Origin of the sequence: Aeromonas sp. s9 (assembly GCF_040907765.1) — a bacterium.
Lineage (GTDB): Bacteria > Pseudomonadota > Gammaproteobacteria > Enterobacterales > Aeromonadaceae > Aeromonas > Aeromonas caviae.
The window spans coordinates 1-55143 of sequence record NZ_JBFOCK010000015.1; the positions used below are offsets into that span (position 1 = coordinate 1).

General features: G+C 64.9%; 52 protein-coding genes, 4 tRNA genes, 3 pseudogenes and 1 other annotated feature (1 of these 60 only partly in view). Of the genes and pseudogenes, 30 read left to right on the plus strand and 29 right to left on the minus strand.

Going from position 1 to position 55143, the window contains the following annotated elements:
* Window positions 1-116 precede the first annotated feature (116 nt).
* Window positions 117-1154 (plus strand): IS630-like element ISAeme16 family transposase, encoded by a 1038-nt coding sequence (locus tag AB5Y54_RS02080; RefSeq protein ID WP_041206064.1) that lies wholly within the window; start codon window positions 117-119, stop codon window positions 1152-1154.
* Window positions 1155-1156: 2 nt separating this feature from the next.
* Here the strand turns inward: AB5Y54_RS02080 and AB5Y54_RS02085 are convergent, their stop codons facing one another.
* A complete protein-coding gene (locus AB5Y54_RS02085) occupies window positions 1157-1672 on the minus strand; it encodes a PhnD/SsuA/transferrin family substrate-binding protein (RefSeq protein WP_368153166.1) in 516 nt (171 codons plus the stop codon).
* 220 nt (window positions 1673-1892) lie between these two features.
* Between AB5Y54_RS02085 and dsrO the strand changes: the two genes are divergently transcribed.
* From dsrO to AB5Y54_RS02105, 4 genes and pseudogenes are all read left to right on the plus strand, one after another.
* Window positions 1893-2681, plus strand: a complete 789-nt coding sequence (gene dsrO / locus AB5Y54_RS02090) for a sulfate reduction electron transfer complex DsrMKJOP subunit DsrO (RefSeq protein WP_201984494.1) — start codon at window positions 1893-1895, stop codon at window positions 2679-2681.
* Window positions 2671-3496 (plus strand): annotated as a pseudogene (nrfD, locus tag AB5Y54_RS02095) (NrfD/PsrC family molybdoenzyme membrane anchor subunit). The gene dsrO and the pseudogene nrfD overlap by 11 nt, the downstream one beginning before the upstream one ends.
* Window positions 3496-6030: a molybdopterin-dependent oxidoreductase gene (locus tag AB5Y54_RS02100; protein WP_368153167.1), complete on the plus strand. Its 2535-nt coding sequence runs from the start codon at window positions 3496-3498 to the stop codon at window positions 6028-6030. The pseudogene nrfD and the gene AB5Y54_RS02100 overlap by 1 nt, the downstream one beginning before the upstream one ends.
* Complete coding sequence (locus tag AB5Y54_RS02105) at window positions 6030-6602, plus strand: molybdopterin dinucleotide binding domain-containing protein (RefSeq protein ID WP_368153168.1); 573 nt, start codon at window positions 6030-6032, stop codon at window positions 6600-6602. The genes AB5Y54_RS02100 and AB5Y54_RS02105 overlap by 1 nt, the downstream gene beginning before the upstream one ends.
* A gap of 56 nt (window positions 6603-6658) precedes the next feature.
* Here the strand turns inward: AB5Y54_RS02105 and AB5Y54_RS02110 are convergent.
* The 7 genes and pseudogenes from AB5Y54_RS02110 to AB5Y54_RS02140 form a co-directional block, all read right to left on the minus strand.
* Window positions 6659-8027: pseudogene (locus tag AB5Y54_RS02110) on the minus strand (endonuclease/exonuclease/phosphatase family protein).
* An 18-nt stretch (window positions 8028-8045) separates the two neighbouring features.
* Window positions 8046-8777, minus strand: coding sequence for an EAL domain-containing protein (locus AB5Y54_RS02115; protein WP_223942878.1), 732 nt, complete (start codon window positions 8775-8777; stop codon window positions 8046-8048).
* A gap of 113 nt (window positions 8778-8890) precedes the next feature.
* On the minus strand, window positions 8891-9163 hold the full coding sequence (locus tag AB5Y54_RS02120) for a hypothetical protein (RefSeq protein WP_213320572.1): 273 nt from the start codon (window positions 9161-9163) through the stop codon (window positions 8891-8893).
* A 136-nt stretch (window positions 9164-9299) separates the two neighbouring features.
* Window positions 9300-9384 (minus strand) — tRNA-Tyr (locus AB5Y54_RS02125).
* A 31-nt stretch (window positions 9385-9415) separates the two neighbouring features.
* A tRNA-Tyr gene (locus AB5Y54_RS02130) sits at window positions 9416-9500 on the minus strand.
* Window positions 9501-9542: 42 nt separating this feature from the next.
* Window positions 9543-9627 (minus strand) — tRNA-Tyr (locus AB5Y54_RS02135).
* A 222-nt stretch (window positions 9628-9849) separates the two neighbouring features.
* Window positions 9850-10938 carry a ketoacyl-ACP synthase III gene (locus AB5Y54_RS02140; RefSeq protein ID WP_201984486.1) on the minus strand — a complete coding sequence of 363 codons (1089 nt, stop codon included), beginning with the start codon at window positions 10936-10938 and terminating at the stop codon, window positions 9850-9852.
* A 200-nt stretch (window positions 10939-11138) separates the two neighbouring features.
* Here AB5Y54_RS02140 and AB5Y54_RS02145 point away from each other — a divergent pair, with 200 nt between their 5' ends.
* The 6 genes from AB5Y54_RS02145 to AB5Y54_RS02170 all read left to right on the plus strand — a co-directional run bounded on the left by AB5Y54_RS02145 (window position 11139) and on the right by AB5Y54_RS02170 (window position 16399).
* Window positions 11139-12092, plus strand: coding sequence for a LysR family transcriptional regulator (locus AB5Y54_RS02145; RefSeq protein ID WP_201984484.1), 954 nt, complete (start codon window positions 11139-11141; stop codon window positions 12090-12092).
* 128 nt (window positions 12093-12220) lie between these two features.
* Window positions 12221-12832, plus strand: a complete 612-nt coding sequence (locus tag AB5Y54_RS02150; RefSeq protein WP_039041052.1) for a LysE family translocator — start codon at window positions 12221-12223, stop codon at window positions 12830-12832.
* Between the two features lie 178 nt (window positions 12833-13010).
* A complete protein-coding gene (locus AB5Y54_RS02155; protein WP_201890685.1) occupies window positions 13011-14873 on the plus strand; it encodes a U32 family peptidase in 1863 nt (620 codons plus the stop codon).
* A gap of 117 nt (window positions 14874-14990) precedes the next feature.
* The gene (locus tag AB5Y54_RS02160; protein WP_041214635.1) at window positions 14991-15320 is read left to right on the plus strand and encodes a DHCW motif cupin fold protein; all 330 of its coding nucleotides are present in this window, start codon (window positions 14991-14993) and stop codon (window positions 15318-15320) included.
* Between the two features lie 44 nt (window positions 15321-15364).
* Window positions 15365-15622, plus strand: a complete 258-nt coding sequence (locus AB5Y54_RS02165) for a DUF1272 domain-containing protein (RefSeq protein WP_010673281.1) — start codon at window positions 15365-15367, stop codon at window positions 15620-15622.
* 111 nt (window positions 15623-15733) lie between these two features.
* The gene (locus AB5Y54_RS02170) at window positions 15734-16399 is read left to right on the plus strand and encodes a class I SAM-dependent methyltransferase (RefSeq protein WP_134997538.1); all 666 of its coding nucleotides are present in this window, start codon (window positions 15734-15736) and stop codon (window positions 16397-16399) included.
* A 22-nt stretch (window positions 16400-16421) separates the two neighbouring features.
* Here AB5Y54_RS02170 and AB5Y54_RS02175 read toward each other — a convergent pair whose 3' ends face one another.
* The 6 genes from AB5Y54_RS02175 to AB5Y54_RS02200 all read right to left on the minus strand — a co-directional run bounded on the left by AB5Y54_RS02175 (window position 16422) and on the right by AB5Y54_RS02200 (window position 22139).
* Window positions 16422-16898, minus strand: a complete 477-nt coding sequence (locus tag AB5Y54_RS02175) for a methylated-DNA--[protein]-cysteine S-methyltransferase (protein ID WP_201890686.1) — start codon at window positions 16896-16898, stop codon at window positions 16422-16424.
* Window positions 16895-18403: an AlkA N-terminal domain-containing protein gene (locus AB5Y54_RS02180; RefSeq protein WP_368153169.1), complete on the minus strand. Its 1509-nt coding sequence runs from the start codon at window positions 18401-18403 to the stop codon at window positions 16895-16897. Before AB5Y54_RS02180 ends, AB5Y54_RS02175 begins: the two co-directional genes overlap by 4 nt.
* Before the next feature lie 261 nt (window positions 18404-18664).
* Window positions 18665-20143: a carboxypeptidase M32 gene (locus AB5Y54_RS02185; RefSeq protein WP_185975474.1), complete on the minus strand. Its 1479-nt coding sequence runs from the start codon at window positions 20141-20143 to the stop codon at window positions 18665-18667.
* Window positions 20144-20249: 106 nt separating this feature from the next.
* Window positions 20250-20831, minus strand: a complete 582-nt coding sequence (smrA, locus tag AB5Y54_RS02190) for a DNA endonuclease SmrA (protein WP_010673286.1) — start codon at window positions 20829-20831, stop codon at window positions 20250-20252.
* Window positions 20832-20946: 115 nt separating this feature from the next.
* On the minus strand, window positions 20947-21096 hold the full coding sequence (locus AB5Y54_RS02195) for a DUF3149 domain-containing protein (protein ID WP_010673287.1): 150 nt from the start codon (window positions 21094-21096) through the stop codon (window positions 20947-20949).
* A 155-nt stretch (window positions 21097-21251) separates the two neighbouring features.
* Entirely contained in the window at window positions 21252-22139 is an 888-nt protein-coding gene (locus AB5Y54_RS02200; protein ID WP_323907871.1) for a TraB/GumN family protein, read from the minus strand.
* Window positions 22140-22209: 70 nt separating this feature from the next.
* Between AB5Y54_RS02200 and AB5Y54_RS02205 the strand changes: the two genes are divergently transcribed.
* The gene (locus AB5Y54_RS02205; protein ID WP_041214640.1) at window positions 22210-22542 is read left to right on the plus strand and encodes a DUF1904 family protein; all 333 of its coding nucleotides are present in this window, start codon (window positions 22210-22212) and stop codon (window positions 22540-22542) included.
* A gap of 60 nt (window positions 22543-22602) precedes the next feature.
* On the opposite strand, the gene AB5Y54_RS02210 is transcribed toward AB5Y54_RS02205, so the two are convergent.
* From AB5Y54_RS02210 to ltnD, 10 genes are all read right to left on the minus strand, one after another.
* Window positions 22603-23433 (minus strand): SDR family oxidoreductase, encoded by an 831-nt coding sequence (locus AB5Y54_RS02210; RefSeq protein ID WP_201920484.1) that lies wholly within the window; start codon window positions 23431-23433, stop codon window positions 22603-22605.
* Window positions 23434-23547: 114 nt separating this feature from the next.
* The gene (locus tag AB5Y54_RS02215; RefSeq protein ID WP_368153171.1) at window positions 23548-24948 is read right to left on the minus strand and encodes an OprD family outer membrane porin; all 1401 of its coding nucleotides are present in this window, start codon (window positions 24946-24948) and stop codon (window positions 23548-23550) included.
* 681 nt (window positions 24949-25629) lie between these two features.
* Window positions 25630-27567 (minus strand): methyl-accepting chemotaxis protein, encoded by a 1938-nt coding sequence (locus AB5Y54_RS02220; protein WP_202041104.1) that lies wholly within the window; start codon window positions 27565-27567, stop codon window positions 25630-25632.
* A gap of 59 nt (window positions 27568-27626) precedes the next feature.
* Window positions 27627-28517: a DMT family transporter gene (locus tag AB5Y54_RS02225; protein ID WP_202041103.1), complete on the minus strand. Its 891-nt coding sequence runs from the start codon at window positions 28515-28517 to the stop codon at window positions 27627-27629.
* Between the two features lie 90 nt (window positions 28518-28607).
* Window positions 28608-30113, minus strand: coding sequence for a GntP family permease (locus AB5Y54_RS02230; RefSeq protein WP_042017724.1), 1506 nt, complete (start codon window positions 30111-30113; stop codon window positions 28608-28610).
* Window positions 30110-31084, minus strand: coding sequence for a D-erythronate dehydrogenase (gene denD / locus AB5Y54_RS02235; RefSeq protein WP_368153173.1), 975 nt, complete (start codon window positions 31082-31084; stop codon window positions 30110-30112). Before denD ends, AB5Y54_RS02230 begins: the two co-directional genes overlap by 4 nt.
* Window positions 31085-31095: 11 nt before the next feature.
* Window positions 31096-31869 carry a 2-oxo-tetronate isomerase gene (gene otnI, locus AB5Y54_RS02240; RefSeq protein ID WP_010673296.1) on the minus strand — a complete coding sequence of 258 codons (774 nt, stop codon included), beginning with the start codon at window positions 31867-31869 and terminating at the stop codon, window positions 31096-31098.
* Window positions 31866-32498, minus strand: coding sequence for an aldolase (locus tag AB5Y54_RS02245; RefSeq protein WP_201890694.1), 633 nt, complete (start codon window positions 32496-32498; stop codon window positions 31866-31868). Before AB5Y54_RS02245 ends, otnI begins: the two co-directional genes overlap by 4 nt.
* Window positions 32491-33741 (minus strand): 3-oxo-tetronate kinase, encoded by a 1251-nt coding sequence (otnK, locus tag AB5Y54_RS02250; protein WP_201890695.1) that lies wholly within the window; start codon window positions 33739-33741, stop codon window positions 32491-32493. The genes AB5Y54_RS02245 and otnK overlap by 8 nt, the downstream gene beginning before the upstream one ends.
* On the minus strand, window positions 33738-34646 hold the full coding sequence (ltnD, locus tag AB5Y54_RS02255) for an L-threonate dehydrogenase (protein WP_104454647.1): 909 nt from the start codon (window positions 34644-34646) through the stop codon (window positions 33738-33740). The genes otnK and ltnD overlap by 4 nt, the downstream gene beginning before the upstream one ends.
* A gap of 256 nt (window positions 34647-34902) precedes the next feature.
* On the opposite strand from ltnD, the gene AB5Y54_RS02260 reads away from it, so the two are divergent.
* Entirely contained in the window at window positions 34903-35697 is a 795-nt protein-coding gene (locus AB5Y54_RS02260) for a DeoR/GlpR family DNA-binding transcription regulator (RefSeq protein ID WP_104454646.1), read from the plus strand.
* An 81-nt stretch (window positions 35698-35778) separates the two neighbouring features.
* On the opposite strand, the pseudogene AB5Y54_RS02265 reads toward AB5Y54_RS02260, so the two are convergent.
* The 4 genes and pseudogenes from AB5Y54_RS02265 to AB5Y54_RS02280 all read right to left on the minus strand — a co-directional run.
* Window positions 35779-36976, minus strand: a pseudogene (locus AB5Y54_RS02265) (PQQ-dependent sugar dehydrogenase); the annotation flags it as partial.
* Window positions 36977-37136: 160 nt separating this feature from the next.
* A complete protein-coding gene (gene ppk2 / locus AB5Y54_RS02270; RefSeq protein WP_202041097.1) occupies window positions 37137-37961 on the minus strand; it encodes a polyphosphate kinase 2 in 825 nt (274 codons plus the stop codon).
* A 263-nt stretch (window positions 37962-38224) separates the two neighbouring features.
* Window positions 38225-38301: transfer RNA gene (locus AB5Y54_RS02275), tRNA-Arg, on the minus strand.
* A 50-nt stretch (window positions 38302-38351) separates the two neighbouring features.
* The gene (locus AB5Y54_RS02280) at window positions 38352-39503 is read right to left on the minus strand and encodes a flagellar assembly protein FlgT (RefSeq protein WP_039041370.1); all 1152 of its coding nucleotides are present in this window, start codon (window positions 39501-39503) and stop codon (window positions 38352-38354) included.
* A 265-nt stretch (window positions 39504-39768) separates the two neighbouring features.
* On the opposite strand from AB5Y54_RS02280, the gene AB5Y54_RS02285 reads away from it, so the two are divergent.
* Both AB5Y54_RS02285 and AB5Y54_RS02290 read left to right on the plus strand, forming a co-directional pair.
* Window positions 39769-40389, plus strand: coding sequence for a FlgO family outer membrane protein (locus AB5Y54_RS02285; protein ID WP_010673310.1), 621 nt, complete (start codon window positions 39769-39771; stop codon window positions 40387-40389).
* Between the two features lie 88 nt (window positions 40390-40477).
* Window positions 40478-40903 carry an LPP20 family lipoprotein gene (locus AB5Y54_RS02290; RefSeq protein WP_010673311.1) on the plus strand — a complete coding sequence of 142 codons (426 nt, stop codon included), beginning with the start codon at window positions 40478-40480 and terminating at the stop codon, window positions 40901-40903.
* Window positions 40904-41486: 583 nt separating this feature from the next.
* On the opposite strand, the gene pheA is transcribed toward AB5Y54_RS02290, so the two are convergent.
* The gene (gene pheA, locus AB5Y54_RS02295; RefSeq protein ID WP_010673312.1) at window positions 41487-42659 is read right to left on the minus strand and encodes a prephenate dehydratase; all 1173 of its coding nucleotides are present in this window, start codon (window positions 42657-42659) and stop codon (window positions 41487-41489) included.
* A 38-nt stretch (window positions 42660-42697) separates the two neighbouring features.
* Window positions 42698-42831, minus strand: a sequence feature (Phe leader region).
* A gap of 188 nt (window positions 42832-43019) precedes the next feature.
* On the opposite strand from pheA, the gene AB5Y54_RS02300 reads away from it, so the two are divergent.
* The 15 genes from AB5Y54_RS02300 to AB5Y54_RS02370 all read left to right on the plus strand — a co-directional run.
* Window positions 43020-43619 carry an HAD family phosphatase gene (locus tag AB5Y54_RS02300; protein ID WP_052815736.1) on the plus strand — a complete coding sequence of 200 codons (600 nt, stop codon included), beginning with the start codon at window positions 43020-43022 and terminating at the stop codon, window positions 43617-43619.
* 114 nt (window positions 43620-43733) lie between these two features.
* Window positions 43734-44597 carry a hypothetical protein gene (locus tag AB5Y54_RS02305; RefSeq protein ID WP_161957722.1) on the plus strand — a complete coding sequence of 288 codons (864 nt, stop codon included), beginning with the start codon at window positions 43734-43736 and terminating at the stop codon, window positions 44595-44597.
* An 88-nt stretch (window positions 44598-44685) separates the two neighbouring features.
* Window positions 44686-45240 carry a DUF3157 family protein gene (locus tag AB5Y54_RS02310; RefSeq protein WP_182957380.1) on the plus strand — a complete coding sequence of 185 codons (555 nt, stop codon included), beginning with the start codon at window positions 44686-44688 and terminating at the stop codon, window positions 45238-45240.
* A 178-nt stretch (window positions 45241-45418) separates the two neighbouring features.
* Complete coding sequence (locus tag AB5Y54_RS02315) at window positions 45419-46048, plus strand: outer membrane beta-barrel protein (RefSeq protein ID WP_039041374.1); 630 nt, start codon at window positions 45419-45421, stop codon at window positions 46046-46048.
* A 173-nt stretch (window positions 46049-46221) separates the two neighbouring features.
* A complete protein-coding gene (locus AB5Y54_RS02320; RefSeq protein ID WP_010673317.1) occupies window positions 46222-47166 on the plus strand; it encodes a DUF523 and DUF1722 domain-containing protein in 945 nt (314 codons plus the stop codon).
* 139 nt (window positions 47167-47305) lie between these two features.
* Window positions 47306-48193 (plus strand): MerR family transcriptional regulator, encoded by an 888-nt coding sequence (locus tag AB5Y54_RS02325; RefSeq protein ID WP_368153175.1) that lies wholly within the window; start codon window positions 47306-47308, stop codon window positions 48191-48193.
* Window positions 48190-49614 (plus strand): deoxyribodipyrimidine photo-lyase, encoded by a 1425-nt coding sequence (phrB, locus tag AB5Y54_RS02330; RefSeq protein ID WP_368153176.1) that lies wholly within the window; start codon window positions 48190-48192, stop codon window positions 49612-49614. The genes AB5Y54_RS02325 and phrB overlap by 4 nt, the downstream gene beginning before the upstream one ends.
* A 1-nt stretch (window position 49615) precedes the next feature.
* Window positions 49616-50044 carry a nuclear transport factor 2 family protein gene (locus AB5Y54_RS02335; RefSeq protein WP_368153177.1) on the plus strand — a complete coding sequence of 143 codons (429 nt, stop codon included), beginning with the start codon at window positions 49616-49618 and terminating at the stop codon, window positions 50042-50044.
* Complete coding sequence (locus tag AB5Y54_RS02340; RefSeq protein ID WP_201901494.1) at window positions 50041-50775, plus strand: SDR family NAD(P)-dependent oxidoreductase; 735 nt, start codon at window positions 50041-50043, stop codon at window positions 50773-50775. The genes AB5Y54_RS02335 and AB5Y54_RS02340 overlap by 4 nt, the downstream gene beginning before the upstream one ends.
* Window positions 50772-52031: an NAD(P)/FAD-dependent oxidoreductase gene (locus AB5Y54_RS02345; protein WP_368153178.1), complete on the plus strand. Its 1260-nt coding sequence runs from the start codon at window positions 50772-50774 to the stop codon at window positions 52029-52031. Before AB5Y54_RS02340 ends, AB5Y54_RS02345 begins: the two co-directional genes overlap by 4 nt.
* The gene (locus AB5Y54_RS02350; protein WP_244073193.1) at window positions 52028-52807 is read left to right on the plus strand and encodes a DUF1365 domain-containing protein; all 780 of its coding nucleotides are present in this window, start codon (window positions 52028-52030) and stop codon (window positions 52805-52807) included. Before AB5Y54_RS02345 ends, AB5Y54_RS02350 begins: the two co-directional genes overlap by 4 nt.
* Before the next feature lie 106 nt (window positions 52808-52913).
* Window positions 52914-54170 carry a class I SAM-dependent methyltransferase gene (locus tag AB5Y54_RS02355; protein WP_368153179.1) on the plus strand — a complete coding sequence of 419 codons (1257 nt, stop codon included), beginning with the start codon at window positions 52914-52916 and terminating at the stop codon, window positions 54168-54170.
* 2 nt (window positions 54171-54172) lie between these two features.
* Complete coding sequence (locus tag AB5Y54_RS02360; RefSeq protein ID WP_052816343.1) at window positions 54173-54652, plus strand: DUF2878 domain-containing protein; 480 nt, start codon at window positions 54173-54175, stop codon at window positions 54650-54652.
* Window positions 54649-54867: a TIGR02450 family Trp-rich protein gene (locus tag AB5Y54_RS02365; RefSeq protein ID WP_010673326.1), complete on the plus strand. Its 219-nt coding sequence runs from the start codon at window positions 54649-54651 to the stop codon at window positions 54865-54867. The genes AB5Y54_RS02360 and AB5Y54_RS02365 overlap by 4 nt, the downstream gene beginning before the upstream one ends.
* A protein-coding gene (locus tag AB5Y54_RS02370; protein ID WP_162624617.1) for a chalcone isomerase family protein crosses the window boundary here: on the plus strand, window positions 54824-55143 show its 5' portion. It continues 223 nt past the right edge of the window; only the first 320 of its 543 coding nucleotides appear in the window; its start codon is at window positions 54824-54826; its stop codon lies beyond the right edge, outside the window. Before AB5Y54_RS02365 ends, AB5Y54_RS02370 begins: the two co-directional genes overlap by 44 nt.

A 55143-nucleotide genomic window follows, 5' to 3' on the forward strand; every position in this document is an offset into this window, starting at 1 on the left:
CTAAATAACCGTTCCGAAATGTAGATCACTTATCCGGGAAAGAAGGGAACTCGGCGTCGTTTGTGCGATCTGATTAATCGCCAAACCAATCAAACGACAAACGAGCCGAGCCCGAAATGATACTAACACTCCCCGACCATGATGAGCGACGCCGGATCATCAACAAGATGCACCGGACCAAAGATAAAGATCTCTGCCGGAGGCTCAACGCCATCTTGCTCCTTGCTGACGGGCACAGTGTCTCGGCTGTTTCTCGGCTCACAGCCGCCGCCCGGTCATCGATCAATCGCTGGGTGAACTGGTACACCTTGTACGGTCTGGAGGGGCTTGAAAGCGAGCCTCGGGGGCGCAAGCCGGTGCTGCCATTTGCTCACATCTCGGGTCTATTACAGCTGTTGATCCAGTTGTCTCCACAGGAGCTCGGATATCAGCGCTCGCGTTGGAGTACCGAACTGATGGCGCTTGAACTCAAACGGAGTTGGCGCCTGACATTGCATGCTTCAACAATACGGCGATGGCTGCCCAGGCTAGGGATTGTCTGGCGCCGGGCCGCGCCCACTTTGCACATCCGCGATCCCCATAAAGAGCGGAAAATGGCCGCTATCAATGAGGCCTTGGGACGCTGCAGTGCGGACCATCCCGTGTTCTATGAAGATGAGGTGGATATCCACCTAAATCCCAAGCTGGGGGCGGACTGGATGATGCGAGGGAAGCAGAAGAAAGTGGCAACTCCGGGCCAGAATCGCAAACATTACCTCGCTGGCGCCCTGCATGCCGGAACAGGTAACGTGACCTATGTGGCGAGCGATAGCAAAGACACGGACTTGTTCTTGTCACTGCTCCAAACACTAAAGCGGACTTATCGGCGCGCCAAGAGCATCACGCTGATCCTGGATAACTACATCATCCACAAGAGCAAAAAAGCACAGCGATGGCTGGCAAAAAATCCGAAGTTCATCGTGCTTTTTCAGCCGGTGTATTCGCCATGGGTGAACCAGATTGAGCGGCTGTGGCATGCCCTCCATGAAACGATCACCCGGAACCACCAATGCCGCACATTGGGTGAGTTATTACGTCGCGTGTTCTACTTCCTGGATCATGCCGCCCCGTTCCCCGGTAATGGACATGGGCTTATGCAACTGGAGCGAAATTAGGATCAGCTATTTAGGTCACGCCAGTGTTGGTAGGGGGCCTGGGCAGGCACCACCAGGGCGGCGCCGATGGCGAGGTTGTCTCCCCCGGCCGGACTCTTGAGGGTGGCGAGCCAGGCCAGCGGATACTGGCGCGCCAGGCTCACCGACTGGCCCGGGTTGGTGATGACGAAATCGAGGTGCTCGCGGGCGACGGCCTCGGCCAGTTCATCGAGCCCCAGCGGATGCAGCACGAAGCGATGGCCGGGCACGCGCAGTGCCAGCCAGCGCAACAGCGGTTGCCACTGGGCTCTGGCCAGGGCCGGGCCGCGGGTCGCCAGCACGCCGATGCGTATCGGCTCGGCCATGGCCTGCACCGGGGTGGCCTGGGATGGTGCGGATTCCTGTCGGACTGACGCTGGCGAAGAGGGGGTTGGGGCGGCCTGCACCCGCAGCGGCAGGGCTGACAGGGCGAGCCAGAGCAGCAGGCTGAGCAGGGGCAAGGGGACTGGGGCGTGCAGGGGGCTCTCCTCTCGGTGCAAAGGGGGCAGTCTATCACTGGGGCGCGCGCTTGCACGCGAACGGGGGCCGGGAGGGGGAGCAAACGCCGCCCCTGTCACAGTTCAGCAGGGCTGGGGCATTTTTTATTGCGCTGGATCAACCCGGCTCCCGGTATGTGGAAAACCACAATAGAGGCGACTTCCTGCGTTGAGGACAATCGGCCCAACCCCTTTCAAGCAGCTCAGCAGAAGGAAAGACGCCATGGAGCCCAGCAAGCGTCGATTGTTATCCGGGATCGCCGCCCTCACCGCAGGGGCGGCCCTGATCCCCGTCACCCAGGTTCAGGCGCAGTCCGTTCCCGCTCCCCGCAACGGGCGGGCGGCCATCAGCCGGGGGGACGGGCGCAAGCGTTACGGCATGCTGATCGACCTGCGCCGCTGCGTCGGCTGTCAGGCCTGCACCGTGGCCTGCACCATCGAAAACCAGCCTCCCCTCGGCCAGTTTCGCACCACGGTAAGCCAGTACGAGGTGAGCGACGTGGCCGCCCTCGAGGCTCCCGCCTCCCTCTTGATGCTGCCAAGGCTCTGCAACCACTGCGCCGAACCCGCCTGCCTCGATGTCTGCCCCACCGGCGCCACCTTCCAGCGCGACGACGGCATAGTCGTGGTCAACAACGACTGGTGCGTCGGCTGTGGCTACTGCGTGCAGGCCTGCCCCTATGACGCCCGCTTCATCAACCACGAGACCAACACCGCCGACAAGTGCACCTTCTGCGCCCATCGGCTGGAGGCGGGGCTCTTGCCCGCCTGCGTCGAGAGCTGTGTCGGCGAGGCGCGCATCATAGGGGATTTGAACGACCCCAAGAGCCTGATAAGCCGCTTGCTGCGCGAACACGAGCCGGCGCTCAAGGTGCTCAAGCCGGAGGCCAATACCCAGCCGCGGGTCTTTTATCTCGGCATGGACGAGGCCTTCGTCAGCAAGGTCGACGGCAACCCGGCCCTGCGCACCCTGCTCACCGACGATGGCAAGGAGATAGCCCATGGTCATTAACGAACTGCTGGCCCCGGCTCAGCCCATCACCTGGCTGCCCTGGGCGGTGCAATATTTCTTTCTCATCGGCCTCGCCTACGGGGCCCTCTGGCTCGGCGCGTCTGAGCTGTGGCGCAAAGCGCCGGACCCGCGGCTGCAGACCCTGGCGGCGGTGCTGATGGTGGCGGCCGGCCTGGTGGCCCCCATTGCCCTGACCGCGGATCTGCACCAGCCGGCCCGGGCCTGGCACTTCTACGCCCAGACGCGCTTTGGCTCCGTCATGTGGTATGGCGCCTATCTGCTGCCGCTGTTCAGCCTGCTCTCCATGCTGCTCGGCTGGCTGCTGCTAAGGCCTGCCCTGGCCCGGCGCGGTGCAGAAGGGGACAACATAGCCCGCCTTGCCCGGCTGCTCTGCCTGGGAAGCTGGTCGGGGAAATCCTGGCAGCGGCCTCTCTCCCTGCTGGCGGCCGTGAGCGGGCTCAGCATCGCCCTCTACACCGGGCTCGAGACCATGGCGGTGGCGGCGCGCCCGCTCTGGCATACCCCCTGGTTGCCCTGGCTGCTGACCCTGAGCGCCGTGCTGGGGGCTGGCGCTGCTGGGGCTGCACCTGGTGTGGGGCCTGCGCTGGCTGGTGCTGATCCAGGGGCAGCTCGCACCCAAGTACGGGGCCGGCGTCTACCTCTATGAAATCGCCTGGGGCCCGGCCGGTGTGCTCGGCATTCTCGGCACCTTCGGTCTGCTGCTGGCCCTGCTGGTGGCCCTCTCGGAGCTGGTGCGCCCCTCTGTTTCCCCCGCCATCAAGGCATCCACTCCTTTTGCACGCGAGGCACTCTGATGGATCACAGCAAACGCAAGTTTCTCAAGGGCGCCGCCATCGCCGGCGGCACCGGATTGTTCGTCGCCGGTTACAGCGACACCCTCAAGCAGGTGGCGAGCGGCCTTGCCACCGGCAGCTCGGGCCAGCCGACCCGGGATCCCATCCATGGCAACTCGCTGGCCGTGGAGTACCGGGTTGACGAGCGGGGGGAGTTGCACCCCAACCCGGCCCAGCGGGTTGCCAACACCATGTGCCTCGGCTGCTGGACCCTGTGTGGAGTGCGGGCTCGCATCGACAACGAGCGCGACCAGATAGTGCGGATCCTGGGCAACCCCTATCACCCTCTCTCCGCCCGCCATCACATCGACTTCAAGACCCCGGTCAAGCAGGCGCTGCTCGCTACCAGTGGCTACCAGGAAGGGGGGCTGGACGGGCGCTCCACCGCCTGCGCCCGGGGCAACGCCATGCTCGAGCAGCTCGACAGCCCGCAGCGGGTCACCCGTTGTCTCAAGCGGGTGGGGCCCCGTGGCAGCGGTCGCTGGCAGAGCATCCCCTTCGAGCAGCTGGTGGCCGAGGTGGTGGAGGGGGGTGATCTGTTCGGCGAGGGCCAGGTTGAGGGGCTGCGGGCCATTCGCAACCTCGTCGAGCCGCTCGACCCGGCCAACCCGGAGTACGGCCCCAGGGCCAACCAGCTACTGGTGAGCAACGCCTCGGACGAGGGGCGGGATCACTTCATCAAGCGCTTCACCTTCAACAGCTTCGGCACCCGCAACTTTGCCAATCACGGCGCTTATTGCGGCCTGTCGTTCCGGGTCGGGGCCGGCGCCCTGCTGGACGATCTGGAGAAGAACGCCCACCTCAAGCCGGACTGGGACGAGAGCGACTTCCTGCTGTTTATGGGCACCTCGCCCCAGCAATCGGGCAACCCCTTCAAGCGCCAGTCCCGCCAGCTGGCGGCGAACCGGGCGCGACCGGGCAAGCCGTTCTCCTACGTGGTGGTGGCCCCCAGCCTGCCCAACACGGTGAACATGCCCTCCGCCCCCGCTAACCGCTGGCTGCCCATCCGCCCTGCCACCGACTCGGCGCTGGCCATGGCCATGCTGCGCTGGATCATCGACAACCAACGCTACGCCGAGCCTTTCCTGACGGCCCCCCATGCTGCCGCTGCCGAGCGGGCCGGCTATCGCGGTTTTTGCAACGCCAGCCATCTGGTGCTCTGCGACGAGGGGCATCCGCGCTTCGGCCAGATGCTGCGGGCCAGCGATCTTGGCTTGCCCTTTGAGGGGGAAGTCTATGGAGAGGGAGATGCCATGCTGGTAGAGGAGGTGGGCAGCGGCGAGCCGAGACCCGCCGGCCAGTGTGAGCGGGCCAACCTCTGGGTGGCTCGCACCATTCAGGGCCCCAAGGGGGAACTGATGGTGAAGAGCAGCTTCCAGCTGCTGGCCGAGGCGTGCCGCGAGCACTCCCTCGCGCAATACAGCGCCGAGTGCGCCGTGCCGGTGAGCGATATCGAGGCACTGGCGCGGGAGTTCACCAGCCACGGCACCCGGGCGGCAGTGGTCTCCCACGGCGGCACCATGAGCGCCAACGGCTTTTACTCGGCCTGGGCCATCATGATGCTCAACGTCATGATCGGCAACCTCAATGCCCGGGGCGGCGCCGTGGCGAGCGGCGGCAAGTTCGATCCCTTCGGGGCGGGGCCGCGCTACGATCTGGCGAGCTTCCCCGGCATGGTCAAACCCGCCGGGGTCTTCCTGTCGCGATCCAAGTTCCCCTACGAGAAAACTTCCGAATATCGGCGCAAGCGCGAGGCGGGTCAGAATCCCTATCCGGCGCAAGAGCCCTGGTTCCCCATCTCCGGCCCCCTGCTTGGCGAACACCTGACCGCGGCGGTGAACGGTTACCCCTACCGACTCAAGGCCTGGATCAACCACATGGGCAACCCCCTCTACGGTCAGGCCGGGCTCAGCAAGGCCATCGGCGAAGAGCTCAAGGACCCTGCCGTGCTGCCCCTTGTGGTCAGCATCGACAGCTTCATCAACGAGTCGTCGGCGCTGTCGGACTACATAGTGCCTGATACCCTGACCTATGAGTCCTGGGGCTGGGCCACCGCCTGGCACGGGGTGATGACCAAGGTCTCCACCGGCCGCTGGCCCATCGTGGAGCCCCGTGTCGCCAAGACCGCCGAGGGAGATCCGGTCTGCATGGAGTCCTTCTTTATCGCGGTGGCCAAACGGCTGGGGCTGCCGGGTTTTGGCGAGGGGGCGCTCAAAGGGGCGGACGGCAAGTTGCATGCCCTGCATAAGGCGGCGGACTTCTCCCTCTACGGGGCGGCCAACGTCGCCTATCTCGGCGAGCCGGTGCCTCCTATCGGGCCTGAGGATCTCGCCTGGTCCGGGGTGGAGCGGATCCTGCCGGTGCTGAACGCCACCCTGAGGCGGAGGAGGCGGGCCGCGCCGCCTATCTCTTCGCCCGTGGCGGGCGCTTCGAGCCGGCGGCCAAGGGGCGCGACGAAGCGGGTCAGCCAAGCAAGCGCTGGCCCAAGCCGCTGATGGTGTGGAACCCCGAGGTGGGCAGCCGCCGCCACAGCCAGAGCGGGCAGTTCCTGAGCGGTACCCCGCGCTTTTTCCGTCCCCAGCTGGCGGACGGCACGCCGCTCAATGAGGCGTTCAAGCCGGCCCAGTGGCCGCTGCTGCTCACCAGCTACAAGTCCCACACCATGAGCTCCATGAGCATCGGCTCGGATCGCCTGCGCCAGGTGAACCCCAGCAACCGGGTGCGGCTCAATGTGCAGACGGCGGCGCAGCTGGGCATCGAGAGCGGGGACAGGGTGCGGGTCAGCACCCCGGATGGGAGCGTGATCGGGGTGGCCGAGTGCGTGGCCGGGGTGCAGGCCGATGCCATCGCCATCGAACACGGCTTCGGCCACAAGGAGCTGGGGGCGCGGGAACACTGGATAGACGGCCAGAAAGTGGTCGCCAATCCGCTGCGCGGAGCCGGGGTCAATCTGAATGACTTGGCGGTGCTGGATCCCAGCCGCCATGGCCGCTATCCCCTGGTGGACTGGGCCATCGGCTCGTCGGCCCGCCAGGGGCTGCCGGCCCGGGTGGAGAAGCTGGTATGACAAACCAATGAAAACGGGGCCTGCGGGCCCCGTTGCTTATCTGCTCTGCGTCACTGTCACAGTGTGACGTCGACCCACACCAGGCGGTGATCCGAGCTGACTCCCTTGGCGATGCCGAACTTGGCGTCATACACCAGGTGGTAGCCCGGCTCGAAGCTGGCTGGCCAGAACACGCCGGAGGCGACCGCGTTCAGGTTGGCGGAGGGCAGCACGTGGTCGAGCTGCAGGCCGCTGCTGCTGGTGATGCGCTCCGGGGTGGGGCGGTTATTGTTGCGCTTGCACTGATCCGGCTGGCTGGCGAGGCACTCGGGGCCGCCCTGGCTGACCGGGATCAGGGCGCCGTTGGTGACGGCCTGGTTGACCAGCACATGGTTGTGCAGCGCCTGAATGGCGGTGAGATCCCCATCGCCAATCTGGGGATCGGCGTTGAGATCGCCGGCGATGACGAACTTGGCGCCCTCGGGCAGGCCACCGACCTTGCCGGCGTCATCCACCATGTAGCTGGCGGTCTCCACGTAATCCTGCCAGAAGGCGACTTCGGCCCGGTTGTGCTTGACGTTGTGGCGCGCCGCGTTGCCGAAGATGGGCGGAGTCGGGTGGGAGATAAGGAAGTGGATCACCTCCTCCTTGTTGCCACGCTTGATGCGCACCGGCACGTCGGCGTGGTTCTTGGACGAGAGCGGGAAGGACTGCCAGGCGGCGTCGTCATACCAGGCATCGCCGCACTGGCGGCCGGCCGGGATCGGCGCCTTGGCATTGTTGCAGTCGTCGATGACCGGGTTCGTTTCGCCCGGCATCTCCTTCCACTTGAATGTCTGGAAGGTGCGGATCTGCTTGGTATCGATGGGGTACTGGGACATCACGGCGAAGGCGTACTGGCCGTGGTAGTTGCCAAAGCCCCAGGCGTCGTCCGGCCCGTTGTTGACCTTGCCGTCCAGGTTGAGGTCATGGCCGCTCATCAGGCCGGTGTTGGTGGCAAAGTTCTGCAGCACCGGGTAGCTGATGGCCTTCACTTCGTCGTGCTGGGCGTGGGCCAGGTAGTTGTCGTTGAGGGCGTTGAGGTCCGTGGTGTCGCTGCCCTTGCCGTCATTGTCGAATTCGCTCAGCAGCAACACGTCCGGCCGGGTACGCTGGATGATTTCGGCAATGTTGCGGATCTGCTGCACGTCGAGGGCCTTGGTCTTCTGGGCGCCGCTCAAGGTGCCGTCGGCGAGGCGGGCCAGCAGGGCATCCTGCTCGGTGCGGGTCAGGGCGAGCTCTTCCCCCAGCATGCCGGGTGCAGTGCGATCGAAGGCGAGATTGAAGGTGGCAAAGCGAACCATGGCGGGCCTCGGCGTCAGTGTGGCCGGGACAGCCTGCCATCTTTGGCAGGAAAATGGCAGCACCCTGCCGGATTTTATGGGAAAGGTGACCGGGTTTCCCCATGACGCGCAAGCGCTCCGCTCAGGCCCAGCGGGAGAGAGGGGAGGGAATGGCGTAGGCGTAGCCCTGCTGGTAGTCGCAGCCCAGCCGGTTCGCCACCTCGATATGGACCTGGGTCTCCACCCCCTCGCACACCACGGCCATGCCGAGTCGTTGCAGGTATTTCACCAGCCCCGTCAGCATGTTGAGGGCGTGGCTACTGCGCGTAGCCTGAAGCAGCAGGGAGCGATCCAGCTTCACGATCTCGTAGGGGAGCATCATCAGGCGCTGGAAATTGCACGCCAGGGAGCCGAAGTCGCCACAGGCGATGTGGGCGCCATGGGCCCGCAACACCTCGATCATCTCCCTGTGCTGGTGTTTGATCCTGACGTGCTCCAGCACCTCGAACCAGATGTCGATCCCCAGCTTGCGGGCCTGGAGCAGCACCAGCAACAGCAGATTGCGGTAGGTGGGGCTGGAGAGCGCCGGATTGAGGTTGATGGAGAGTGCATAGGGGCCTTTTTGGGCGAGCACGGGCAGATCGCGCATGATGGCCCTGAGCATGACGATATCGAGGTGCAGGGCATCATCCTCGCCGAGGGCGGCAAAATCGATGCTCTGATAATCCTGGTTGCCGGCATCCCAACGCCTGGCCAGCACCTCATACCCCTTGACCTGACGATCCTGGCCGATGATGGGCTGATAAAAGGGGACGACGATATCCGCCATGCTGACCATGGCACTCACGGGATACTCTTCTTTGAACGCAAACATGGCCTTCACCTGACGGGAACATGGTTACGCATCATACAGGGAGGGTCTAAACGGAGGTTGTAGGAATAGTCTGATAATGGGCCCTGTTTGGGTGTGGGCAGGATGAGAGGGGGTCAGGGAAGAGCATGGCCCTGTGCAGGTTCGGCGCCAACCAGGGGAGCTACGTGCATGGCCTGGGCAAGCCAGGACCAGTCGAGCATGGGGGAGCCCGCCTTGAAGCGCTGATAGGCGCATCCCTGACGGATGGTCAGGAAGAGGGTGCTCGGCAGGCCGAGGCGGTTGAGGTAGCGCACCATCACGTCTCCCTGGTAATCCTGCAGCCGCAGTTGCAGCTCGGGCAGTGTCAGCCCGTGCTCGCGACCCGTTTCATCCCAGATTTCAAACATCTGTGTGCACTCCTTGCGACATGAGGCTCCACTGTTTCTAAAAAGTGCGGGGAGGGCAATTGTCAGATCTGACAGCGCCATGTGGATTCTATCCAGAAAAGCGAAAACCCGGCGCGAGGCCGGGTTGTCTGAAGGATGGTGGAGGGAGAAGGATTCGAACCTTCGAAGGCAGAGCCGTCAGATTTACAGTCTGATCCCTTTGGCCGCTCGGGAACCCCTCCACAGGGGCATTGCATATTGTGTTCAGGAAGATGGTGGAGGGAGAAGGATTCGAACCTTCGAAGGCAGAGCCGTCAGATTTACAGTCTGATCCCTTTGGCCGCTCGGGAACCCCTCCACGGGGTATTTTCCTGATTTTTACTTACTTGACGCACTTGAATGGTGGAGGGAGAAGGATTCGAACCTTCGAAGGCAGAGCCGTCAGATTTACAGTCTGATCCCTTTGGCCGCTCGGGAACCCCTCCCCAAGTGCGAGGCCGCATAGTACCAGATCCGGCAAGGTTGTGAACCCCTTGGCCGCATTCTGACGACAAAAAAGTGTCAAGTGGTCATTTTTTGATATGTTTCGCTCAAAATTCACACTTTTCAATGACTTTTATGTCGCTGCCGAAACGGCGAGGGGGCGTAGGGGGCTGGCAGCCAGGAGCCCCGGGGCTCCTGGCGGATCATGGGGAGCGGGCGCTCGCTCAGGCGTCGGCGGGGCGGGCCTGCTGGCAACCCTGCACCGCATGGGCGATGAGTTCGAGGGCGCTCTGCTCGCAGGGGGGCAGCACCTCGTCGCAATTCGCGATCGGGGTGACGCGATCTCCCCATTTGATGAGGGCGGCGCCCCAGGTCAGCCCGGCCCCGAAGGCGGCGGTCAGCAGGTAGCTGTTCGGCTTGACCCGACCCTGCTCCAGCGCCTCGCACAGGGCGATGGGCACGGTGGCGGCGGAGGTGTTGCCGTACTGCTCTATGTTGACCATCACCTTCTCCATGGGGGCGTTCATCCGCTTGGCCAGGGTCTCGATGATGCGCACGTTCGCCTGGTGCGGCACGATGAGGTCGACCTGCTCGGGGGCAATGCCCGCCTGGGCCAGTACGGTGCCGGTGGCTTCGCCCATGCCGCGCACGGCGCGCTTGAAGATCTCCTGCCCCTCGAAGTTGAAGGTGAAGAGGCCGTCAATGTCGTCGAAACGCACCCGATCCGTACCGAAGTTCGGCACGTGCAGTATCTCCCGCGCTTCGCTGTCACAACCGAGCTTGCTGGCAATCAGGCCGCTCTCCTGCTCGCTCGCCTCGATGATGACGGCGCCGGCGCCATCTCCGAACAGCACGGCGGTGTCGCGCTTGGCCCAGTCCAGCAACTGGGTCAATCGCTCGGCACCGATCACCAGCACCCTTTGCATCATGCCGGTCTGCACCAGGGAGGTGGCGACCGAGAGGGCATAGACGAAGCCGGTGCAGGCGGCGTTGAGGTCGAACACCGCTGCCTTGTGGGCGCCGAGGGCCTGCTGCACGGCGGAGGCACCATTGGGGACCAGCGTGCCCGGTGTGGCGGTCGCGAGGATGATGCCATCGAGGGCGGCGGCGTCCAGACCTGCGCACGCCAGGGCGCGACGGGCGGCCAGGGTGGCGAGCGCCTGGGTGCTGACATGGGAGACCCGGCGGGCCTTGATGCCGGTGCGCGGGTAGATCCACTCGTCCGAGGTATCCATGATGGTGCCGAGGTCATCGTTGGTCAGCGAGGCGGGGGGCAGGCATTTTCCCCACCCGGTGATAGTGGCGTATGTCATCTTGTCGTCGCTTGTCGTGATGGCCGCCCTGGGGCGGAAAGTGGCGAAATTATGCCGCACGGGGCGTTCACTGTCATCCTGCGGTCCCCCCAGTGTAAGGGGAGTGGCGGGAGCAAGACCGTGATTTTGCTTAAATTTCCGCTTCTCCTTGCCGTAAGATGAAGGCCCGATCCCGGCGGCCCCTTCCCGAGGTGACTCCTGTGCACAAAGCGAATCTCAATCTCTTGCCCACCCTCAAGGTGCTGCTGGAGACCCGCAACATCAGCCGGGCGGCGGAGCTGCTTAACCTGAGCCAGCCCTCCATCAGCAAGCAGCTCGGCCAGCTTCGCAGCGAGTTTGGCGACGAGCTGCTGGTGCGGGAAGGGCAGCGCTGGCTGCTGACCCCGCGGGCTGAGGCCCTGGCGGCCCAGCTTGCCGATTCCCTCGGGGCCCTGGAGCGGCTCTACGAGGCGCCGGAATTTGCCCCCGAGCGCTGCGAGCGGGTGTTTCGGCTCGCCTCCTCCGACTACGTGGCCCAGCACATCCTGCCGGATATCTGTGCGGCCCTGGCGAGGGCCGCCCCCCGAGCGGCGCTGGAGTACAGCCTGTGGGACAAGCGCCAGTTGCCCCAGCTCTGGCAATCGGAGCTGGACATGGTCTCCACCATCACGGAGCTGGTGCCGGACCATATCCGCGGCCTGCATCAGGGGGAGGACAGGCTGGTGGTGCTGATGGGGCGCCATCACCCGCTTTCTGGCATGGCGCTCAGCCTGGAGGATTACCTTGCATGGCCCCACCTGCAGGTGAGCGGGGGCGGGGACAAGGACAGCCCGGTGGAGCAGGTGCTGGCCCCCCGCGGGCTCTCCCGCCGCTGGTTTGCCCGGGTGCCCTTCTTCCAGGCCGCGGTGGAGGTGCTGCTGCGCACAGACTGTCTGATGACCACCCCGGCCCATATCGCCTGGCAGCTCTCCCGGGAACATGCCCTGAGTTTTTGCGATCTCCCCTTCGCCACCCGGGTCCAGCAGTATCATCTGCTGTGGCACCAGCGCCACCACCTGGATCCGGCTCACCGCTGGTTCCGCGAGCTGGCCTATCCCTTCCTGCGGGATCACCTGCAATTCACCCTGGGGGAGAGTCGCAAGCAGTTGGCCCGAGGGCCGCAGGTGAGCCGCTGATGGCAGCGGGTTGTGCCACTCTATAGCCACTGGCTATGGACTCTATTCATAACTTTCACTTCTGGCATAGCGAGCCACCCCCTACCCTGATCCCGGGTGACAACAATCGACACGAAGGAAGAGAAGGTATGGAGCTGACGAGTTGGCTGGCGCTGGCCGCCATTTGCGTGATGGGGGCCATCAGCCCGGGGCCGAGCCTGGCACTGATCATCCGCAATACGGTGCAGGGAGGGCAGGGCCACGGGGTCGCCACGGCGCTGGGACACGGCCTGGGAGTCGGCATCTATGCGCTGATCACGGCCCTCGGCCTCGCCATCCTGATCACCCAGACCCCGCTGCTGTTCGATCTCATCCGCTACGGCGGCGCGGCGTTCCTCGCCTGGCTCGGGATCAAGGCGTTGCTGGCCAGGCCCGCAGGGGGTGAGGCGGGCAAGGAGGAGGGGCACCCGCCACGGGGACGTCAGGGGGCGTTCGAGGGCTTTATGGTGGCCTTCTTGAACCCCCAGCTCGCCATCTTCTTTATCGCCCTGTTCAGCCAGTTCGTGCATGCCGACACCGGCTGGCGTGAGGGGGGCATCATGATGCTGACCGCAGGCGGCATCGATGCGCTCTGGTATGTGCTGGTGGCCCTGGTACTCTCTCGCGGGCCCGTACTCGCCTGGCTCAAGGCCAAATCCACCGTGATCGACAAGGTGAGCGGCCTGGTGCTGCTGGGGCTGGCCCTCAAGGTCGTGATCTAGCTCCGCGTCGGGTGCCAGCGTAGTTGGCACTCTCTCAGGGCCGGGGGATGAGGGGGCAGCCAGACGTTCTTGTACCGGGTCAATCCTGCATTCTGCGGTGATCTTAAGCGGGATCAAGGCGGGGGGCGGGGAGTCTGGCTAGAGTGGCGGCCATTTGCAGCCCTTCGAACCGGACGTTATGCGCGATCAGAACCATCACAACCGCCTGGAGTTGCTGGCCCCGGCCAAGAACCTCGCCTATGGCATCGAGGCCATCAACCACGGCGCCGATGCCGTCTACATGGGGGGCCCCGCCTTCGGTGCCCGCAGCGCAGCGGGCAACAGCCTCGAGGACATCGAGGCCCTGGCCCGCCATGCCCACCGCTTCGGCGCCCAGGTCTTCGTCGCCTTCAATACCCTGCTGCACGACCACGAGCTGGAGCAGGCCCGGCGCCTGACCCACCAGATCTACCAGGCGGGCGCCGATGCGCTGATCGTGCAGGACATGGGGCTGCTAGCGCTCGATTTGCCCCCCATCGCGCTGCACGCCAGCACCCAGACCGACAACCGCACCCCGGAAAAGGTGACGTTTCTGCAGGACGTGGGCTTCTCCCAGGTGGTGCTGGCCCGCGAGCTCTCCCTTGCGCAGATCCGCGAGATAAGCGCCGCCACGAGCGTGCAGCTGGAGTTCTTCATCCACGGCGCCCTGTGTGTCTCCTACAGCGGCCAGTGCAACATCAGCCACGCCCGCACCGGCCGCAGCGCGAATCGCGGCGAGTGCGCCCAGCTCTGTCGGCTGCCCTGTTCCCTGCAAACGCCAGGGGGGGAGGTGCTGGTGGAAAACAGCCACCTGCTCTCCTTGAAAGACATGGATCAGACCGACAATCTGGAGGCGCTGATCGCCGCAGGGATCCGCTCCTTCAAGATTGAAGGGCGCCTCAAGGGGCTCGACTACGTCAAGAACGTCACTGCCTGGTATCGTCAGAAGCTGGACACCATCCTGGAGCGCCGCCCCGATCTGGTGGCCGCTTCCGCCGGTCGTTGCAGCTACACCTTTACGCCGGATCCCAAGAAGAGTTTCAACCGGGGCAGCACCGACTACTTCCTCCATGGCCGACAGCCAGGCATCGACTCGCCGCGCAGCCCGAAATACGTCGGGGAGCCGCTCGGGCGCGTCACCAGCGTGACCCGCGATGGCATCGAGATCGACGGCCAGGCCGTTGCCCTCAACAACGGCGATGGCCTCGGCTTCTTCAAGCCGGGGGGCGAGCTGGTGGGGATGCGCCTCAATAAAGTGGAAGAGAAGGCACAGAGCAAGCGGTTACTCCTGTCGGAACCCATGCCCGGTCTCAAGGTGGGCACCGAGATCTTTCGCAACCACGATCAGGCCTTCAGCAAGCAGCTTGAAAAAGGGAGCGCGGATCGCCGCATCCGGGTCGATATGCGGCTATCGGAGTGCGACGAGGGACTGCGGCTCGAACTTGTGGACGAGCAGGGCATTGGTGCCGCCGTCACGCTCCCCTGCGACCAGCAGCCGGCCGACAACCCGGAACGGGCGCTGCAACAGGCCAGGGAGCAGCTCGGCAAACTCGGCAACACCCTGTTTGTGGCGCGCCAGATTGAGTTGGAATTCACTCGCCCGCTGTTTATTGCGGCTTCACAGCTTAACGGCTTGCGCCGGGAGGGGATCGCCGCCCTGGAAGCGGCCCGTCTGGCTGCCTACCGGCGACCCGAGCGGCGCATTCCCCTGCGAGGCGCCGTTTATCCCCAGCATCGGCTCTCCTACCTCGGCAACGTGCTGAACAGCGCGGCGGAGCAGTTCTTTCGCGAACACGGGGTGGGGAGCATCGCCCCCGCGTATGAGGCGAACAAGGAGGAGCGGGAAGTGGTGCTGATGACAACGAAGCACTGCATCCGCTACAGCCAGCAGCTCTGCCCCAAGGAGGTGCCCGGTCTCAAGGCCGAGCCCCTGGAGCTCAAGATGGGCAAGGAGAGTTTCCGCCTGCGTTTTGACTGCCACCGCTGCGAGATGCAGGTGATGGGCAGCCTGAAGAGAGGATGATTGCCCGTGTGGGCATGGGGCTGGAGCGGATTTGATGGCAGTATGGGGCGCGGCCTTGTCACGGATATCCCGTGGTGAGGCGCCTTCCCCCAGCCTTCTTCTGACAAAGGATCCGTCATGAACATCCATGCACTGCCGTTTTGCACCACGAACTGGGCCGAGGTCCCGCCGACCGAACACAAGGGAGAGCGCGGCGTCGCCCGCTGGCACACCCGGCAGTTCGGGGAGCTGCGGGTGCGAATGGTGGAGTACTCCCCCGGGTATCTGGCGGATCACTGGTGCAGCAAGGGCCATGTGCTGCTCTGCCTCGAAGGGGAGCTGCACACCGAGTTGCAGGATGGCCGCGTCTTCACCCTGACGCCGGGCATGAGCTACCAGGTGGCGGACAACGCCGAACCCCATCGCTCCTACACCGAACTGGGCGCTCGCCTCTTTATCGTCGACTGAGCCGCCCTCTTTCCCGCTTTCCCCTTGCGCTTCAGGAACTTGCCATGCTTGAACTCAGACCCAACTGCGAGTGCTGTGACCGGGATCTGCCCGCCGACACGGCGACGGCCTACATCTGCTCCTTCGAGTGCACCTTCTGCGCCGAGTGCAACGATCAGTATCTGCACCTGACCTGCCCCAACTGTGGCGGCGAGCTGGTCAGGCGCCCGCGCCGCCCGGCGGCCAAGCTGGTGAACAATCCCGCCTCCCTCCAGCGTGTCTTCAATCCGGCTCTGAAAGCGGCGCTGGGCAAGGGGGGCTAGGGCCCTCCCTTCATGGGAAGGGCTGGGCTGGCAACTGGCTCGCCCCTGTGGCTCTTGACCTTCTCCCGGCGGCAGCCCCTATCAAGGGGGCTCACACCAAAGGAGCAAAAGATGACGGAGCGATTCGAAGGAGAAGGGGCGAAGGCCTATGACAGCCGCATCCCCCTGCTGGTGCCAGGCTACGAGCTGCTGCACCAGCTTTGTGCCTCCCGGCTGATGGCCGCGCTGGGCCAGCAGGCCCGGGTGCTGCTGGTGGGGGTGGGCACGGGCAGCGAGTTGCTGCTGCTTGGCCGTCTCTGCCCCCGCTGGACCTTTGTGGCCCAGGATATCTCGGCGGACATGCTGGCCCAGGCCAGGATGCGGGCCGAGCAGGCGGGCATGGGGGAGAGGGTGTGCTGGCACCTGGGCGCATTGCCTGTGGTGAATAAGCCTTGCGATGGTGCACTCTGTCTGCTGGTGCTGCATTTTCTGGCGCAAGATGCCAAAGCCGCGCTATTGGGTGATATTTATCGCCAGCTCAATCCTGGCGCTCCCCTGCTGCTGGCGGATCTGATGGCGCCAACGGACCCGCTCGAGCGCAAGGCGATGGGGTTGCAAGCCGCCCTCGCCGGTTTGCCGCTTCCTGCCTGCGAGCAGATGGTGCGCCGCCTCGGAGAGGACTTCACCTCCCTGGACGAGGGACAGACCCGGCGCCTCTTGCAAGGGGCCGGTTTCGCGGCGGCGCACCGCTTCTTTCAGGCGCTGGGGTTTCACGGCTGGCTGGCGCAGCGGCAGTGAGCCTTGGCCGGGTGGCGCCGGATCAACGAGAGGCCCTCTCCAGCGTCAGCAGTGCCTGCTTGATGGGTAGGCCTCCCGCATAGCCGGTGAGGCTGCCATTCTGGCCGATCACCCGGTGGCAGGGGATGATGATGGAGAGCGGATTGCGGCCGTTCGCGGCACCCACCGCCCGCACCGCGTTTGGCTTGCCGATGGTGCGGGCGATGTCGCCGTAGCTGCGGGTCTCCCCGTAGGGGATGTCGCACAGCGCCTGCCACACCGCTTGCTGAAACGCCGTGCCCCTGGGGGCGAGCGGCAGGGTGAAGCGCTGCAACCGGCCCGCGAAGTAGTCCCGAAACTCGGCGAGGAAGGGGGCGAGCGCCTCGCCGTCCTGCAGCCAGTCCCGCATGTCGGGCAGCGGCCGCAGTCCGGCCAGGAAATCCACATGGACCAGGCCGCGCTCGTCGATGGCGACCAGCAGTTCGCCCTGGTCGGTGGGCATCATGTCATAGCGGATCATGGGCTCTTCTCCTCGTCTTGTGTCTGTGTTGGCCGGGTGAGCAGCGTCGGTTGTTCACTCATGGCGTGCCACAGCCAGCTCGCGGCATAGGCGCGCCACGGCTGCCAGGGGGCGCTGCGCGCTGTCACCTCTTTCACCGGCAGCTTGTCACCGCCCCCCAGCGCCTTTTGCAGCACGAGATCCGAGACGGGGAAGGCATCCGTGTCGAGCCCGCAGCGCAGCCGCCAGTAAGCGACCGTCCAGGGACCTATGCCCGGCAGCGCGAGCAGTTGCTCGTCGCTTGCCGTGGCGAGGGTGAGTGCGCCGCTTGCGAGCGCCGAGGCCAGCCCTTGCAGGGTGCGGATGCGGCTGCCCGGCATGCCGATGCCGTCAAGATCCAGCTCGCACAGCTGGGTCGGGGTGGGCAGCTGCGCGGTGCCGAACTGAGCCTGGGTGCGCGCCACCAGGCGCCCCATGATGGTGATGGCACCCTTGACCGACACCTGCTGGCCGACGATGGCGCGCAGCATCACCTCGTATTCATCCCACCCCCCCGGCAGCCGCACCCCGGGCCATCGTCCCTGGATGCCGGCGAGCAGCGGATCCTGCCCCAGGTGTTCGCCGATGCGGCTCATGTCGGCGTCGAGATCCCACATGTGGCGCACGCGGTACAGGATGTCCGGCAGCGCACCCGGCGGCAGATCCCGCACCGTGAGTCTGAGCCTCTCCCCCTCGACGGGCTCGATGCGGATGAGCCCCTCCTGCTCGCCGACCCGGTGACGGCGTTCGTAACCGTGCTCATCCACCCGCTCCAGCCCCGGAATGGCGCGCAACCGGTAGAACGCGAGCATGGCCTGGACGTCGAACGGCGGGCGATACAGCAGGTGCAGTTGCAGGCTCGATTGCGGCGCCGCCTCGCCAGTCCCCCCTTCCTGCTTGCGCAGGGCGCCCGGTGTCATCCCATACGCCTGCAGCCAGGCGTCGTTGAAGCGGCGAATGCTTGCAAAGCCTGCGGCAAACGCCACGTCCGTGATGGGCAGGCGCGTCTCCGTCAGCAGCCGTTTCGCAAGCAGCAGGCGGCGCGTCTGCTCCACCTGTTTCGGCGAGGCGCCGAGATGTTGCTCGAACTGGCGCCTCAGGGTGCGCTCCGTGATCCCGGCCTGCGTTGCAAGGGAACCCAGGCTGTGCTCCGCCAGCTCGCCGCGCTCGATGCGCGCCAGCACCTGGGCGACGAGCGGTGGCAGATCGCCGCTCTGAGCCGGTGCGAGCTCGGGGCGACAGCGCAGACAGGGGCGCAGCCCGTGCTGCTCCGCCGCCGCCGCGAAGCGAAAATAGCGCACATTGTGCTCGTGCGGTGCTCGCGCCGGACACACGGGGCGGCAATAGATGCCGGTGGAGAGCACCCCGGTGAAGAAGCGACCATCGAAACGCGCGTCTCGCGCGAGGCGTGCGGCGTGGCACTGCTCCCGGGTGAGACCCGGGATAATCTCGTCCCGTTGGGATGAATGCGGGGGCGCTGTGGTCATGGCATGGCTCGGGTTGCTGTGGGCATGTCCCAGAGACTAAGCGGGGGCGAGAGGGGTGACTAGCCAAAAACGGACAGGAATAGCAAAAATAGTGCGATCCGAGGAATCCCAGTCCTCCCTTTGTAAGGTAAGGGGGGCAGGACCCCACCCTAACCCTCCCCTTCGTAAGGGGAGGGGACAAACAGCTCCCCTCTGTGAACGGGGGCGGGGTTAGCTCCTCCCCCTTGTGAAGGGGGAGGCTGGGAGGGGGTTCAACCTCGCTTATTTCAGATAGCGCTGTTCGAGGTGTTTGCGCAGCCACTGCGGGTTCAGTGCCTCACCGGTCGCGCGGCGAATGAGCTCGTCCGTGCCGTGCAGGCTGCCCTGGGACCAGATATGGCGACCGAGCCAGCCAAAGATCTCCGGCAGGCGGCCGGACTCTACGAGCGTGCCCATGTCGCCGAGCTCACGCTCGAGTGCAAAGCGCAGCTGCGCCGCGTACATGGCGCCGAGCGTGTAGCTCGGGAAGTAGCCAAACGAGCCGTCCGTCCAGTGGATGTCCTGCATGCAGCCATTCTGGAAATTGCCCTTCGTGGACAAGCCGAGCCACTGCTGCATCTTGGCATCCCACAGCTCGGGGATGTCCGCGACCTCGATGCGCCCTTCCATCAGGTCCCGCTCCAGCTCGTAGCGCAGGATGACGTGGGCCGGGTAGGTGACCTCGTCCGCATCGACGCGGATAAAGCCGGGCTCGACCCTGTTGTACAGCTTCTCGAGGTTCGCCGGTGCGAGCGCGGCCTGCTCGCCGAAATGTGCGCGGATGCGCGGTGCAATCAGCGCGAGGAACGCGGGGTGATGGCCGAGCTGCATCTCGCAGAACAGGCTCTGGCTCTCGTGAATGCCCATGGAACGCGCCTCGGCCACCGGCTGGCCGAGCCGTGCGCGCGGTAGGCCCTGCTCGTAGCGTGCGTGGCCCGTCTCGTGGACGATGCCCATCAGGCTGGAGACGAACTCCTGCTCGTTGTAGCGCGTGGTGATGCGCACGTCCGTCGGCACGCCGCCACAGAACGGGTGGCTGCTCACGTCGAGCCTGCCGTGGGCAAAATCAAAGCCGAGCAGCCCCATCACCTCCTGGCCGAGCGCCTGCTGCGTCGCAACCGGGAACGGGCCTTGCGGGGTGAGGATTGTGTCGCTCTTCTGCCGCTCGCTCACGGTCTGGATGAGGCCGGGCAGCCAGCTCGTCAGATCGCCGAAGATCTGATCCAGCCTCGCGCTCGTCATGCCGGGCTCGTACAGCGCCAGCATGGTGTCATAGGGGCGCACCCCGAGCGCGTCGGCGCGCAGGCGAGCCACCTCCCGCGACAGCCGCACCACCTCCTCGAGGTTCGGGGCAAAACCTGCCCAGTCGTTCTCCTTGCGCTGGCGACGCCAGGCGTGCTCGCATTTGCTGCCGGCCAGGGAAAGCGCCTCCACCAGCGCCCCCGGCAGCAGGCTTGCATCCTGCCACTGGCGCTTGATCTCCCGCAGGTTCGCACGCTGGTGCTCGTCCAGCGGTTCGCTCTCTGCCTTGACAATCCACTCCCCAAGCTCGGGGGCGGTGCGCTTGCCGTGGATCAGCACGCCAAGCTCCGCCATCGCCTCGGCGCGGGCCTCGTTGCCCCCCTCCGGCATCATGGCGGCCTGATCCCAGCCGCAGATGGCGGAGAGGTGGGAGAGGCGGTGCAGTTGTTGCTGATGTTGTTCGAGTTTCTGGTATGACATGGGATTGTCCTTGTTATCGTCCCTGATGGTATGCACCCCGTACCTGGCATGATCGGGGCCGCCCGATGCTAGCACTGCCATCCACCCTGGTGCCACCCTCAGGCAGTCAGCCGAGGCGCTTCTGGTGCCGTTCGCGGTTTTCCGCCTTCTTGCGCTCGCTCTTGCGCAGCAATACGTAGAGCGCACCGCTGCCGCCGTGGCGGCGCTCGGCGCTGTGCATGGCCATCACCGAAGGCAACTGTGGCAGCCAGGCGCTGACATGGCTCTTGAGCAGGGCACGCGGGGTGCTGCGCTCCCCCTTGCCGTGCAGGATCAGCAGGCAGCGGATATCCCGCACTTCGCATTCGGCAATGAACTGCACCAGGGCGATACGGGCCTCGTTGAGCGTCTTGTGGTGCAGGTCGAGGGAGCCTTGCAGCTCGTATTTGCCAAGGCGCAGCTTCTTGTAGACCCCCTCCTGCACGCCGTCACGCTTGAAGCCGACGATGGCATGGGGGTCCAGCATCTCGACTGCTTCCGTGCCAAGGTGATCCAGGGTGAGTTGTTCGGCGGTTGCGGCTTCCCGGCGCGCGAGTTGCGCCTCGGTGGGCTGGCTGTTGCCCGCAACAGGGGCGATATGGTCGCTGCGAAGGGGCCGCACGTCGGCCACTTCCTGCAGGAACAGTGAGAGTTCGTCGTTATGAGACACGGCAGGCTCCCCGCATGAAAATGAGGGAGCCAGTATAGCGGGCCTTGGTGGGCCTTAGAATGGCAACGCTCGCAGGCCCCGGCCCTGCCGGGGAGGGCGGTCTGAGCGAGCCTGGTTATTGCCCCTCTTTGGGCGGCTCTGCGTGCATCACCTTGTAGATGAAATAGACCGCATAGGCGCTGATGAGCAGGAAGGTGCCGAAAATCACCAGCATGGACATCAGCCCCACGCTGTTGCCAAACATCAGGTTCATCCAGAATTCCATCTCGTTCACTCCTGTCACTGGGCGGTGACAGGCATGATAGATACCTCTTCAGGAGGGAGGGGATGATCTCGATCAACTCCCTCTTTGGTTATTGAATCGGCAGCAAATTCTGTGAGCCGACGCACATCCGGCGCGTCAGGTCGCCGGACTGGACACTATTTTGCTTTCTCCAGGGTCGGTTCGGTGAGGGGCGTGATGCGCCAGCCCTGCTGCTCCAGCAGGGCGAGCAGCCCGTGCTCGCCGTAAAGATGCAGGGCCCCTACCACGATAAAGCTCTCGTTCGGCAGGCTGGGCCACTTCTTGACCCAGTTGCGGTTGCGCTCCGCCAGCAGGGTCTGTTCCAGCCAGGCTTGTAGCTTGGGCGGCGCCATCTCCTCCCTGAGCAGATTGATGAGGGTGGCCTCGTCCCCGTTCTGCCAGGCGGTCATCACGGCGTCGAACCCCTGCTGGATGTCGGGCAGCTCGTCCAGGGTGCTCTCCAGCATCAAGGTCTGGTTGTCGCCGACGCTCGCGAGATAGCCGAGCTGCTCCAGCAGGGTCTCCAGCCCGACGATGGGCTTGCCGCCGTCGTTCGCCCGCTTGGCGAAGTGCTGGTCGACACCGTATTCACCGCGATAGCCGGTGCGCTCCAGGGCCGCCTGGGTCAGGGTAATGGCCGCAAACCAGGGACGCAGCGGGGCCAGCATGCTCTCGTTCAGACCGTTCTGGCCCGCGGCGATGAGGGTGCGACGGTAGAGGTCGATGGGCAGGTGATCCTTGAGGGTCTTGCCGTCGACGAGCCGGGTGATGGCGCCCATCTCCTGCCACTGCTCCTGGCTGATGTGGGTCATGTCCACCTCCATCACCAGGGCGCGGCTCTGCTGCCAGGCGCGCTCCACCGGGTTCGGCAGGGGATAGAGAGAGGGCTTGCCCGCGTGGATGGACCCCAGCAGCCAGTGCTGTTCGTTGCCCTTGTTGATGCGGTAAAAGGCCGGATCGGCCATGGCATGGAGCGGCAGCAGCAGGCAGAGCAGGAAGGAGAGCAGCGTGGGATGGAATCTCATGAGGCACCTTATGTGAGCGGGATGAGTGCTCTATGATAAGTCCTCATTTGTCACAGCCAAGAGGTTTCCCATGCCCCACCTTCGTTTTCGGGCAGTTTCTGTCGACACCCTGCAGCGGATAAGCGCCCCCCTGATGGCGGACCTCTGCGCCCTGACCGGTGGCAAGCCGGAGTTCGTCACCCTGGAGTGCGTGCCGAGCCAGTGGGTACGAGATGGCCAGCCCGAAGCCGGTTTTCCCTTCGTGGAGCTGGTCTGGTTCGAGCGACCGCAGGAGATGCAGGATGCCGCCGCCGCCCTCATCACCCGCCACCTGAAAGGGGTGCTGGGGGAGCAGACCTATGTGGTGGTGCAGGTGCTGCCCATCGTCAAGAGTCACTACTACAGCAACGGCCAGCACTATTGAGCGGGCATCGTTGCTAAGACAGGTGCATGTCAAGAGGAGGGCCGCCGAGGGCCCCTTTTATCAGGCGGATTTGATCAGCAGCTTGTCAAGCCAGCGGCTTGGCAGCAGGCGGCGCAGCACGGTAAACAATTTGGTCGGGAAGGTGACCGGGTAGCGGTGCCTGGGACGCTTGCTCGTGAGCGCATGCAGTAACGGCGGGATGCAGGCCTCGCTTGGCAGGGTAAAGCCGCGGGCACCCCCTTCACGCTCCAGCCTGGCCAGCGTCTGGGCATAGGCGTCTTGATGGCGGCTGGTGGCGGGATCTATGTGGCGCAGGAAGGCCTCCCGGGCATTGGCGCGAAACCGGGTGTCGATGGGGCCGGGTTCGATCAGGCTGATGTGCACGCCGCTGCCCGCGAGTTCCAGGCGCAGGGTGTCGGTATAGCCTTCCAGCGCGAACTTGCTGGCGTTGTAGGCGCCACGATACTTCATGGCCACCAGGCCAAGCACCGAGCTGTTCTGCACGATGCGCCCCTCGCCTGCCGCCAGCATGGGGGGCAGTATCTGGCGAATGAGGTGATGCCAGCCAAAGAGGTTGGTCTCGAACTGCTCGCGCAGCGCCTCGGTGGGCAGATCTTCCAGCGCACCGGGCTGGCCGTAGGCACCGTTGTTGAAGAGGCCGTAGAGGCGCCCTTCTGCCAGGGCCAGCGCCTCTGCCGCCCCTCGCTCTATGCTGGCGCTGTCCGCCAGATCCAGTTGGACCGCCAACAGACCCTGCTGCTGTAGCAGGGCCACATCCTCGGCCTTGCGGGCGGAAGCGATGACGGTGAAGCCCCGGGCGCCGAGCGTTCTTGCGGCGGCGAGGCCGATGCCGCTGGAGCAGCCGGTGACGAGCACGAAGGGATGGGGCATGAGCATGGTCCTGATTGGCGGCCGGCAGGTGGCCCGAAGCTGGCATGGTAGCGTGGTGCCACCAAAAACAAAACCGGGCCAGAGGCCCGGTTTTCGGTCACGTCAGATGCCTGATTACATGATGGTGAACGGCATGATGATGTGGAACTTGACGTCATGCTCGGAGCTGAACATGTTCGGGTAGTACCAGCTGCCCTTGTCGTCCTGTTCGTTGTTGTAGTCGGTGTAGTGCAGCTTGAACAGGGTGCCCTTCAGCTTGCCGTCCTGCACTGTATACATGACGTCGAAGTTGGCTGCCCACTCTTTGCCGCCTTCCAGGGACTTGTCGCCGTTGTTGGCATCCCAGCCGTAGGCACCGGAGACACCCACGCCCCAGCCCGGTGCACCCACCAGATCATCCAGGGAACGAGTCACGCCGAAGAACAGGGCTTTCTCGTCGTTGTGGTTCCAGTCGGAGCGGGAATCCCACCAGATTTCGTTCGCGCCCTGGGAGTTGCCGTAGCCGCGGGTCAGACGGGGCAGGTAGTTGCCCAGATCCCCTTCAGCCTTGGTCCACAGGCCTTCCAGACGGAAGCCATAGGGGCCGGCTGCCCAGCTGGCGGTCAGGGCTTGTTGCCAGGCCAGGCCGTCATAGTCGCTGTTCTCGGTGTCGGAACCGTAGAACTGGTAGCTGGTGTTCAGGCCACCCAGTACGTCGAACTTGTGGGCCAGCTTGAAGTGGTAGCTGTCCATGTAGCCTTCGGACTGACCGAAGCCGGCGGTGACGGCAGTGCCGTTCTCGAAGGTGTAGCGAGCGGCCAGACCGTGGATGTAGTCGATCTTGTTCGCATCGGTGAAGGGATCGCTGGCATAGGGGCTGCTCTTGGAGAAGCCGGTGGTGTTCTTGAACCAGGGAGCTTTGTACTCGTCGGCGATGGCGTAGGTCAGGTAGAGGCCGCCGAAGGTGCCTTCGATCTGGCCACCACGGTAGGTACCGGGTTGATAGGACCAGTTGACGCCGAGGATGCCGGGTACATAGAGCTGGGTGTAACCACCCTTGGCGGTGACGGCGTCACCGAACTTGAATTTCAGGGCGGCGTTGGAGAGGCTGAAGCCGTTCTCGGGAACACCGTCACCACCTGAACCCCACTTGTCGCCCCAGAAGGAGAACTCGTTCTCTTCGTTGACGCCATTGCTCTCGTCAACGGCCAGGTCGTAGGCACCGAAGCCGCCCACGTCGACGCCGACCACACCCCATGCATAGCCGGAGTTGAAGTTCAGGGCTGCCTGGGTGGTGGCATGGCTCAGGTTGGAGTGGTATTTGCCATCCTGACCCGGACCGGCCTGGACGAGATCACGCTCACGCTGGAAGTAGAACAGGCCACCGGTGAGCTTGCCTTCGTCGATGAAGGCGCTGTAGGACTTGCCGTATTCCGGGCTCATCATGTCTTGAGCGGCGAACGCCATGCCGGGTGCGACCAGTGCCGCGACCACGGCAGCACTCAACGCGGCGCGCTTGAAGATCACTTTTTCCATTTGTTATTGCTCCTGATTTTATGGACTTAGCTTTTTTATCCGGCAGCCGGGTAGGCACCCGCCGCTCGGTATTGGCATTGCAATCAACACCCCGAAGGGCAAAAAAATGGTTCTCTGTCGTGCCCTTGTGCCTGATGCCTTGGCGCATCGGTCGGGGCTATCTGCATCGTTACTGTCGTTATTTTTTGGCTGTCGATCCTTGGCGATCTGACATCACCAAGAGTACGTTCGCGGTGCGAAATATCAATGTAAAGTTCCCGGCAAGTTTCAAAAATATGACCGAGTGCAAATAATCATGATTCTTGGTGTGGGCACTCCCAGGCCACTCATGTCGGCAATGACAGCGCTTTCATGGTGATTTCACCGTTCTCCTGCGCAGATCTTGCCGTCAAGGCAGAACTTTCTTTGTTAACCCGGTGGCAACATATAATTTTGTATCACAAAAAAAGATGAGTCCGGCGGGATGCCCACTGTCGTGAGCGTGAGCCGTTGCCCCGACAGACAGGGGGACCAGAGATGTGAAAGGGGTGAGGGAGCCTGTGACTGAATGGATGAGGCAACCCGTCATCGCCCGTGAAGACGTGACGGGAGTATCAGGGGAAGGGTTGCGGCAAGGTCTGACCGCGGGCAGGTAGACAGGGAACGCGCCCCGGGTCTGGTGCGAACCAGACCCGGGGGTTATCAGGCCTGGCTCAGGATCCGGGGGATCTGCTGGGCCTGGTGGTGTATGTGCTCCGAGACCTGCACCGAGAGGCGGCTGCCCTGGCGGGCGTGCTGGCTGATGCGACCGATGAGGGCGGCGAAGCTCGCCAGCCTGTGCTCCTGGCTCTTGGCATTGTCGGCGCCCTGCAGGGCGATGACGGCGGTGCTGCGCGCCATCTCCCGCACCGTCAGGGTGGTCTGGCGCAGCTGCTCCGCCTGCTGGCGCTGCTCGGCGGCCTCTGCGGTGATGCGGGCCAGCACGGTGGCGAGCTGATCCCCCGCCTGGGTGAGGCTCGCCAGGATCTCGGTGATCTGGCCGAGGGAGCGCTGGGTGTCGGCGGAGAGGTGGCGCACCTCGTCGGCTACCACCGCGAAGCCGCGTCCCTGCTCCCCGGCCCTGGCCGCCTCGATGGCGGCGTTGAGGGCCAGCAGGTTGGTCTGCTGGGAGATATGGCCGATGACGTCGACGATGGCAGTCACGTCCTCCACCGAGCGGGTCAGCTGGGCCAGGGCGCCGCTGCTCTCGTCGATGGCCAGCCCGGTCTGGGCGGTAGCCGTCAGCATGCCTCCGACCAGCCGCTCGCTCTGGCTCATGGAGTGTTCATTGTGCTGGGCGTGCTGGGCGATTTCGGCGGCGACCTGGTGCACCTCGCTGGCGAGCTGGTTGAGCTCCTGCATCATGGTGTCGCTCTCGTCCACCGCCTGCTCCGTGGTGCGGGTGCTGTGATGGATCTCCTGCACCTGGTTGACCATCCCTTGCAGACTTTGCGACACCGCCGATAGCTGGCCCTCTTTCTGCTGCTGATCCTGTTGCAGGCGCCGTATCAGGCGGTTGTAGCTCGCGACGATGTCCGCCAGTTCGTTGCGCTCGCGCCCCGGGGTCAGCAGCTGGGCCTGACCCGTGGCGTCGAGCTGCAGGAAGGCTGCCCGCAGTTGCAGCAGGGGCCTGACCAGCCAGCGACGCTGCACCAGGGCGAACAGCAGGGCCACCACGACCAGGCAGAGCGCCAGCACGCCGAGCACGGTGGCCAGCTCCCGGTTCATGGTCTGACGGGCGGCGGCGAGTTGTTCACCCAATTGCTCCCCCGCTTGCAGCAGCTGGGTGATGTCCTGCTGCACCATCTGACGAGCGGCCTGCTGCTGTTGCAGCGTCTTGCGGCTGTTTTCCAGCTCCTGGGGATAGCGCTTGAGCAGGGAGGTCAGCTCGGCTTTGGGCTGATCCCCGAGCTCCTTGCGTATCGGCTCTCCCAGGGTGAATTCGTCGGCCGGTGCCTCCTCGAAAAGCTCCATGCTCGGCAGGGCGGCCAGGGAGTCGGCCTGCTTTTGCAGGGCAGCCAGCTCGAATTGCAGCCCTTCGAGACGCTTGGCGCTCGCCTGCTCCATGTAGTTCTGGCGCTGGTGGGCGAGGGAGGGGAGGGTGGTCAGGATGTCGGCCGCCCCCTGGCGATACTGCTCGGCAAGGGCCGGATCCCGCCCGGCGGCAGCCCCCTGCTGGCCGTAACGGAGCAAGGCTTTGGCCTGGGTGGTCAACTCGTTCTCGGCATTTTGCAGCAACCACTGGCTGTTGCCGGAGAGCTTGCCCGCCGCCAGATAGTCGCCGTCAATGCGGGTTTTCATCTGCTCAAGCCGGGCGTTTAGCGGCTGGGTCTGGGGATCCTCCAGGCGGGACAACAGGGCCAGCGCCTGCTGGCGCACCCCCTGTGCCTGGGCCAGCAGCAGGGGATCCCCGCTGCCGAGATAGTCGCGAAGCGCCCCCTGCAGCGGACCGCTCAGTTGCTGTTGCAGGCGCTCCTGCAGACGCTGGGCCTGGGCCGAGTGGTTGAATTGTTGCCAGCCATGATAGAGCGCGGTGGCCTGAACACCGGCCACCAGCAGCAAGACGAGGGAAGAGAGGGAGGCAAAATGGGCAATTTTCACATCAGATTCCTGCTTGAATCACGCAATGGGCGCGAGCTTAATCAGGTCTGATGGCGTTTTTATGACAGTGGTCGTGCCAGCTCCCGTTGACTTGGGCTCTTCACCAGCAGGCCGAGCAGGGCGCCGCCCATGATGAGCCCCCCCGCCAGCAGATGGCGCGGGGTGAGCGCCTCGCCGTTGAGCCAGACCAGCAGCAGGGTGCTCAGCAAGGGAGTGAGGTAGGCGAGCGCGCCGATGCGGCGCGGATCCCCGTCCCGCAGCGCCAGATACCAGGTGACGAAGGCCGCCCCCATGGGGCCGAGGGCCAGCCCGATGATGAGGCCCCAGTCACCTGCCGGGATGCGGGCCACCGGCAGCGGTCCCTCCAGCATCCATGCCAGCAGCAGGGCCAGGAGCCCTGCGGGCAGGCAGGCGGCGGCCGTGACCACGGCAGGAGCGGGAGGCAGGCGGCGGGAGAGCACGGAATAGGCGCCCCAGACGATGGCGGCGCCGAGGGCCAGCAGGTAGCCGGGCAGATGGGCCTGTTGCAACTGCAGGTGACCATCGACCATCACCAGTACCGATCCCGCGAGACCCAGGGCCCCGGCCAGCAGATGGTGCAGGCTCAGGGGATGACCCGGCAGCAGCAAGGGGGTGAACAGGATGATGCACAGCGGCCAGAGGTAGTTGATGAGGTTTGCCTCCAGCACGGGGGCGTGGCGAAAGCTTGTGAACAGCAGCAGGTGATAGAGCAGCAGGGCGGTGATGGTCACCAGCCAGGTGAGGGGGCTGGCGCGCCACTGGCGCCAGAATGGCAGGGTGCCCACCCCGCAGAACAGCAGCACCAGCCCCACCAGCACCAGCGGCGAGACGCTGGTGATCCGGGAGGTGAGCGCGGCGAGGGAGGCCCACAACAAGATGGTGAGCAGGGCAAAACCGGTGGACTTGTCCCACCAGGAAGACGCAGGCATCCAACACTCCTTTGCAAGATGAATGAACGAAAAAGAGGGCCAGTCTAGCAGACTGGCCCTCGTCACACAGCGTTGCCGTGACGGTGCGGGTTATGACTCCCGGCTCGGGACGGCCCCTGCCGACGGAGCCAGGGACTGCCCCTTGACGTACCAGACGATGAGGGCCAGCACCAGCAGCGGCAGCACGGGGTCGAACCAGGTGCCGCCGGAGCCGAACAGCAGGTTCAGCAGGGCGACGCCGGTGCCGCCGATGGCCCAGGCGATGGTGGTCGGGATGGACCAGACGATCATCTGCTGCTTGACGTCGGAGATCCCCATCATGCGGTTGACCACCCAGAACAGGCTGTCGTTGAAGTAACCGAAGAAGAGCGACCCCATGGTGGCGGCCTGGGCGGCCAGCAGCATGTTGACCCCGGGGATCTGCGCCAGGATGGGGGCGGAGATGGAGGCCGCCGTCACCATGGCCACGGTGCCGGACCCCTGGATGAGGCGCACCAGGGTCGCCACGATGAAGGGGATCAGGATGGGGGAGATGGGCAATTGGGCGATCTGCTCGGCCAGTTGCTGACCTGCGCCACTGTCGCGCAGCACGGCCCCCAGCGCCCCGCCGGCACCGGTCACCAGCAGGATGATGCCGGCGGATTGCAGTCCCTCTTCCAGGCGTGCGGCGGTGGCGTGCCTGTCCATGTGCGGGACCAGGGTATAGACCGCCAGCAGCACGCTGATGGCCAGCGCGATGATGGGGGTGCCGATGAAGTTGATGCCCTGCACCAGGGGGTTCGCCATCAGGCCGTCCATCCCCTCCAGGGTGGCCAGGGTGGTGAAGATGGCCTTGACGAAGATAAGCACGATGGGCACCAGGATCGGCAGCAGCGACAGGGTCAGGCTCGGCAGGGTCTTGCCCTCCTTCTCCTTGAGGTACTGCTCATAGGTGGCTTGCAGCTCGTCCGGGGTCTGGGCGGCCTGGGCACCGAACTCGGGGTACTTCTTGTCGAGCCACTGGGCGTAGAAGACGATGCCGAGCACGCAGGGGATGGCCAGGGCCATGCCGGTCAGCAGCATGGCGCCGATGTCCACGCCAAACAGGCCGGCAACCCCCAGCGGGCCCGGAGTCGGCGGCACGGTATGGTGGGTTACCACCAGGCCGCCCGCGAGCGCCACCCCCAGGGTGAGCAGGGAGCGCTTGCCGCTTTTCGCCAGCGCCTTGGCCACCGGATAGAGGATGACGAAGGCGGAATCCACGAAGATGGGGATGCTGACGATGTAGCCCGTGATGGCCAGTGCCCACTCCTCGCGGCGCTTGCCGAGCCACTTGATGAAGCTGTAGGCGATCTGTTCGGCGGCGCCGGAGACCTCAAGCAGGCGACCCATCATGACCCCGAGGCCAATGACGATGCCGATGCTGCCGAGGGTGGAGCCAAAGCCCTGGGTGATCACGGTGAGGGTCTTGTCGATGCTCATGCCGCCGGTGATCCCGGCGATGCAGGCCGCCGCCAGCATGGCGATCAGGGCGTGCACCCGGGTGCGGATGACCAGGAACACCAGCACGAAGACCGCGATGATGAGACCGATGATGGGGGTTGGGATGTCGCTCATGATGCCTCCTGCATGTCATGGGTGATGAAACTGTCGATGATGTCGGCAAACGTCCTGTCTGCCGCGAAGCCGAGGGCGTAGGCCCGCTCGTTGTCGATGCGTCCCGGCCAGCTCGCCACGATGCGCTCGATGGCCGGATCGGCGGCAAACTGCACCCGATCCCGGGCTGCCTGGCCACCGGCCCGGGCGAGGGCCTCCAGCATCTCGCCGACGGTCACGCTGATGCCGGGCAGGTTGATGCTGCGGGCGTCACCGGTGGCGGGGAGCCTGGCCGCCAGCAGGAAGTTCGCGACCACGGTGGCGGGGCTCGAGAGCCAGAGGCGCAGATCCGGGCTCACCGGGCAGATGGCGCTCTCCCCTTGCAGCGGCTCGCGGATGATGCTGCTGACAAAGGAGGAGGCGGCGCGGTTCGGCTTGCCCGGCCGCACGCAGATGGTGGGCAGGCGCAATATCAGACCGTCGACGAAGCCCTTGCGGCTGTAGTCGTTGACCAGCAGTTCCCCCATGGCCTTCTGGGCGCCGTAGGAGGAGGTGGGGGTCAGGGCGGTACCGTCATTCACCAGCTCCGGCAGCGGGCCGCCATAGACGGCGAGCGAGCTGGTGAAGACGAAGCGGATGCCCGGCCGGGCATGGCGGCACGCCTCCAGCAGGGTGCGGGTGGTGTCCAGGTTGACCTGCCAGCCGAGATCGAAGTCCTGCTCCGCGTGGCTGCTGACGATGGCCGCCAGGTGGTAGACCACGGCGGTCCGCTCGCTGATGAGGGACTCGGCGACACCGGGTTCGGTGAGGTCGGCCCGCAGACAGCGAACCCTGGGGTCCGGCAGGGGGGATTGCGGCTGCTGGATGTCCACCAGCAGCAGCTCGGTGAAAGGGTGGGGGCCTTGCAGCAGGGCCCGGGCCAGTTTCTGGCCCAGGAAGCCACCGCCGCCGGTGATGATGATCTGCATCTTGTTATCCTCAGACTCGTTCATGTTCAGGGTCGTTATTGTTGTGTCAGCCAGCCCAGCCCTTCCCGGGTGCCGGCTCTGGGGTTGTACTCGCAGCCTATCCAGTCGTGGTAGCCCGCCTGCGCCAGCGCCTTGAACAGGTGGGGGTAGGCGATCTCCCCCTCGTCCGGCTCGTGGCGATCCGGCACCGAGGCGATCTGGACATGGCCGATGGCCGGGCCCAGCTTGCCGATGAGACGGGTGAGATCCCCGTCCATGATCTGGGCGTGATAGAGGTCGAGCTGCACCCCCACGTTGGGTCTGTCTATCTCCTGCACCAGGGCCAGGGCGTCGAGCTGGTGGGCCAGGAAGTAGCCGGGTACATCCCGATCGTTGAGCGGCTCGAGCAGCACCTTGATGCCGTCTTCGGCCAGGAAGTCGGCGGCGAAGCGGATGTTGTCGATCAGGGTCTGGCGGTGGGCCGAGAGGCTATGAGCAGGATCCACGATGCCGCTCATGGCGTGTACCTTGGTGCAGCCGAGCGCCAGGGCATAGTCACGCACGCTTGGCAGGTGGCCGCGAAACTCCGCTTCCCGCCCCGGGATGGCAGCCATGCCGCGCTCACCCGCGCCCCAGTTGCCCGGCGGCATGTTGAACAGGGCCTGGGAGAGCCCCTGCTCGCGCAAGCGGCGGCCCAGCTCTGCGGCCGGCCACTCGTAGGGGAAGAGGAACTCCACCGCCTCGAAGCCTGCGTCGCGGGCGGCGGCGAAGCGCTCCAGGAACGGCACCTCGGTAAACAGCATGGTGAGATTGGCGGCAAACTTGCTCATGGTTTCATCCTCCTCAATTCATCAATTTCGGGTTCGCTCAGGTAGCGGATGGCGTGGCCATGGAGCATCAGTGCCAGGCGCGCCGTCTCCTCCAGCTCTTCCATGTTGTTGACCGCATCCACCAGATCCTTGCCCGTCACCACGGGGCCGTGGTTGGCAAGCAGGAAGGCGTTGCCTTCGGGAGCGCGGCGCCCCAGCTCCTCGGCGATGCGGGCATCCCCCGGCTTGTAGTAGGGGATGAGCGGCAACTGGCCGACCCGCATCACGTAGTAGGGGGTGAAGGGGCGGATGACGTTGGCCGGCTCCAGTCCCTCCAGACAGGAGAGGGCGGTCAGGTGGGTGCAGTGCAGGTGCACCACGGCCCGGCAGTCCGGATTGTTGTGGTAGATGGCAAGGTGGAAGGCCACCTCCTTGGAGGGGCGATCTCCCCCCAGGTGTTCCCCCTGCAGATTGACGTGAGAGAGCCTGTCGGCGCTGAGCCGTCCCAGGCAGGAGCCGGTCGGGGTGGCGATCAGGGTGCCGTCCGGTAGCAGGGCGGAGAGGTTGCCGGCGCCCCCGGTGGCATAACCGCGCTGGAAGAGGGAGGCTCCCAGCATCACCATGGTGTCGCGCAGTGCCTGTTCAGTCATGGAAGTACTCCTGAGCCTTGTCGAAGAAGTCGTCGCTCCCGAAATTGCCGGACTTGAGGGCCAGCGACAGGGGGGCGTCGATGGCCCGCACCCAGGGCACACCGGGGGCGATCTGCGGGCCTATGTGGAACGCCTTGACGCCGAGGGCCTGGGTGACCCGGCTCGAGGTCTCGCCACCGGCGATGATGAAGCGGTCCACGCCGGCGCCTTGCAGCAGTTGGGCGAGGCGGGCAAAGCAGTGTTCCACCGCATCGCTGGCCGCCTGCTGGCCGTGGGTTTCCTGAATGCGGGCCAGCTCCGCCGGGCTGGTGGTGGCGTAGACCAGCGGCGCCGGGGTCCGGGGCTGGTCCAGTACCCAGCGCGCCAGCTCGGCCGGGTAGTCGGCCTCTTCGAGGCAGCGCACCACATCCAGCGCCAGGGCAGGGGCGTGCTGGCGATAGCGGGCCACCTGACGGTTGGTCATCTCGGAGCAGGAGCCTGACAGCACCGCGGCGCGGCTGCCTCTGGGCCAGCCCGCTTCGCGGGCACCCTGCAGATCGCCGCTGCCAAGCTGACGGGCCAGGCCGATGGCGAGGCCGGATCCGCCGGTCACCAGAGGCATGTCGAGGGCGGCGGTGGCGATGTCCAGCAGGTGCTGCTCGGTCAGGGTGTCGACCACGGCGTAGCGCACGCCAGCTTGTGTTAGCTGCTCAAAGGCATCGGCAATGGCGCCGGGACCCTGTGCGATGGTATTGAACGGCACCAGACCGGCGCGGCCCTGGGCCTGCCCCTCCATCAGCCGCAGCAGGTTGCTGTCGGTCATGGGGGTGATGGGGTGATGGCGCATGCCGGACTCGGCGAGCGGCTGGGCGCCGACGAAGAGGTTGCCCTGATAGACGGTGCGACCGTTCACCGGCAGGGCCGGGCAGACCAGGGTGAAGTTCTGGCCAAGCGCCGCCAGCAGGGCGTCGGTGACGGGGCCGATGTTGCCCGCCTCCGTGCTGTCGAAGGTGGAGCAGTACTTCTGATAGATGCGCGGGCAGCCGCGGGCCTTGAGCCAGTCGAGGGCCGCCAGGGAGTCGCGCACCGCCTCGTCCACCGGGCAGGATCGGCTCTTGAGGCTGATCACCACGGCGTCGACCCCGGTCAGGTCCGCCGTTGCCGGGATACCGGCAAACTGGATGGTGGAGAGGCCGTTCTCCACCAGGAAACCGGCGATGTCGGTGGCGCCGGTGAAGTCGTCTGCGATGACTCCGAGTTTCATGGCTGCTCCTCCTGACCCGGCAGTGTGATGCCTGAGAAGATCTTGATGACGGCGCTGTCATCTTCCAGACCGTGGCCCGCGTTGCTGGCACCGAGGAACATGTTCAGCGCCGTGCTCGCGAGCGGCAGCGGGAAGCGCAGCGCCTTGGCGGTGTCCGCTACCAGGGTGAGATCCTTGACGAAGATGTCCACTGCGGAGCGGGCCTGGTAGTCACCGGCCAGCACCCGGGGCATGCGGTTTTCAAACATCCAGGAGTTGCCGGCGGCATGGGTCACCACGTCATACATGAGATCCAAGGACACGCCGGCCCGGCTGGCGAGCGCCATGGCCTCGGCGGCCACCGCGATGTGCACCCCGGCCAGCAGCTGGTGGATGATCTTGACCGTGCTGCCCTGGCCCGGCTCGCTGCCGACCCGGTACACCTTGCCGGCCACCGCATCCAGCACCGGGGCCAGCTTGTCGAAGGCGGCGTCGGAGCCTGCGGCCATCACCGTCATTTCGCCGGCATCGGCCTTGATGGCACCACCGGAGACCGGCGCATCCAGCATCGGCAACCCCATCAGCGCCAGCTCGGCAGCCAGGGCGCTCGCCTCTTCGGCGGCTATGGTGGAAGAGACCATGATGGCGGTGCCCGGTTTGAGGTGGCGAGCCAGCCCCGCTTCGCCGAGCAGGATGCGGCGCACCTGGGTGGCGTTGACCACCAGCAGCAACACGGCATCCAGGGTCTCCGCCAGGGGCCTGGCATCGGCCATGACGGCGGCGGCACCGGCCTGCTGCAGCTGGCCGCGGGCCTGTTCGCTGAGGTCGATGCCATAGGTGGTGAGCCCGGCCCGCAGGCAGGAGCGGGCGGCGCCCATGCCCATGGCGCCCAGGCCGATGACCGCAACATGATAGGGAGTGCTCATCTCGTGATTCCTCGATTACGACTGATGAGCCGATAGTAGAGGCTTGCGGCGATGAAATATCAGGTAGTCGTCACAAAAAATAACTTATTTGGTGTTAATTTTTGTTATTTGTGTGGGTTAAGATTCTTTCGAGTCAAGTTTTGGCGTTTTTAGTGTGAATAAATGTGATTTGTGAGCCCGTTTCAGGTTATTTATCATTTTTTCCCAGGTCGCTGGGGTAGAATGGCACCTTCCTTTTCCCGAGGCGCGAGGCAAGATGATTCCCGTAGAGCGACAGCAACGTATCCTGCAACTGCTGGCAGAGCGCGGCGTGGTCAGCATAGTGGAGCTGACCGACTGGCTGCAGGTCTCCCACATGACCATCAGGCGCGACATCCAGAAGCTGGAGGAGCAGGGGCGGGTACTCTCCGTCTCCGGCGGGGTCAGCCTCTCCCAGCGGATCAAGAGCGAGCCCTCCCACGCTGCCAAGCGCAGCCTGATGCAGGGGGCCAAGCTGGCCATCGCCCGGCTCGCCGCCGCCCAGGTGAGCGAGGGGTGCACCGTCTATCTGGATGCCGGCACCACCTCCCTGGAGCTGGCCCGGGAGTTGGCGCTGCGGGAAGACCTGATGATAGTGACCAACGACTTCATGGTGTGCGCCTATCTCATCGAGCACGGCCGCTGCCGCCTCTATCACACCGGGGGCCAGGTCATTCGCGAGAACCAGTCCTGCGCCGGGGAGGCCACCGCCCACTTCCTGCGCAACCTCCATCTGGACATCGCCTTCCTGTCAGCCTCCTCCTGGGACAGTCAGGGGATCTCCACCCCTAGCGAACAGAAGGTGCCGGTGAAGCGGGCCGTGGTGGAGTCGGCGGCGACCCGCATCCTCATCTGCGACTCGTCCAAATATGGCAAGGTGGGGACTTTCAACGTGGTGGGCTGGGATGCGATCGATCAGGTGATCACCGACGAGCAGCTGCCCCAGAGCGCCCGCGAGGCGCTGGCCCAGCACGGGGTCAGGGTGACCATGGCACCGCTGGCCAGCCTGGTGGCCAGCGCCGAACAGGGATAAGGAAAGGGGCGACAGGGGGCGAACCACTGCGCCACTCGGCCGGGATCAGCGACCCTCTGCGGCCGGTGCGTCCGTCAGCTTGGCGGAGCCCTGGATCACCTCCCCCGCCTTCTCGATGTCCCGCCCCATCCCGTGGATGGTGTTGCAGCCCAGCAACCAGAGGCTGGTGAACAGCACCAGCAGCATGCGATTCGTCTTCATCCTTGCTCCTTTCATGCTATGGGGTCAGTTTGAGCAGGCGCCCCTGGCCTGAATCCGTCAACAGGTAGAGGGCGCCGTCGGGGCCCTCCTTGACGGTACGGATCCGCTCCCCCAGATCGGTCAGCAGCCGCTCTGCCGAGACTATCTTGTCTCCGTCGAGGTGCAGGCGCAACAAGGCCTGACCACGTAGGGCGCCGACGAACAGATCCCCCTGCCACTCCCTGAACAGGTCCCCCTGATAAAAGGTCATGCCCGAGGGGGCGATGGAGGGCACCCAGATCCAGCGCGGTGCCGTCATGCCCGGCGCGCTCTGGCCCACGCCAATCTTGCCGCCCCCGTACTCCTCGCCAAAGGTCACTCTGGGCCAGCCGTAGTTGTGGCCTGGCAGGATGAGGTTGACCTCGTCCCCGCCCTGGGGGCCGTGCTCGTGAGTCCAGAACTGCTGGCTGCCCGGACGCAGGGCGGCCCCCTGCATGTTGCGATGACCCAGGCTCCAGATCTCCGGCAGGGCCCCCGGCGTCTTGACGAAGGGGTTGTCGGCGGGGACCCGGCCATCCTTGTGCAGGCGCACCGTCTTGCCGAGGTGGTTGTCCAGCGTCTGGGCCCGCTCCCGCTCGCTGTAGCGATCCCCCAGGGTGATGAAGAGATAGCCATCCTCCGTCAGCACTAGGCGAGAGCCGAAGTGGGCGCCGCCAGCCACCTTGGGCTCTTGGCGAAACAGCAGTTGCCAGTCGACGAGGGCCTCTTTTTGCAGCCGGGCCCGGGCCACGGCGGTGCCGGCTCCCCCATCCCCCGGCTCGCTGTAGCTGAGATAGAGCCAGCCATCGCCGTCCAGGGCGAGATCGAGCAGCCCCCCCTGACCCGTGGCGGCGAGGGGCGGCAGGCCGGAGACCACATGGCGGTTGCCACCCGCATCGATGCGCAGCAGGCGCCCAGGGCGCTCGCTGACGAGGTAGCCGCCATCCGGCAGGAAGGCGAGCCCCCAGGGGTGGCGCAGCTCCCCCGCCACCGGGGTCAGGGTCAGTGCCCGCACCGGGAGCACCAGGCAGACAAGCAGCAGGGCAAACAGTCGCAACATGGGGGCCTCCTCGCTCGGCCAGACCTGAATGTCGCTGAAGTATAGGGGAGGCAAACGGGAAAACGTGAGCAACAACAAGCCATTGGGTGATACCGGCGGCGCCGGTTGTCCTTTGGGGCAGGAAGGGAAAGGGGGTGAGCCAGGGCTCACCCCCCTCTGGCTAGAAGAGGGCTGGCACGATGCGAAGCGGGTGATCCGATGGTTTGACTTTGCCTATCTTGCGCTTGGGCAACTTCACCGGCTCCGCCGGCAGCGCCTCGTAGGGGATGTGCGCCAGCAGGTGGGAGATGATGTTGAGGCGCACCCGTTTCTTGTCCTCGGAGTGGGCCACGAACCAGGGGGCCCAGGCGGTGTCGGTGGCGATGAACATGGCATCCCGCGCCCGGGTGTAATCATCCCAGCGATCGAAGGACTTGATGTCCATGGGGGAGAGCTTCCAGATCTTGCGGCCATCGTCGATGCGATCCCGCAGCCGCCGCTCCTGCTCTTGTGGGGTCACCTCCAGCCAGTACTTCAGCAGAATGATGCCTGAGTCCACCAGGGCTTTTTCCACCATGGGGGTGCCAGCCAGGAATTTGTCGCTCGTCTCCTCGCTGCAAAAGCCCATGATGCGCTCCACCCCGGCCCGGTTGTACCAGCTGCGATCGAAGATGACGATCTCCCCCGCCGCCGGCAGATGGGGGATGTAGCGCTGGAAGTAGAGCTGGCTCTTCTCCCGCTCCGTGGGGGCGGGCAGTGCGACGACCCGAAAGACCCGGGGGCTGACCCGCTCGGTGATCGCCTTGATGGTGCCCCCCTTGCCGGCCCCGTCGCGCCCCTCGAAGACGATGCAGACCTTGAGCCCCTTGTGCACCACCCACTGCTGCAGCCTGACCAGTTCCACGTGCAAGAGGCGCAGCGCCTTTTCGTATGCCTTGTTGCCAAGGGGCTTTTGCGCCTCGGCCACGACCGGTTCTTCCGTTCTGGATTTTCGTTTGCTGCCCATGATGTCCTTCTCTGTGTCTCGGCGAATGGAGGGCCGTCCTGCCGGACGGCGCCCTTCAAGGGTAGATGACGGTGTGCCGCCACCGGGAGTGGCAACTACCGGGGGATGGCCGGGATCATCTTTGGTGGGGCTCGCGGGGTTGTTGGTGGCAGTGAGACATTGAAGAGGGGGGGGGCGGGACCTGGCCGCCATGGATGCAGGGGAAATGGCGCAGAAACGCAAAAGGGGCTGGCATCATGACGATGCCAGCCCCTTGCTGTGTATGGTGTTCCCGACTGGAGTCGAACCAGTGGCCTGTCCCTTAGGAGGGGACCGCTCTATCCTGCTGAGCTACGGGAACCTTGTGGCGGGCATTATACAAGAAGCATTGTGCTTTTAAACCCTTGATTCCTATTCCAATACGGCCAGGTCACCGATTTGGACATTGAACGGCGAATATTTGTTCTGACTGCTGATGATGGCGCCATCCTCGAACACCTGCACCACCTCGAACAGACCGTCTGCGGGGTTGCGCATCACCCTGGACTTGCCATACGGGTCGACGAAGTCGGCGCTGTGCTGGACCCGGAACTGGTCCCCGAGCTTGACCCCGTTGCGACGGCCCAGGTTGATGTGGGGGCCGCGCTCGTGCTGGGCCACGATCCGGGCGGTGACGGGGGCACAGGCGAGTTCGGCGGCGATGTCCTGGGCCGCCTCCTTCAACTGGTAGCCCACCTCCTGGCCAAAGCTCGACTGCCAGAACTGGCCGCCGCTGCTGCCCACCTGCTCCCGCTTGGAGAAGGTCCAGTTGGCGCGGCCCTTGTACTCCTTGCGGCCAAGCAGGCTGCCGTTGATGCCGTCGAACAGGTAGAGCTGCATGGAGAAATTGCGCACGGGATCCTCATACCAGCTGGTGAGGGCGTTGCCCTGGGGCTCGAGGGAGAGGTCGTCGATGCTGCCGAGCACCAGATACTGGCTGTCGGTGCGCAGGCTCAGGGCCTTGATCTCCTCGAGGGCGCTGCGATCCCCCTGTTGCAGATGGAGAGGGTCGATGCGCAGATTCTCGTCCAGCCACTGGCGAGCGACCACCTGGGGCGTCGTCGCCAGGGTTTCAAACAGCCGGCGGGAGAGATCGGCGGGCATGTCGTCCAGGGCACCGGTGCTCGCCTGGTCCGGGTAGCGCATGCGTAGGCGCACCAGCGTCAAATCCTTGGCGTAGTGCTGGGTCTGACAGATCTGCCGCTCCGCCTGGATGTCGGCCACGAGGGTGATGTACATGCGGCCGTTGCGCACCTCTTCGCGCTTGAGGCGGTACTGGCGGATGTCGCCGCCGGAGCGGATCTGGATCTGCTCGGAGCGCAGGCTGCCGTTTTCCAGGCGCTGGATGCTGGAGACGGAGGCGCCGCTGGCCAGCAGCGCCTGGCGCAGGGCATCCCGGGTCGCCTGCTCGCGGGCGTAGACCTCGTCGCCCCCCAGAATGGCGGCACTGCCCTGGGCCTCGATAAGTTCGGCCCTGGCCGACAGGCTGGCCAGCAGCAGGGTGAACAGCAGCGAAACTTTCATAACAAACACCTTGAGTGGGCGACCCCGCTGCCGCCGGTGGGGCGGGTCAGGGATCCTGGACACAGATCCGGTCTGCACCGGAGCGGGTGACCAAATAAAAGCAAGAATCATGCCTTCTTCCCTGGCCGGAGCCCGCGCGGTGGGCTCCGGTGGCACAGTGCGCGCCTTTGCCCTGGGATCATCGAGGATCCTGCGCGCATTCCCGCCTCAAGTGTTGGCGGTTGCGACCGATAACAGGTCAGGTGCAGATACAGGAAAGGTATCCATGAAGAGAGTTATCACGGTGCTGGCGGTGGCGCTGGCATTGGTCGGTTGCGGGTCGGCCGACCCCATCAATCGGGAGCTGGGAGACCCCCGCCAGGCGGCGAAGGGGATGGAGCTCAACTGGCTGGTGGCCCGCATGACGGATCAGCTGATGGAGCGCAAGTCCCTCACGACCCTGACCGAGCCCATTGCGGTCGCCTCCTTTGTCGATCTCGACACCCTGAAGGACACCAACTGGATGGGGCAGCAGATCGAGGAGAGCTTCATCTACGAGCTGAACCGGCGCGGGGAAGTGGTGGTGGACTTCAAGACCACGGGCAACATCCAGGTGACCCCGCAGGGGGACTTCGTGATGAGCCGCAACTACAAGGATCTCTCGTCCCGGCTACCCATCTCCCGCATCCTGACCGGCACCTTCAGCCGCAATCAGCAGGGGATCCTGGTCAACGCCCGCATCATCGATCTGCGCACCAAGATGGTGGAGACCACGGCCCAGAGCCTGATCCCGAAACAATATTTGTCCGGTGCCAGCAACTCCTTTGGCCGGGCCTCCATCAATCGCGGTTACCTGATGCGGGGGGGCCAGAGCCCGTCCGGCCATCTGGTCAACCTGACCCCTTGAGGTGGCGCGTCATGAAGCGTGAAGCGGGCTGGCTGACATTGAGCCGTGAAACATCGGGTGTGGTGAACAGGAAAACGGGGAAACAGCGATGAAAATCTTGTTGGGTTGCCTGATGGCCATGTTGCTGACGGCGTGCAGTGGCAACCGGGTGGTGAACTATGACGTGGGCGAGAAGCCCGATGACTTCCCGGTGCTCAAGGCGGTGGGTTATGCGGTGATCGACATCCAGCCCGGTCCCTCCCAGTCCGAGAAGATGTTGCAGGCGATCCGCGCCTCCAAGATGGACGCCTACCGGGAGCTGGCGGAGCAGCTCAATGGCCAGCAGGTGCGCGGCCAGAGCAGCTACAAGGACCTGACCCAGACCTCCAACTCCCTGGATGTGTCGGTGGCGGGCATGGTGCGCGGTGCCCGGGTGGTGGCGACCTATCCCCGTGGCAACACCTATGCCACCGAGCTGGAGCTCGACACCCGCAACCTCTATCACCTGAACCAGCTGATGGCGGGCCAGTTCTAGGGCGGGTCCGGGGGGCGCCGGCATGAGCCGGGCGATCATCACGGCACAGACAAAGGCGAGCGCAGGCTCGCCTTTTGGTTTGGTCGGGAAGGGGCTCGGATCTGCGGGGAATAACCGGGGTTGCCGCGTTGGACGGGATAGGGCCTGGGGAGGATAAACGGGCTTGGCGTCTTGGGGGGGGGGAGCTGGTCTTCTGCAGGAGAAACGGACTTGGTGACCGGGCGGGATCCGGCCTGTGGCGAGGAAAAAGGGGGCTGAGATCGAACAAGAGGCGCCCGGGCACCGGAATGGCGGCCTTTTTTGTTTAGGGAAATCTAACGATGCTGCCATGTCGTTAAATAAAGCCAAACAATAGAAAGGCCCGGCAGGCGGCAAAAGGGGGCCGCAACGGGAGGAAGATGGCCTGATGGTGAGTGGAAAGACAGCCGCGCCAGGATCCCGGGTCCACGAGGAAGGCGGTGGAGGGCGGTTTAACGCCGGAAGGGAAGGGCGGGACTGGGCCGCGTCTCACGGGGAGGGCGCAGAGAGCACAAAGGCGAGCCGGGGCTCGCCTTTGTGCGGCAGGGGCGGGATCCGCTCCCCATCAGCTTCCCATCAAGACGGGCGGCACGGCGGTCGGCTTGACGTCTTCGCTCGGGTAGCAGCCCAGCACCTTGATGTAGCGGGTGATCTTGGTCAGCTCCAGCAGGGCGGCCTGCATGGCCGGGGTCTGCAGGTTGGCGGAGACATCCAGGTAGAACATCTCCTCCCAGGGGTTGCCCTGCACCGGACGGGATTCCAGCTTGGTCATGTTGATCTCGTGGCTGCGCAGCACCAGCAGCGCCTCCACCAGGGAGCCCGGCTTCTGGGAGGTGGACATGATGAGGGTGGTCTTGGCCGGGATCTGGGGCGCCACGTCGATGGGCTTGCGCGCCACCACGATGAAGCGGCTGTAGTTCTCCTTCTGGTTGGCGAGCTGCTCGGCCAGCACGTCCAGGCCATAGAGCTCGCCGCCGGCGGCGCTGCCGATGGCCGCCGCTTCCGGGCTTGCCAGCTCCTTCACCTTCATCATGGCGCTGGAGGAGGAGTCGCAGATCTCGTGGCGCGCCCCTTCCAGCTTGCTGAGGTAATGGGAGCACTGCTGGAACACCTGAGGATGGGCGTAGAAGGTCTTGATGCGTTCGATCTCAGTGGGCACGGCGGTGAGGATGCAGTGCTCGATGGGATAGGTGAGCTCACCCACGATGGAGAGGGTGGTGTGCTGCATCACGTCGTACACCTCGTTGATGGAGCCCGAGCTGGTGTTCTCGATGGGCAGCACCCCGAAGGCGGCGCGGCCCGACTCCACCGTGTCCAGCACCTCGCGGAAGTTCTGACAGTTCACCTCGATCACCTGATCCTTGTAGCGGGCCAGGTACTTGCGGGCGGCCAGGCTCGAGTAGGAGCCGCGCGGTCCCAGGTAGGCGACGCTGGTCATGGGCTCCTGCTGCTGGGGGTTGAGCAGGCTCTGCAGGTAGGCCTGCTGGGAGAGCACGGAGTCTTCGATGATGGTGTGGTAGATGCGGGTGATGTACTGGGCATCCAGTCCGAGGGCGCGCCCTTTCTGGATCAGGGCGACCAGCAAGTCCTGTTCGCGCTGGTGGTCACGGATGGGACGGGGATTGGCCTGCTTGGCGCGGGCGACCTCGATGCTGAGGGTCTTGCGTTTGGCCAGCAGGGCGAGCAGCTCCTGATCCAACTGGGTGATGTCGTGTCTGATCTCGTCGAGCGTTGCCATGGTGGTTCCCTATCCAGTGATTCTGTGGTGTGTGGTGCAAAAAAAAGCCTCCGCTGGGGAGGCTCGATTCGTCTTTGGTTTCTGTTTACGCGAATGGTTCACGTGACGACGGGCCTTCCCTCATGTGGGCCGGGTAAACGAGAAAACAAAGAAGAATGGTGTGTTCATGGGCGTGTCCTGAATGTAACGCCATAACCATTAAGGGATTTGGCGGTGCGATGCAAGTAAAACTTGCCCGGGGGCGTTGAACGGGGCAGGGTGGTGGCTCGGGTTGCCGAGGGAGAGTGAGCGTCGTTCTAGTCCCTGTTTATGGCAACCGCCGTGACCACATCCGTGGCAACACATAGAGGGGACGAGACGATGGCGGTGATCTTCGATCTGGGCAGGGTGGTGGTGCGCTGGGATCCGGTGGCCATAGTGAGTGGGGTGCGCGGACCCGAGGGGGCGACAGCGATCGCGGAGCAGCTGTTCAACCACCCGGACTGGCTGGAGGTGGACAGGGGGACCCTCTCCCTGCACACCATGGCCCGTCAGGCGCAGGGGCGCACCGGCCTGTCGATGGCGGAGAATCTGGCCATCTTGCAGGCGGTGCCGTCCTCCCTTGTGCCGGATCCCGCCATGGTGGCGCTCATCGAAGAATTGCACGGTGCAGGCCACACCCTCTATGCCCTCTCCAACATGGGGCACGCCAGCATCGACTGGCTGGAGCAGCATCAGTCCTTCTGGCGCTTCTTCAGCGGCAAGGTAGTGTCGGCCCGGGTGCGGATGCTCAAGCCCGAGCCCGACATCTACCGCTATCTGCTGGTGTCGTTCGACCTCAAGGCTGGGGAGTGCCTCTTTATCGACGACAGCCCGGCCAACGTGGCGGCGGCCGAGGCGCTCGGTCTGCGGGGGCTGATCTTCACCGATCCGGCCCGGTGCCGGGCGCATCTGATCGATCAGGGGTTGTTGCCTGCCTGAGGGGAGCCAGTTTCGCTTCGCAGCGAAAAAAGTGGGGGAAGCGTTGATTTGGAGCAAATAATGTACAGTTTTACCCGCACTCTTTAAGTGTATATTCAGCTTGGGGCGGGCAAAATGGTATCCAGTTCATCATCCGGAGTTGTTGTTATGGATGCCAATGTCGTTGCGCTGCATCGGGGATACGATCAGACCTTTCAAGCCAGGGAACAGAGGCTCATCAACACCCTGGCCGGTTACAGCGAACTGCTTGTCTCCTTCTCCGGCCGACTGGAATCCTGCTACAGCATGGATCTGTGCCGGGCCAGCGGGGTGCGATTTCGCGCCATCACCCTGGACAACCCCACCCTCAGCCGCCAGTCGGTGGCCAGGGCACAGCGCTACTGCCGGCACTACGGCATCCCCCATCAGGTGCTCAAGACCGACGAGATGATCTTCAGCGCCCACCTGGGCCACCTCGCCGAGGTGACCGACCCGGTGCGCTACCTCTGCCAGCAGCTCGAACATGAAGAGGGCCCGCCGCTGCTGATGTCGGCCTCGGTGGAGGAGAAGCGGGAGTACCTGCGCCGATTCCACAGCCTGCCCGCCAACACCCTCTGGATCTTTGCCGAGCAGGGGATGACCAACCGGGATTTTCGCTACGGTTTTCACCAGCGGCAACTGGCGCTCTGGGGAGACGTGGGGGAGGCCTGCCTGAGCCGGCGCTTTGTCGATATGACCTCCCTGGACAGGCGGCACCTGCGGATGGTCGACATGGCCGAGCAGATGCTGGTGGACATGGGACTGGGGGGCGCCCAGGTCTTCTTCCATACCCTGGGTGACAGGGTCACCACCCTTGCGAGGATCCGGGTGCCCGAACGGCTGCGGGCCCTGGTGTTCGACATGCAGCCCACCATCCAGAAGGCCCTCAGGAGTGCCCAGTTCGATCTGGTGACCCTGGATCTGGCCACGCTGGAGGATCCCCACCCCCTGGTCATCTGAGCCGGGGCGTAACGTGAGGGGGGTCATAGGCAAGGAGGGCACGACTCTTTATACTGCCCCCTTCGCATCCTTTATCGAGTGCCTGCCCATGAAACCCCTCTCCCGACTGCTGGTCGCCCTCTGTCTGTGCCCTCTGCTGGCCGAGGCGGCTCCCCTGCACCAGATCACCTTGCCGGATGGTCGCCAGGTGCAACTCAATGACGATTTCACCTGGGAATACCTGCTGGTCAAGCCGGCAGCCACGGTAGCCGGTCAGGCAGTGACGGCGAGTGTCGCGGCCCCGGTGCTGACCGAGCAGGCCATGACCCATCCCGACTTGCTTTCCCAGGCGACCCGGGACGGCATCACGGTGAAGCTGGACCAGGTGGCGGGGGACGATCCCCTCAGCCTGCAGTTCGTGGTGAGCAACACCGGCAGTCGCAACGTGGTGCGCGTCAACGGCAGCCTGACCCTGTTCAGCGCCGACGGGGTACAGCTCTCGACCGAGCCCGTGCGCTTCTGGGTCGGGGAGAACCGCCTGCCTGACTCCTACCTGCGCAAGGGGGAGGCGCGCGCCTCCCGGGCCATCGAGCTGGCACGACCCGCCGGCCTCACCGGCAAGCCGCTGGTGCGGGTGCAGATCGACGAGGTGGAGTTCCGCTAGGATGACGGCGGGGGAGCCCTCGCTCCCCCGCAGAGTGTTGCACCGGTAACCGCCAGCAATATCCGCTTACATCTGACATGGTTTGGCAACAGCTTGCTCCTCGGCGTTGCCCCCTTTGCCCGTCACAATGGCTCCATTCCAGTTAGGTCCGCCTAACTCAACCCATGGAGTCAACAAAATGCAAAAGATCGCACTGTCTGTTCTGGTTCTGGCCGGTCTCTCTTCCACCTCCGTCCTGGCGCAAGATGCCTTCAGCTATGCCAAGGGCTCTGCCACCTGGGCCCACACCAAGTCTGACTACATCGGTGGCAAGGATGGGGAGAACCGCGACTTCGGCGGCCTGAGCCTGGATCTCTCCAAGAGCTTCACCAGCAATGTCTATGGCCGGATCGGCAGCGAATACACCTCCCGCAGCAGCGGCAACGACAGCATGGCCATCTCCAGCCTGGGGATGGGTGTCTACACCCCCCTCAGCACTGGCCTGAACCTCTACGGTGAAACCGGCCTGATGGGCTACAGCCTGGAACGGGAGCTGGCCTCCGATGTGAACCATTCCGGTTGGGATACCCTGGCCCGCAAGAAGAGCGGCAGCCTCTACGGAGAAGTGGGCCTGCGCTACGACATCGGCGCCGTCGAGCTCTCCACCGGCTATCGCTACGCCAACATGACCGACGACATGCACGACTTCAAGGCGGGGGCGGCCTACAAGCTGACCCAGAACCTGGCCCTCACCGCCGACTACACCTATCGCAACTGGGATCTGCAAAAAGGCTCCATCTCCAGCCTGGGTGTGAAATACAGCTTCTGATGATCCTTCCTGCAGGGTCTTCACCTTTACCCATGACTTCGGTCATGGGTTTTTTTTATGGGGGCTGATCCGCCCGCCGCCCCCTGGCCGTATCAGTTCGCAATAGTTATACAGCTTCCAATCTTTTGTATAACTGCTATAACTTACTCAAGGCTTATACAAGGGGCTTCATCATGTACAAGATAAAGGTCGGTATCAGTGCCTGTCTGCTCGGTCAGGAAGTGCGGTTCGACGGGGGCCACAAACGCTCCAGCTTCTGTGAACGGGATCTGGGCGCCCATTTCGACTATCACCCCGTCTGCCCCGAGATGGCCATTGGCCTGGGGGCTCCCCGCGCCGCCATCCGGCTGGTGAAGCGCCAGGGCGAGGTGCGGGCCGAGGCAAGCAACGGCAGCTTCGACGTCACCGACAAGCTGATTGCCTTCAGCGAGCAGAAGGCACGCCAGCTCGACTTCCTCTCCGGCTACATCCTCTGCGCCAAGTCCCCCAGCTGCGGCATGGAGCGGGTGCGCATCTATGGCGCCAACAACGAGGGGAGCGCCAAGGAGGGGGTCGGCCTCTTCGCCAAGGCGCTGATGGAGGCCAACCCCCTGCTGCCGGTGGAGGAAGATGGCCGCCTGTGCGACCCCATCCTGCGGGAGAACTTCGTCCTGCGGGTCTTTGCCTATCACGACTGGCAGCAGCTTTGCGCCCGGGGGATCACCGCCTCAGCCCTGATCCGCTTCCATTCACGCTACAAGTACCTGGTGCTCTCCCACGCCACCACCCACTACCGGGCGCTGGGGCGCCTGCTCGCCAACCTTGGCAAGGCCAACCTGCAGGAGGTGGCCGACAGCTACATCCAGGGGTTGATGGCGGCGCTGACCCTGCGGGCCAACCGCCGCAGCCACACCAATGTGCTGATGCACCTGCAGGGCTACTTCAAGCGGGTGCTGACCCCGGCCCAGAAGCAGGAGCTGTGCGACACCATCGACAAGTACCGCACCGGGGTCTTCCCGCTGCTGGTGCCCCTTACCCTGATCCGCCATTACCTGCGCGAGTACCCGAACCCCTATCTCGCCGAGCAGGTGTACCTCAATCCCCATCCCGACACGCTGAAATTGCGTTACGGGCTGTGAAGGTGTGGCTGGATTTGGCCGATCAGGCCTACCTCGACCTTCATCCCGACACGCTCAAGCTGCGCTACGGGCTCTGAACACCCTGTGCAGGCCCCGGCGGATCACCGGGGCCTCTTCCCAACGTCTGATGGACTCTCTCATGTCTGATGAATCACAAGCAGCCGCGCCTCTCCCCGACGAGGGCGTCTACCCCATTCGCGAGGTCTCCCGCCTCACCGGCGTCAACGCCGTCACCCTGCGCGCCTGGCAGCGCCGCTACGGGCTGGTGCAACCGGCCCGAACCGAGAAGGGCCATCGCCTCTACAGCGAGCAGGATATCCGCCAGATAGGCGAGATCCTGAGCTGGCTGGAGCGGGGAGTGAGCATAGGTCAGGTGAAGGGGCTGTTGAGCGAGCCCCAGAGTGCGCCAGTGAGCGATCACTGGCAGCAGACCCTGGAGCAGTTCAGCCAGGCGCTGCTTGCCTTCAACCAGCGCAAGGCGGAGGCCGAGCTTGGCGATCTGCTGACGAGCTACCCCTTCGAGCTGGTGCGCAACCGGGTGCTGCAGCCCCTGGTGGAGCGGCTGCTGGGGCTGTGGCGCGAGCGCCCCGATGGCGAGCTGCTGCAACAGGTGTGGCTCGGCTGGCTGCATACCCGCTTCGCCCGCCACCTCATCGAGCAGGAGAAGGGCGTCCCCGTCACCCTGGCAAGCTGGGGGCAGGTGGGGCCGCTGGATCTGGTCTGGGCTGCGTATGAGCTCATCGGTCAGGGATATGAGGTGCAACTGCTGGGGGCGGTGGAGCCCCGCCATGCCACCTTGCTGGAGGGGCGCGCCACACCCCCCTGGCTGATCCTGCTGGGGGCCGGGCTCGGCAAGCAGGACCAGGCCGCCGAATGGCCTGCGGGTACCCGCTTCTTTGGCGAGCTGGGACGCCTCTACGATGAGCCGTGGCGGCGTGCCCGCAACTGGCACGCCACCCTGGCAGAGGTCAATGCGACGCCCCGCACTGCCAAGGCGAAGGGCAAGGGCGGGAGAACACCGTCATGAGGCTGGTCTGGTTTCGCAACGATCTGCGTCTGGCCGACAACCCGGCCCTGCGCCACGCCTGCGCCGGAGATGAACCGGTCGCCGCACTCTTCATCGTCTCGCCGACCCAGTGGCAGGCGCACAAGCTGGCCCCGGTCCGCCAGCGCTTCATGCTGGCACAGGTGGATGCCATGGGCCGCGAGCTGGCGGCCCTCGGCATTCCGCTTCATCTGCTGCGGGTCGAGACCTTTGCCGAGGTGCCGACGGCGCTGACGGCGCTCTGCCGGGAGCTCGGGGTGAGCCAGCTCTACGCCAACCAGGCCATCGAGATTGACGAGCTGCGCCGCGACCACACCGTCAGCGCCGCGCTGGGGGAGCAGGGCATGACCAGCCACTGGTTCAACGGCTGCTGCGTGCTGCCGCCCGGTCGGGTGCTGACCGGGTCGGGGGAGATGTTCAAGGTCTTCACCCCCTTCAGCCGCGCCTGGCTCAAGGCTCTCGAGGAGGATGGTTTCGTCATTCACCGTGCCCCCGCACCACGCGGCGAGCCGTTGCCGTGGCTGCCACTGGCCGAGCGGGAGTGGGTGGACGACGGGCTGGGGGATCTGACGCCGGACACCCGCTGGCCGGTGGGGGAGGCCGAGGCGAGACGCCGGTTGCACGCTTTTCTGGATCAGGCGGTGCTCGATTACGGCGAGACCCGGGACTTTCCGGCGCTGGCGGGCACCTCCGTGCTCTCCCCCTATCTGGCGGCGGGCATCATCAGTGCCCGCCAGTGCGTGGGGGCGCTGCAGCAGCGTCTCGGCTACCGGCCCCTGTCGAAGGCCCAACCCGGTTTTGTCTGGCTCAACGAGCTCATCTGGCGCGAGTTCTACCGCCACTTGCTGGTGCTGATCCCGAGCCTCTCCATGAACCGCCCCTTCAAGCCGGAGACGGCGGCCCTGCCGTGGAGCTGGGATCCGGATGCCTTCGCCGCCTGGTGCGAGGGGCGCACCGGCTACCCCGTGGTCGATGCGGCCATGCGTTGCCTCAACGCCACCGGCTGGATGCACAACCGGCTGCGGATGATAGTGGCGAGCTTCCTCACCAAGGATCTCCACATCCACTGGCGGCTTGGGGAGGACTACTTCATGAGTCGGCTCATCGACGGGGATCTGGCGGCCAATAATGGCGGCTGGCAGTGGGCGGCGGGGACAGGGGCCGATGCGGCGCCCTATTTCCGGGTCTTCAACCCCACCACCCAGGGGCAACGATTTGATCCACAAGGGGAGTTCATTCATACCTGGGTCACTGAGCTGGCGGATGTGCCTGCTGCCTATCTCCACGAGCCCCACGACTGGTTGCGGCTCAAGGGGCGGCAGGATTATCCGGCCCCCATGGTGGATCATGCCGTTGCACGGGTGAGGGCCATCGAGATGTTCCGCGAACTGGAGAAAAACTAGCATGAATGACGCGCTGGCCCGCTTTGTCATCCTCTACCTGCAATTGGACAAGCATCAGTTGCACCGCTTGCCGGAGGTCTATGCCGATGAGGTGATCTTCATCGATCCTGCGCACCGGATAGAGGGGCTGGCCGCGCTCACCCGCTACTTTTCCTCCCTTTATGAGCGCCTTGCCCAGTGCAGTTTCGAGATAACGAGTCAGCAGCAGTCGGGCAACGAAGCCTGGCTCGCCTGGGTCATGACCTTCTCCCACCCCAGGATTGCCGGTGGCCGGGCCGTCAGGGTGGAGGGGGCCACCCGGCTGACGTTCGACTTCTGGGGCAAGGTGTGCCTGCACCGGGACTACTTCGATCTCGGGGCCATGCTCTACGAGCAGTTGCCGCTGCTGGGGCCCGTGGTACGGGCCATCAAGGGGAGGCTGGGGACATGAGCGGCCGGGTGCTGATCACCGGGGCCACCTCGGGCATCGGCCGCCAGCTGGCGCTGGATTATCGGCGCGCCGGCTGGCAGGTGTGGGGTTGTGGCCGGGACGAGGTGCGCTTGCAGGCACTGGCCGACCAGGGGATCACCCCTTTGCAATTCGATGCGCGCGACAGCGCCGCCATGGCCGGGGTGGCCGCGAGCCTGCCCGCCCTCGACCTGCTCATTCTCAATGCGGGCAACTGCGAGTACATGGATCCGGCAGAAGGCTTTGACGGCGCCCTGTTTGCCCGGGTCATCGAGACCAACCTCATCGCCACCGGCAACGCCCTGGCCGCCTTGCTGCCGCGGCTGGGGGCGGGTGGACGGCTTGCCATCGTCAGCTCCTCGGTGAGCTGGCTGCCCCTGCCACGGGCGGAGGCCTATGGCGCCTCCAAGGCGGCCCTCGATTATCTGGCGGATACGTTGCGCCTGGATCTGGCCAGCAAGGGCATAGGGGTGACCCTGATCCGCCCGGGCTTCGTGCAGACGCCGCTCACCGACAAGAATGATTTTCCCATGCCCTGCCTGGTGACGGTGGAAGAGGCTTCCCGCGCCATCATGACGGGGCTTGCCGCCGGTCGCCACCAGATCCATTTTCCCCGTCGCTTCATCTGGCTGCTGCGCCTGCTCGGCGCCCTGCCGACGGGGCTCTGGCTGCGCCTTGGCCGCACACTCGTTTCGAAAGGACGCCCTTCATGAAGAAAAAGATCGCCATCGTCGGCTCCGGTATCTCCGGTCTTACCGCCGGTTTTCTGCTCCACAAGCTGCATGACATCACCCTGTTCGAGGCGGCGCCGACCCTGGGAGGCCACACCGCCACCGTGGAGGTGGAACAGGCTGGGCGCCACTATGCCATCGACACCGGCTTCATCGTCTTCAATGACCGCACCTATCCCAACTTCCTCAAATTGCTGGAGCGCATCGGGGTGGGGCGCCAACCCGCCGAGATGAGCTTCTCGGTCAATAGTCCCGAGGGGATGGAGTACAACGGCCACAACCTCGATACCCTGTTCGCCCGGCGCCGCAATCTGCTGAGCCCGCGCTTCTATCGCTTCGTCGCCGAGATACTGCGCTTCAACCGGGAGGCGCGGGCCTGGCTGGCCGCGCATCGCCAGCGGGAGCTGACCCCCGAGCTGACCCTGGGGGACTTCCTGCAGGCGGGGAAATTCAGCGACTATTTCGCCCGCCACTACATCCTGCCCATGGGAGCGGCCATCTGGTCCTCCACCCTGGCGGACATGCGTGCCTTCCCCTTGAGCTTCTTCCTGCGGTTTTTCGCCAACCACGGGCTGCTGGAGGTGGCGAACCGGCCCCAGTGGTATGTGATCCCGGGTGGCTCGCGAGAGTACATAGGGCCGCTCACGGCGGGCTGGCAGTCGCGCATCCGCCTCGCTACCCCGGTGGAGGCGGTGCGCCGGGTGGCGGATGGCGTCGTGGTCACCAGCCAGGGGCAGGAGGCCCATTTTGACGAGGTGATCTTCGCCTGTCACAGCGATCAGGCCCTGGCCCTGCTGGCGGATGCGAGCGACGGAGAGAGGGCCATCCTCGGGAACATGCCCTATCAGGCCAACGACGTCTGGCTGCACACCGACGCCTCCTGTTTGCCGATGCGCCGCAAGGCGTGGGCGAGCTGGAACTACCAGCTCGGTGAGGATGACGGGGCGCGCCCCCTGGTGAGCTACAACATGAACATCCTGCAGGGGGTGAGCTCCCCAGCGCCCTTCTGCGTCAGCCTCAATCCCCGTGGACGGGTGGACGAGAGCAAGGTGTTGCGCCGTTTCGTCTATCATCATCCGGTATTCAATCAGGGCTCCATCGCCGCCCAGCAGCGACGGGGAGAGATCTGTGGCCATCAGCGCACCCACTTCTGCGGGGCTTACTGGTACAACGGTTTTCATGAGGACGGGGTGCGCAGCGCCCTGGACGTGGCCAGACGCTTCGGGGCCGAGCTATGAGCGGCGCCGCGGCCTTGACGCAAGGGGACGAGGGAATGGGGGAGGGGATCAGCGCCATCTGGCAAGGCTCGGTGCGCCACCGCCGCTTCGCGCCGCGTCCCCACGCCTTTTCCTACAGCCTCTTCATGCTGGGGCTGGATCTGGACGAACTGCCCGGGCTTGAGCAGGGGCGCTGGTTTGCCGTGGAGCGGGCCGGACTGCTCTCGTTTCGCCGCGAGGACTATCTGCGGGGCAGCGAAGGGCCCCTCAAGCAGGCGGTCTGGGACAAGGTGGCGGCCCTTGGGGGAGATGCGGAGTCCGGCGGGCGGGTGCTGCTCCTTGGCAACGTGCGCTGCCTCGGGTTTTATTTCAGCCCGGTCAATTTCTACTTCTGCGATCGGGCGGGGGAGACCCGCTACCTGCTGGCGGAGGTCTCCAATACCCCCTGGAACGAGCGCCACTACTACCTGCTGGATCTGGCGGCGCTCTCTCCCCATGACAAGGATTTTCATGTCTCCCCCTTCATGGGACTGGGGATGCGCTACCACTGGCGCATCCGGGCGCCGAAAGAGGAGGCGCTGATCCATATCGAGAGTCACCCCGTATCCGGTGAGAACAAGCTGTTTGACGCCACCCTGGCCCTGCGCCGCGCGCCCTGGTGCCGCAGCGGGCTGGCGGCGCTGCTGGCTCGCTGGCCCTGGATGACCCTGAAGGTGCTGCTCGGGATCTACTGGCAGGCCCTGCGCCTTTTTATCAAACGCACCCCCGTCTTCACCCATCCGGAGAGCCGCCCGTGACGCTGACACACCCGTTTAATTCCGCTTCCTGGTGTTGTCAGCAGCCCATGGCGCGGGTTCATCCCAACCGAACGACCCCACTCTTGACCCATTCGGAGAGCCGCTAATGGAACTTGCTCAATCAACCCTCTCTGCCTCTTTCATCGACAAGGGGGCCAAGCAACTGCTGCTCAAATTGCTGGCGCGCCTTGAGCAGGGCCAGCTGGTGCTCCACGACGGCAGCGAGTGCCACCGTTTCGGCAAGGCGGGCAGCGACCTGCATGCCGAGCTGGTGGTGCAGGATCCGGCGTTTTATCGCCGCCTGCTGCTGGGGGGCAGCATCGCCGCAGGAGAGACCTGGGTGGAGGGTCTCTGGACCAGCCCGGAGCCGGTGGCACTGGTGCGCTTGCTGGCCCGCAATCTGCCGTTGCTCGACGCCCTGGAACGGCGCCTCGGCTGGCTCAGCTTCCCGTTCAACAAGGTGCGCCATTGGTTCAATCGCAATACCCTGACCGGTTCGCGTGCCAACATCGCCGCCCACTATGACCTTGGCAACACCCTCTATCAGGGCTTTCTCGACGATCACATGCAGTATTCGAGCGCCATCTATCCCCACCCGGATGCCACCCTGGAGGAGGGGCAGCAGGCCAAGCTGCACACCATCTGTGAGCGGCTTGAGCTTGGGCCGGACGACCACCTGCTGGAGATAGGCACCGGCTGGGGCGGTCTCGCCGTCTATGCGGCCCGTCACTACGGCTGCCGGGTCACCACCACTACCATCTCCCGGGCCCAGCACGACTATGCCAAGGCGTGGATCGAGCGGGAGGGGCTGGGGGATCGCATCACCTTGCTGCTGGAGGATTACCGCAAGCTGGAGGGACGCTATGACAAGCTGGTCTCCATCGAGATGATCGAGGCGGTGGGGCACGCCTTCCTGCCCGACTATTTCCGCCAGTTGTCGCGCCTGCTCAAGCCCGGCGGACGCCTGCTGATCCAGGCCATCACCATCGCCGATCAGCGTCACGCCCAGTATCTGCGCGGGGTGGACTTCATCCAGCGCTACATCTTCCCGGGAGGCTGCCTGCCCTGCGTCTCCCAGATGGCGGGTCTGCTGGCGCGGGAGACCGACATGCAGCTGGTACGGCTGCACGATCACGGCCACCACTATGCCCGTACCCTGGCCCACTGGTGCGAACGCTTCCTGGCGCTGGCTCCGGAGCTGCCCAAGCTCGGTTACAGCCAGGATTTCATCCGGCTCTGGCACTTCTATTTCGTCTACTGTGAAGGGGGATTCTGGGAGCGGGCCATCAGCCTGGTGCAACTGGAGGCCGCCAAGCCGGGGCCCCATGGCTGGTCCGGGGACTTGCCGGCACACGGTCGCTGATCATGTGGCAGTGGGCCCACCTGCTGGGATTCAACCTCTACTGGTTGCTGGCGGTGAGATGGCAGCAACCGGGCCCGCTGCTCGGGATGCTGCTGCTCCATTTCATCTTCTCCCCCCGCCGCGGGCAGGACTGGCGCCTCATCCCGGTCGCCCTGGCAGGCTGCCTGCTCGACATCCTGCTCTGGCGCCTCGGCCTGTTTCACTTTCCGTCCGGTTTTCCGCTCTGGCTGTTGCTGCTTTGGTGCGGTTTCGCCCTGACCCTCTCCCACGGCCTTCCCTGGCTTCGCCTCTTGCCGCGCTGGCAACAGGGGCTGTTCGGCATGGTGGGGGGCGCCTCCTCCTATATGGCGGGGGCCGCCATGGGGGCAGTAAACTTACCCTGGGGCATCTGGACAAGCGCAGTGCTGCTGGCGGTGATCTGGATGTGGTGGTTACCCGTACTCCTGTGGGTAACGGTCAAGCTGGAGGGTGAGACGAGATGAACACCTTTTCGACCGACACCTTGTTGTTTTCCAAGTGGACCAGGGATGGCCAGTGCGAGCTGGCCGAGCGTTTCTACCTGGTGGTGGCCTGCCAGCGCGATGCCCAGGGGCATCTGGCGAGCGTGGTGATGCAGGATATCAACACCCTGCAGGAACAGGAGATGGACTGGCATGAACTGGAGGATCCCGCCCGTTGGCACATGGGGTGGAACTAGCCTGCTGCTGGCGGCCTTGAGCCTGCCACTGCTTGCGACCGCCCAGAGTGTTGCCGCCCCCTGGCAGGGGCTGCGAACCGTGGGACAGGGGGAGATGCGCTGGCTCTGGTTCAAGATCTATGACGCCACCCTCTACAGCGAGAGCGGTCGCTATCAGCCGGGGCGCTACCCGCAGGCCCTCAGCATTACCTACGCGAGGGCCATCGAGCGCCAGGATCTGCTGGAGGCGACCGCCGCCGAGTGGCAGCGGCTCGGCCTTGGTAGCGAGAGTGAGCG

Bases quoted from the DNA above. Each gene is read 5' to 3' on its own strand.
- AB5Y54_RS02280 (WP_039041370.1), bottom strand. From the start codon at position 39,503: ATGAAAGTTTCGCTGCTGTTCACCCTGCTGCTGGCCAGCCTGTCGGCC.
- AB5Y54_RS02290 (WP_010673311.1), top strand. From the start codon at position 40,478: ATGAAAATCTTGTTGGGTTGCCTGATGGCCATGTTGCTGACGGCGTGC.
- AB5Y54_RS02200 (WP_323907871.1), bottom strand. From the start codon at position 22,139: ATGAGATTCCATCCCACGCTGCTCTCCTTCCTGCTCTGCCTGCTGCTG.
- AB5Y54_RS02160 (WP_041214635.1), top strand. From the start codon at position 14,991: ATGAACATCCATGCACTGCCGTTTTGCACCACGAACTGGGCCGAGGTC.
- AB5Y54_RS02215 (WP_368153171.1), bottom strand. From the start codon at position 24,948: ATGGAAAAAGTGATCTTCAAGCGCGCCGCGTTGAGTGCTGCCGTGGTC.
- AB5Y54_RS02335 (WP_368153177.1), top strand. From the start codon at position 49,616: ATGAATGACGCGCTGGCCCGCTTTGTCATCCTCTACCTGCAATTGGAC.
- phrB (WP_368153176.1), top strand. From the start codon at position 48,190: ATGAGGCTGGTCTGGTTTCGCAACGATCTGCGTCTGGCCGACAACCCG.
- otnK (WP_201890695.1), bottom strand. From the start codon at position 33,741: ATGAAACTCGGAGTCATCGCAGACGACTTCACCGGCGCCACCGACATC.
- AB5Y54_RS02170 (WP_134997538.1), top strand. From the start codon at position 15,734: ATGACGGAGCGATTCGAAGGAGAAGGGGCGAAGGCCTATGACAGCCGC.
- AB5Y54_RS02365 (WP_010673326.1), top strand. From the start codon at position 54,649: ATGAACACCTTTTCGACCGACACCTTGTTGTTTTCCAAGTGGACCAGG.
- AB5Y54_RS02150 (WP_039041052.1), top strand. From the start codon at position 12,221: ATGGAGCTGACGAGTTGGCTGGCGCTGGCCGCCATTTGCGTGATGGGG.
- AB5Y54_RS02310 (WP_182957380.1), top strand. From the start codon at position 44,686: ATGAAACCCCTCTCCCGACTGCTGGTCGCCCTCTGTCTGTGCCCTCTG.
- denD (WP_368153173.1), bottom strand. From the start codon at position 31,084: ATGAACGAGTCTGAGGATAACAAGATGCAGATCATCATCACCGGCGGC.
- AB5Y54_RS02305 (WP_161957722.1), top strand. From the start codon at position 43,734: ATGGTATCCAGTTCATCATCCGGAGTTGTTGTTATGGATGCCAATGTC.
- AB5Y54_RS02205 (WP_041214640.1), top strand. From the start codon at position 22,210: ATGCCCCACCTTCGTTTTCGGGCAGTTTCTGTCGACACCCTGCAGCGG.
- AB5Y54_RS02320 (WP_010673317.1), top strand. From the start codon at position 46,222: ATGTACAAGATAAAGGTCGGTATCAGTGCCTGTCTGCTCGGTCAGGAA.
- AB5Y54_RS02355 (WP_368153179.1), top strand. From the start codon at position 52,914: ATGGAACTTGCTCAATCAACCCTCTCTGCCTCTTTCATCGACAAGGGG.
- AB5Y54_RS02345 (WP_368153178.1), top strand. From the start codon at position 50,772: ATGAAGAAAAAGATCGCCATCGTCGGCTCCGGTATCTCCGGTCTTACC.
- ppk2 (WP_202041097.1), bottom strand. From the start codon at position 37,961: ATGGGCAGCAAACGAAAATCCAGAACGGAAGAACCGGTCGTGGCCGAG.
- AB5Y54_RS02165 (WP_010673281.1), top strand. From the start codon at position 15,365: ATGCTTGAACTCAGACCCAACTGCGAGTGCTGTGACCGGGATCTGCCC.
- AB5Y54_RS02080 (WP_041206064.1), top strand. From the start codon at position 117: ATGATACTAACACTCCCCGACCATGATGAGCGACGCCGGATCATCAAC.
- AB5Y54_RS02315 (WP_039041374.1), top strand. From the start codon at position 45,419: ATGCAAAAGATCGCACTGTCTGTTCTGGTTCTGGCCGGTCTCTCTTCC.
- otnI (WP_010673296.1), bottom strand. From the start codon at position 31,869: ATGAGCAAGTTTGCCGCCAATCTCACCATGCTGTTTACCGAGGTGCCG.
- AB5Y54_RS02180 (WP_368153169.1), bottom strand. From the start codon at position 18,403: ATGACCACAGCGCCCCCGCATTCATCCCAACGGGACGAGATTATCCCG.
- AB5Y54_RS02115 (WP_223942878.1), bottom strand. From the start codon at position 8,777: ATGTTTGCGTTCAAAGAAGAGTATCCCGTGAGTGCCATGGTCAGCATG.
- pheA (WP_010673312.1), bottom strand. From the start codon at position 42,659: ATGGCAACGCTCGACGAGATCAGACACGACATCACCCAGTTGGATCAG.
- AB5Y54_RS02300 (WP_052815736.1), top strand. From the start codon at position 43,020: ATGGCGGTGATCTTCGATCTGGGCAGGGTGGTGGTGCGCTGGGATCCG.
- AB5Y54_RS02105 (WP_368153168.1), top strand. From the start codon at position 6,030: ATGGTGTGGAACCCCGAGGTGGGCAGCCGCCGCCACAGCCAGAGCGGG.
- AB5Y54_RS02260 (WP_104454646.1), top strand. From the start codon at position 34,903: ATGATTCCCGTAGAGCGACAGCAACGTATCCTGCAACTGCTGGCAGAG.
- AB5Y54_RS02185 (WP_185975474.1), bottom strand. From the start codon at position 20,143: ATGTCATACCAGAAACTCGAACAACATCAGCAACAACTGCACCGCCTC.
- AB5Y54_RS02360 (WP_052816343.1), top strand. From the start codon at position 54,173: ATGTGGCAGTGGGCCCACCTGCTGGGATTCAACCTCTACTGGTTGCTG.
- AB5Y54_RS02340 (WP_201901494.1), top strand. From the start codon at position 50,041: ATGAGCGGCCGGGTGCTGATCACCGGGGCCACCTCGGGCATCGGCCGC.
- AB5Y54_RS02175 (WP_201890686.1), bottom strand. From the start codon at position 16,898: ATGATCCGCTATGACATGATGCCCACCGACCAGGGCGAACTGCTGGTC.
- AB5Y54_RS02245 (WP_201890694.1), bottom strand. From the start codon at position 32,498: ATGACTGAACAGGCACTGCGCGACACCATGGTGATGCTGGGAGCCTCC.
- AB5Y54_RS02285 (WP_010673310.1), top strand. From the start codon at position 39,769: ATGAAGAGAGTTATCACGGTGCTGGCGGTGGCGCTGGCATTGGTCGGT.
- AB5Y54_RS02155 (WP_201890685.1), top strand. From the start codon at position 13,011: ATGCGCGATCAGAACCATCACAACCGCCTGGAGTTGCTGGCCCCGGCC.
- AB5Y54_RS02325 (WP_368153175.1), top strand. From the start codon at position 47,306: ATGTCTGATGAATCACAAGCAGCCGCGCCTCTCCCCGACGAGGGCGTC.
- AB5Y54_RS02225 (WP_202041103.1), bottom strand. From the start codon at position 28,517: ATGCCTGCGTCTTCCTGGTGGGACAAGTCCACCGGTTTTGCCCTGCTC.
- AB5Y54_RS02350 (WP_244073193.1), top strand. From the start codon at position 52,028: ATGAGCGGCGCCGCGGCCTTGACGCAAGGGGACGAGGGAATGGGGGAG.
- AB5Y54_RS02195 (WP_010673287.1), bottom strand. From the start codon at position 21,096: ATGGAATTCTGGATGAACCTGATGTTTGGCAACAGCGTGGGGCTGATG.
- AB5Y54_RS02100 (WP_368153167.1), top strand. From the start codon at position 3,496: ATGGATCACAGCAAACGCAAGTTTCTCAAGGGCGCCGCCATCGCCGGC.
- AB5Y54_RS02210 (WP_201920484.1), bottom strand. From the start codon at position 23,433: ATGCCCCATCCCTTCGTGCTCGTCACCGGCTGCTCCAGCGGCATCGGC.
- AB5Y54_RS02230 (WP_042017724.1), bottom strand. From the start codon at position 30,113: ATGAGCGACATCCCAACCCCCATCATCGGTCTCATCATCGCGGTCTTC.
- AB5Y54_RS02140 (WP_201984486.1), bottom strand. From the start codon at position 10,938: ATGACATACGCCACTATCACCGGGTGGGGAAAATGCCTGCCCCCCGCC.
- dsrO (WP_201984494.1), top strand. From the start codon at position 1,893: ATGGAGCCCAGCAAGCGTCGATTGTTATCCGGGATCGCCGCCCTCACC.
- AB5Y54_RS02120 (WP_213320572.1), bottom strand. From the start codon at position 9,163: ATGTTTGAAATCTGGGATGAAACGGGTCGCGAGCACGGGCTGACACTG.
- ltnD (WP_104454647.1), bottom strand. From the start codon at position 34,646: ATGAGCACTCCCTATCATGTTGCGGTCATCGGCCTGGGCGCCATGGGC.